Source organism: Algibacillus agarilyticus, from assembly GCF_003286125.1.
Taxonomy (GTDB): Bacteria; Pseudomonadota; Gammaproteobacteria; order Enterobacterales; family Alteromonadaceae; genus Algibacillus; species Algibacillus agarilyticus.
Genome location: NZ_QMED01000026.1, coordinates 1 through 57,671, shown reverse-complemented (window position 1 = coordinate 57,671; position 57,671 = coordinate 1). Strand labels below are relative to the sequence as shown.

Here is a 57,671-nt window from a genome sequence, read left to right as displayed (position 1 = left end):
AAATATTATCTGATGCACAAAGTGCGGTGACTCAAACTGTATCAGTGATAGTCGCTTTACTTATCATACTGATCGCAGTTTCTTATATGATCATCAATAGTATTAATGTGCCGTTAAAACAAATGATCAAAGATTTTGCTGAATTGTCTGAAAGTAAAAACATGACATTAAGAACACAAATTAATGGTAACAATGAATTAACGTCGGTCGGCAATGCTTTTAATTCACTGATTGCATCGTTTGAACAAACACTTTTGAAAGTTCGTCAGCAAATGATTGATATGGACGAAATAACCCATCGTGTTGCACATTCAATGGAAGATTCCATGACTATGATTGATGGTCAGAAATCAGCAACAGACAGTATTTCTGTCGCTATTAATCAAATGACTACAACTATTTATGAAGTTGCAAAAATGTCAGCGGCGACTTCAGAAATTGTGCAACGTGCAAACGAGTTATCGATTAATGGTGAACAAGATGCACAATCGAGCCGTGAAACCATGGATGAATTATTTCAAGAGTTGGCGGATACTAGCGTTTTAATTACCAGTTTAAATGATGAAGCAAGTCAGATCAGCAATATCGTCCAAGTGATCAAAGGCATATCCGAACAAACCAATTTATTAGCTTTAAATGCTGCGATTGAAGCCGCCCGTGCCGGTGAAATGGGACGAGGTTTTGCGGTAGTTGCGGATGAAGTTCGAGAATTATCTAAACGCACCCATGACTCCACCGATCAAATCCAAGGCCAGATTGAAGCGTTGATTAGTGGTGCTAGTAAAGCCTCTCAAAAAATGGAGTTATTACAATCTAATGGCTTACAAGCAGTAGAGGTTGTACAAAAAAGCTCAGAAGCATTTATGACCATCAAACAAGAGCTTGATCAAATAACCGATATGGCTAGCCAAATTGCAGTCGCCTCAGAAGAACAAACTAATGTCGCTGATGAGATTAATGAACGTGTTCATGTGATCAAAGATGATTCAGAAAAAATGTTCGAACAAGGAACGGTCACTCTAGCTGATACTCAAAAGCTAAAAGAAAATGAAACGCACTTAAAACGAGACATCAATGAATTCCACTTTTAATCATCAAAGTCATGCGAGTCACTTCGATCATTCTACCGATGACTCATAATTTCAGCATGAAATTGATATAGAGGCTGATATGATTGGTATTAAGATTTATCAAGAGAAACCCCAAGCCTGATCACGCAACAACAATTTGTACAAACTCAAACACCAACAGGTCACATGCAATCACAAATTTTTCGTCCAGCAGTCGACGGCCAATTCCCTTGCATCATTTTTTATTCAGAAATTATCCAAAGTACCGCGCCAATTACACGGACTGCCAATACCCGCTGACTCGACAGAAAATATTAACGCCTTGTTCTCTTCGGAGTCAACCGGCGGTGTTTTTCAAAGTAATTGTCGCAAAGTTAATTTTAATGAACTTTTGTCATCCGTATATCCCTCTCTCGGATTGGTCGCTTACGACCCTTTTTACAACATCCAACCTAGGGCGTGTTTATCTTTTGTGTATCGTGTAGGACAGGCATTATAACTCTCCCTCAAGTAGGTTGGTGCTAAGCTTGCGAAGCCCAACGTCACGTATGTTGTATTAATATTAAAATGGCGTTTTTAGGTTAGCAGTATGTGTTGGGCTTCATTCTTCAGCCCAACCTACTTGGCTTTTTATTAGCCCCGGCACGTATCGTGTAAGACAGGCATCATTAAATCTATTGATGCATGTCTCGTGTGGTATGGGATAGCCATCAATAAACCTAGTACACCTTGCTTTCTACAGGTTGATAAATACTTGTTGGTAAATACTTGACCACGGCATACCGAAAAAACAAAAGCAAACTGAATAAAAAAGCCGATGGTTCGGTGAGGCATCGGCTTTGTGTGTTTTGCTAATAAAACGATTTAAGCACCGTTATAAACAACATTAACAGCGTTATTTAGCGAGGATCGACTCCATTTCGTCCATTATACTGTTCATGCGTTTTACTAATGCGCGGTAAGGTTCGGGGCTTGCCATGTCGACACCCGCTTGCTTCATAAGCTGGTATGGGTAGTGTGATCCACCTGCTTTTAGCATATTAATAAAGTTATCACGCGCAACTTCATCACCCTGACCAATCTGTTCAGCTAAACCTGCTGCTGCCGCAATAGATGTCGCATATTGAAATACATAAAAGTCGTAATAAAAATGCGGAATGTAAGCCCATTCAATGGCAAACGTGTCATCAATTGTCATGATACCTTGGTCGTGACCATGATATCGTCGTAATAGTTCTAAATACATTTCAGACAACTTAGCCCCCGTTAGTATTTCACCCCCTTCGGCCGCTTCATTTATTTTTAACTCAAATTCAGCAAACATCGTTTGACGAAAAAACGTACCGCGTAATGCTTCTAAGCCAATACCTAAGTAATACAGTTTTTCAGCGTCACTTGTGGCTTGTTTAACGACTAAATCTTGTAGCAGCATTTCGTTCATAATGGAGGCAGTTTCAGCGATAAACGTCGCGTAATCTGCGGTTTCCCATGGTTGATTAGCGTTGCTTAATACCGAATGTACGGCATGTCCATATTCATGGGCAAAGGTTGATGCGCTGTCGTAATCGTCATTATGGTTAAGGAGTACGTATGGGTGTACGTCGTATGCGCTGCCAAACATGTAAGCGCCTGAACGTTTACCTTCTTGTGGGTATACATGCATCCATCGACCTTCTACCCCTTTGTCGTACGCGGCAATATATTCATTGCCCAGTGGGGCGAGTGCTTCACGCGTTAGTTTAATAGAGTCGTCTAAGGTAAAGGTTTTATTGAGTTCAACCAGTGGCGGATAAATGTCGTAGTAACGCAGATCATCTTTAATCCCCAACATTTGCTTTCGTAACGTGAAATAGCGATGCAATGTTGGCAAGGCCGTGTTTACTTCTTTCACGAGTGTTTGATAAACCGCTTCGGGCATATTATCGCCAGCCAGCGCGCGGCCAACTGAGGTGTCGTATTTTCTAACCTCAGTTGAAAACATAAGCCCTTGAACATGTGTATTGAGTATGCTGCCCAGCGTCGCTTCGTATTCTTTCCATTTACCCCAAAAGGTATTAAAAACAGCCGCTCGGTCTTCTCTGTTTGGCGCTTGACGTGTTTTACTGTAACCCGCTTGGCTTAATGTGATGACTTCTCCTGTCGACAATGTAATTTCTGGCCACGGTAAGTTGGCATTCGCTAATACACTGTAAATAGAATTAGGCGCGCTGGTCAATTTGCCTGTTTTTGCGATCACGGCTTCCACTTCTTGGCTCAAAGTATGAGGAGCCTGACGTAGAATGTCTTCTAATGCGTGTTGATGAACCGCTAAGCCTTTTTCACTTTTTATAAAGCTCATTACTTTAGCTTCACCGATGGCTAATACTTCAGGGCTGTACCAGCTTATTGCAGCACTTAAGTCACTTAACATCGCTTTAGCAAGCTGACGACGTTCTTCATTTTCAGCGATTTTTAAGTTTTCATCCGCTTTAAGTGTCGCATATACCAGTAAACGCACCGCGGCTTTATACACATCAGAAATCGTATTACTGGCGCTTAATAATGCGCTCGCACTGCTTGCGAGCGAGCCTTTTAAACTCGGCAGCGCGTTAATACGTTCAATCGTTTCTTGTCTACTTTGTTCCCAATCAGCAGGCGATGAATAGAGCTCTGTTAAGTCCCAAATATACTTTTCGTCTATGATTTTATTGTCGGGTTTAAGTTCAGCCGCCGCCGTTGCTGAGGCATCCACAATGGCTTTTTCGGGGTGGGCCTGACTTGTATTGCTGTCAGCTGTATTAGCTTCATCACCACAGCCTGAAAGCAAGGCAGCGGTTATAATAAGATAAGATAATTTGAACGTTGGCTTGAATGTCATGCGTACCGGATCCTTAGTTATATTTTTAGTCTTGTTTAATTTTAAAGCAAGCTGCTGTATGCGTTGGTTGGCCTATAAGGCTTGGCTTATTTACTTTACATTCATCATCTGCCAGTGAGCACCTCGTGTGAAAAACACAGCCTGCTGGCGGGTCAATTGGGCTGGGTAAATGGCCTGCTAATAGGTCTATTTTTTTGTTGCGTTCGGCTTTTGGATCAGGTGCCGGAATAGCCGACAACAATGCTTTGGTGTAGGGGTGTTGTGGGTTTTGATAAATCGCGTCTGCGTGACCCATTTCAACCATGTTGCCTAAATACATCACCATGACATGGTCTGATATGTGTTTAACAACAGCTAAGTCATGGGCAATAAATATTAAGCTTAAATTAAGTTCATGCTGCAGCGACTTAAGCAAGTTAACCACTTGCGCTTGTATTGATACATCCAGAGCCGATACGGGTTCATCACAAATGATCAACTTAGGTTTGAGAATAAGCGCTCGTGCAATGCCAATACGTTGGCATTGTCCACCCGAAAACTCATGCGGGTAACGATTGATTAAATTAGGCAGCAACCCCACTTTTTTCATCATTTGTTGTACTTGTTCTTTTACGTCATCTTTTGATAATTGCGGATGATACGTTTTAAGTGGTTCAGCAATGATGTCGCCAATGGTCATTCTAGGGTTAAGCGAGCCGAGTGGATCTTGAAAAATCATTTGAAGATCTTGGCGTTTCTCGTGCCAATCCTGCTTTGGCAGCTTAGCTAAATCATCACCTAACCAAACAACTTCGCCTTCAGTCACCGGTACAAGCCCAATAATGGCGCGCGCTAATGTCGACTTACCACAGCCTGATTCGCCCACTACGCCTAATGTTTCGCCTTGACGCAATTGAAATGAAACACCGTCTACCGCTTTAAGTTGATCCGGTGCCGACCAAAACCACGCATTTTTTTTGGCAATGCTAAATTGAACTTTAAGGTTTTTTACATCAAGCAGTAATGATTTATTGTCCATTAACGGGGTCTCCTTGCTGCGTACTTTGTTCATCCGTTACCTTGCTTTCAATGCCAAGCTTACCTTCATTCCAATCATTCCAATGACAGGCACGAAGGCGATTATCGCCAAATTTATTCAAGGTCGGCATTTTGTTTTTGCAGATGTCACTCACCTGTAAGCATCGTTGTTGAAAAGGACAGCCCGTGGGTAGATGCAATAAATTGGGTGGGTCACCCGGAATAGTCGATAACGTATCTGATTGACCTTCTAACCGAGGGATCGCTTTAAGTAAGCCCTGTGTATAAGGATGGGATGGTGTATAAAACATGTCATCCACCCCGCCATATTCCATGGTTTGTCCCGCATACATCACCAATACTTTGTCGCAACTCCCAGCGACAACACCTAAGTCATGGGTGATCATAATAATGGCGGTATTAAACTCGTGTTGCAGTTCTTTTAACAAGCTTAATATTTGAGCTTGAACGGTTACATCTAAAGCTGTGCTTGGTTCATCGGCAATCAATAGTTGTGGCTTACATAATAACGCCATCGCGATCATCACACGTTGACACATGCCACCTGAAAACTCATGTGGATACATATTCATACGTTGCTTTGCTTCCGGTATTTTAACCGCATCAAGCATCGCAACAGAGGCATCAAACGCGGCTTGGTGTGACATGCCTTTGTGAAGTTTTAATACTTCCATTAACTGCTTACCTACTTTCATGTAGGGGTTGAGTGATGTCATGGGATCTTGAAAAATCATTGATATTTGGTTCGATCGCAATTGATTTAGCTGCGCTTCGGGTAAATTAAGTAACTCCTGGTTATTAAATTTAGCCGAGCCACGTACCTGACCATTTTTAGCCAGTAACCCCATTAATGCATAAGCCGTTTGGCTTTTACCAGAACCGGACTCGCCTACAATCCCTAATGTTTCACCTTGTTGCAGGGTAAAATTGAGCTTGTTGACGGCGGTAACGTTGCCGTCTGGCGTTGTAAAGTTAACCTCTAGATCTTGTACTGTCAGTAATGTCATCGCGGGCCTCTACTGTTGCTTAGGATCAAGCGCATCGCGCAGACCATCGCCAAGATAATTAAAACAAAATAATGTGGTGACCATAAATCCGGCAGGCACAAGCAATTGCCATATAGCCACTTCCATTGTTTGTGCGCCTTCTTGCAGTAATGCACCCCATGATGTCATGGGTTCTTGAACCCCTAAGCCCAAAAAGCTTAAAAAAGATTCAAACAAAATCATGCCCGGCACCAATAAGGTTGCATACACCACAACAATGCCTAATACGTTAGGCACTAAATGACGGCTAATAATATGTCGACTACTCACACCCGACACTTGGGCTGCTTCAATAAACGCTTTGTTTTTTAAGCTTAACGTTTGGCCACGCACAATACGGGCGATATCAAGCCAAGACACACAGCCAATGGCCACAAAAATAAGAAAAATGTTACGACCAAAAAAAGTGACTAACAAAATAACTAAAAACATAAAGGGCATCGACGCTAAAATTTCAAGCACACGCATCATAACGCGGTCGGTATTTCCGCCTATGTAACCCGAAGTAGCACCATATAAGGTCCCAATAAGCACCGCAACTAACGCCCCTAATATACCCACCATAATAGATATACGCCCGCCCACTAACACGCGAACAAACATATCGCGCCCCAATGAATCCGTTCCTAAGTAGTGGCCATTGTCCCAATTTGGGCCGGTATGAATATTAGGCCAGTCGGCAATGTCAAATTCATGCGCGCCCAAATAAGGACCAAACAACACCGCCAACACAATAAAAGATAAAATATATAAACTGGTGATCGCCGCACGGTTTTGCTTAAAACGACGCCATGCATCTTGCCATAAACTACGGCCTTCTATAGTAAGTTGTTCGCTAAACGATTCAACCGCTTGCTGATTTTTTGAATAAGATGGACTCATCATTCTACCGCCTTAGTAACGAATTTTAGGGTCAACAGCGGCATATAAAATGTCGACAATCGCGTTAAATGCAATGGTTAAAAAACCGATTAAAATGGTCAATCCCAGTACTAATGAATAATCGCGGTTGAGCGCACCATTCACAAACAGCTTACCTAAACCGGGTAAACCAAATATGGTTTCTATCACAACTGAACCGGTAATAATGCCAACAAACGCGGGTCCCATATAAGACAAAACCGGTAACAAAGCCGGTCTTAATGCATGCCGAAAAATAATGTGACGAAAAGGTAAGCCTTTCGCGCGTGCAGTGCGTATAAAGTTAGCACTGAGCACTTCAATCATTGAGCCACGTGTAATACGGGCGAATGAGGCAATATATAAAAGTGACATACTCAGCATGGGCAGTAAAATGTATTGCCAACCGCCACCTTGCCAACCGCCCGCAGGCAACCAGCCAAATTGAATAGCAAATATATAAATAAGCACAGGCGCCAGCACAAAAGACGGCATAATCACCCCCAACATAGCAGACGACATCAAGGTGTAATCTAACCACGTATTTTGCTTAAGCGCCGCGAGCGTGCCAATACCAACGCCCACAAGGGTGGTAAATACAAAAGCCAGTAAACCTATGGTGGCTGAAACAGGCAAAGCTTGGGCGACAAGCTCATTAACTGAGTAGTCTTTGTATTTAAATGAAGGGCCAAAGTCACCTTGCAAAATATTACCTAAGTAGGTGAAGTATTGCTCGTACATCGGTTTGTCTAGGCCATACTTAGCTTCTATTTTAGCAAGAACTTGCGGTGGCAAGCCTCGTTCACTGGTGAATGGACTACCGGGCGCCATTCGCATCAAGAAAAACGAAACGGTGATCAATACCAGTAACGTAGGAATGGCTTCTAGTAGCCGTTTTATCACAAATTTAAGCATGTTGTGTTTATTCTCCTTGGCTGCTGGTAGCGCTACTCAGCTTTTATATACATGTATTTACTAGGCATAATGTCGAGTGCATTATTTAACGGATAACCGCCTACTTTCTTTTTAACTAAGCGAGCGTTCACATAATGATAAATAGGAATGATAGGCATATCGCGGGCGAGAATGGCTTCAGCATCGGCATAAGATTGGCGACGGCTTGCTAAATTTTTGGCCTTTAGCGCCTTATTAATCACCGCGTCGTATTCTGCATTTTTATAATGCATATCATTAGAAGAATTGTTAGATAACAACAACGTTAAAAAGGTAGACGGTTCATTATAGTCACCGCACCAACCCGACCGCGTTAATTGATAAGTACCAAATCGGCGCGTATCTAAAAACGTTTTCCATTCTTCATTAACTAATGACACACGCACGCCCAGCGTTTGCTTCCAAAGTTGTCGAATAGCCGTGGCAATTTTTTTATGGTTTTCACTGGTGTTGTACAACAATTCGATTTCAAGCGGATTGTTTTTATCGTAACCCGCTTGCGCCAATAATTGTCGCGCTTTTTCATTTCTTTCGTCTTGGCTCCATGTTGCGTATTCAGGTAAGTCGGCCTGCATATCTGCCGTTTTATCTGGTGTAAAATAGTAAGCCGGTGTTTCACCTTTACCCGTAATGTAATGCGTAATAATGTCGCGATCTAAAGCATATGCTAATGCTTTACGAATACGAACATCATCAAAAGGCGGGTTGTCGACTCGAACCCCATAATAGTACGAACATAACATAGGCGTGATCACGACACTGTCGCTATGTTCTTTGGCTAAGCGTTTAAAATGCTCGTTAGGCACCTCATAAGAAATATCAATTTCGCCGGCAAAAAAGCGATTCATTTCAGCCACTTGATTTTCAATAGGTAAATAAGTCACTTTGTTAAGGATCGTCTTTTTAGCGTCCATGTACTTATGATTTTTGATTAGCACCATGCGCTCGTTTACAACCCACTCATTTAATACAAACGCACCGTTACCTACAAAGTTTCCACTGCGTGTCCAACGATCACCGTGCTTTTGTATAGTGGCCTGATGTACGGGTTTGACTGAGGTATGAACAAGCATTTTGGGGAAGTAAGGCAGTGATTCGGTTAATTCAATTTTTAAGGTGAGATTGTCGATAGCGGTAATGCCCAGTTTGTTAGGCTTAAGTTTACCCGCAAGCACATCTGCAGCATACTTAATAGTGGTCATCTCTAAATACCAACCATAAGGTGACGCAGTAAGGGGATCAGCTAAACGCCGCCAGCTATAAACAAAGTCGTGTGCGGTAACCGGATCACCATTTGACCAAACAGCATCAGGCCTGAGGTAAAACAAAAATGTTCGATTATCTTCCGTGTGCCAATGACTCGCCGCACCGGGAATTAAATTACCGTTTTCATCTTCAGAGGTCAGCCCTTCTAATAAATCACGGATCACAATAGAGCTATTCATCGCTTCTGATTTATGTGGATCTAACGAGGGTACCTCAGCGCCAATTCCCCGTACGAGTTCTTGTTTTTTAGCTAACACAGTGCCCACAGGAACATCGACAGCATAAGAGCTGACACAAAACATGCACAGCAATAATAGAGACCATCGCATGCGTTGAAACAATAAAGACATAACAAACCTTGTCGTTTTTATTAATTTATCAGCCTCAACAGCGCTACTTTGTTTATTAAAACAAGGGGTTGGCTTAAGGGTTTGGCTGAGTATTTATGCTCTAGTATATGCAAATTACGCAGGGTTTACATAGCTTTTATTTTTGAGCCTGTATTAACAAATTTGAAGCAGGGTTTCTACCAAACCCCTTTAACCCGACACACCGCGATAACCCACCCTGCCCAATATATTTAACCCGACATATCGCGATACAAATCCAGGTAACGAGGTTCGTGAACAACAGACATTAATTGATTTAACAATGACTGATGATGTTGTTAACAAAATAAAAGCGCAAACAACAAACAATGGAGTAGATTTATTAACACAAAAGCTTTTATACTATATTTTATTTAAATATAAACATGTGGATTTATATAATGAAATACACTCGCTTGATTATTGCTGCCTCTATAGCTGCTAGCATGCTAAAACCCGTTTTTGCAGAAGTAGTAGATGTGCATTTAGCACCCACTACCATTCGAGATATTGGCGGCATAACCCAATTTAACCGGTCACAATACATAACATTGCATGAAAGCTTTGGTTCGGGTGATCTCTCTGAAGAAGACTTACTACACATTGAAAACGAATTAGAAGCTGAGTTTGGCCGAGATGGCGGGCTTATATCATGGCTAGCAAATGACATACCGGCTGATAGTAAAAACCCTAAAATGCCTGATGTTAGTAAAATGAAAGATCTATTTCAGAAAAAGTTCTATGAAAATGGCAGTGATATTCGACTGAATGCAGAAAACATGCGCAATGTAATTTTGTGTACTCACCCTGAAAAAATGCATGGCCATAAAAATAACAAATCGTATGCTTGGGGGCCGTATTCAGCAGAAGCAACCGCAGAATATACAGCCCACTTATTAAAATATGGATTTACTGATAAAAACAGACCGCGTGCTATTGAGGTCTATAACGAACCTTTTGTAAAAGCCAAAAAGATCCCCACTAACATTGAAGAAATGAGTAAGCAACACAACGTTGTGGCAAAACGTGTAAAAGAACTAAATCCCGATGTCATGGTAGGTGGCTACTCAGCGGCATGGGTTGAATTTGAAAGCGGTAACTGGAATAACTGGAATAACTGGCAGAAAAAATTTATGGATATCGCCGGTGAAAACATGGACTTCTGGTCATATCACATTTACGACGGGGTAAACGTAATGGGTACGCCGCGTGCAAGAACCGGCAGTAATTCAGAAGCCATTATGGATATTATTGATACTTATAGCCACATCAAATTTGGCGTTGCTAAACCAATAATGGTAACAGAATACGGACAAATACCCGCAGGTAATATGAGTACAATGCCTTATAGCGAAGCGCGCTCGGCCGGCATGTTGTATTCTGCACTAGGCCAATTAATGACCTTTATGGATCACCCCGACCGTTTAATTCGCACCGTACCTTTTATTCTGGGTAAAGCATCATGGACATATGGCATGGCCAATGACTATGTACCGGGTGACGCAAACCCTTATCTGCTATGGCGACGCCTAGCAGATGGTAAAACCTACGTCGAAACCGACCTAACCAAATTTTATTATTTTTGGAAAGGCGTAAAAGGAGAATGGCGCTTAAGCTCAAGCAGCAATCCCGATGTACGTGTGCATATGTTAGCCGACAATAACCGACTCAATGTGATCATGATGAATCTTGATAGCGAATCAAAACAAATCGCGTTAAATGGCCTAAAAACAATTAAAACAGATGCAGTAACCATTCGCTCGTTAACCACTCACGCTGAAAAGCCAGTACTTGCCGAAAAAGCGTTACAAAAAATGCCAGAAAGCCTTGAATTAAGCGCGGGCGAAATAGTAATGTTTCAATTGGAAATGAAGCATAGCTTACCTGTTAAAGGCAAAGTTAAAGAGCATAGAATTTACGCAACGGATTACCTACAAGATATAAAGGGCAATCAACAACTTAACTTTACGTTTAATGGCGTACCCACAGGAAAAGGGAGTGCAACGCTACGTCTATCGCCTGCGCGAGAGCTTGGCAAGCAACCACTACCATCAAAAATTTCGATTAATGGAACACCACTAGCACTACCAACCAACTGGGCGGGTGACAACCAAAAAGGCCGTAAAATGTTTTATGGCATGGTGGAATTAGACATTCCCATGGCTGCGCTAAAAGAAAAAAGCACCGTGAGTCTTAGTTATCCAGATGACGGCGGTAAAATAGCCAGCGCTGTACTACAAATTAATCGAGTAGAACATTAACGTTCAACTATAAAAGTTAATCGTGTCGGTGGTTATAAACCAAGGCAGTAACCGACACGATACTATCATTTACGATCGCTTGTCTCGACTCCTGAGATGATCACATCACATTCAGCACCATAGACTTTGTGCCAGGGTTTGTGAGAGACAGGGGTTGTGTGAGACAGGCATAAATAAGCTTTTGATTTTATTTGATATTACATAAGTGCATCGATGACTATCCATCGCGGTATGGCGTGTCAAATGCGCTGACGTAGGGTGGTTTAACGAGGTACGAGTGTAAGCCACCTTTTTCATAAACCAATATAGAATCAACCGCTTGGTTTTATTGAATTTGAAGGGGAAGGTTACAAAACCTTTATTGGGTTTGTGCGGATACTATGAAACCCGGCTTACGCGCCAACGGCGCTAAACCGGCCTACAAATATAAAAAGTTTGGAAGAGTTTCGACTTAAAGCAAATGATGAAACAAGCTACTATCGTGCAAGACAGCCATCATAAAGCCCCTCAAGTAGGTTGGCGCTAAGCTTGCGAAGCCCAACGTCATGTATGGTGTATTAAAATGGCGGTTTTGGGCTTAGCAGAGTGTGTTGGGCTTCATACTTCAGCCCAATCTGCTTGGTTAACAATATTTAAAACCACATAATTAGCTGACCCGATCCAAAGAGCGGCAGCGAACATTTTTATCACTAAATTTCGCGTACCCAAATATTACGAAAACTGATTTCACCATTGTGATCTTGCAACAAAATAGGTCGACAACCGTGAGCACTAAAATAACGATCGTGTAGGACAGGCATGAATAAGCTTTTTATTTTTCTTGATATTACATAATTTTATCGACTCTGCATCGATGACTATCCTGCACAAGCCCCGTTAGGTCTGTTATCTGCCGACATAGGGTTTGGCAACACCACTTTGACATGCGCACTTTCTCTGCCCGTTGGGAACTCAGCCAACGATTCACCTGTCACTGTGATCCGCCTCATGTGAGGTGACAAGTTTTCAATTGATAAAACCTGTGTCATTCTCATTTTCGGCCCCATGGTATTCCTCTATCAATTGTTAATACGTGGTCAATGTCGATGCAACATAAATCATACGGCGACCCTTTCATACAATGGACGTTATTCAAATAGATGAAATAGCGCCGTTACCACCGCCTCTGGCACACAAGGTTCAATGCTGAATGCAATCCCTATGGCGTGGACTCCCTACCGATTCAATCGATATTTTGCTCTAATATTACCGCGCCGCTTCCCTGCTGGGCCAACACATCGTCAGGGTTATACATGGGGCAATGCTTCATCGACAAACAACCGCAGCCAATACAACCTGTTAATAAGTCACGTAAATTAGTTAAGTAGTTTATGCGTTCATTGAGGTCTTGCTGCCACTGGTTAGACAATTTTTGCCAATCATGTTTATTCGGTGTGCGGTTATTGGGTAACGCCGCAAACGCTTGTTTAATACTCTCCAAACTCACGCCTAATTTTTGCGCGGCTTTGATAATAGAAATACGCCGCAATACTTCTGGGTGATAACGTCTCTGGTTGCCACTATTGCGCCAACTATTGATTAGGCCTTTTTCTTCATAAAAATGCAGAGTCGATACTTTGACTCCGCATCGCTTAGCAACAACACCCACGGTTAGCTCTCTATCTTGTTGCATTATCCCTCTCCAAAAAATTTGAATAATCTGTGAAAAAACGCTTTACCTCAACCTAACTTGAGGTTTTATAGTACCGCTAAATCAAATCAAAGAGAACAAATCATGCATTTAGAGCACTTAAATTTAGTGGTACATCACTTGGATAAAACCTTAGATTTCTATCAAGCGGCTTTTCCGCACTGGCATGTGCGGGGTCAAGGCACGCAAAACTGGTATGGCACACAAAGGCGTTGGTTACATTTTGGCGATGACTATCAATACTTAGCCTTTTGCGACAATGGCACGGGCGACAATAGAGCCTTAGACACCAACAATCTAGGGTTGTCACATTTTGCCTACGTCACGCATAGCCTTGATGCCACAACAACGCGCTTAGCGGCGGCGGGTTATACGCCGAGTAAAAATGGCAACAATACCCTGTCGCGCAAAAACATTTACTTTACCGATCCAAATGGCTTTGAGATTGAATTTGTTGAGTACTTGTCTGATATTCCCAGTGATCGGAATGACTACGAATAACCCAGGTTCATCAGGCTAACGCGGTGACTTGGTTAACGTCTCTCGACCCAAAACATGTCACACGGCCACCGCTATCAATTTAACAAAACTAATACTGTTGATTAAACAAGGAACTATCATGAAAAGCGTCATCATTTTAGGCTCAAGCCGACGTCAAGGTAATACCGCACAACTTGCCCAACACTTAGCAAGTGAAATGAATGCCGAAATCGTCGACCTCGCTTCATATCACATTCAGCCGTACGACTACGAACATAACAACCAAAGCGATGACTTTGCATCGCTAATGGAACACATACTGAGTTTTGATCACCTAATTTTCGCGTCTCCCATCTATTGGTATTCAGCGAGTGCCACCATGAAGCTATTTTTAGACCGTATGTGTGACTTAATTGAGATCGATAAAAAGCGCGGTCGTTCACTTAAGCAAAAAACCGCTAGCGTCATCTCTACCGGCGCCGCTCAGGAAGCAGTTAGCTGCTTCGAACCCGTGTTTAGCTTAACCTTTGACTATTTTAATATGCAATACAACGGCATGCTGTACTGCTGCTGCCCGCAGGTTTATCACAAAGATGAACACGATAAAAAGCTCAGCGTTTTTGTGCGTAATATAACGCCTAATACCAATCCGTCTTGATATTTTCTCACTCAGCATCGTTTCTGAGCAAGGGGTTCACAGCTTCTGCGCCCTGCTCTTGCTAAGGACTTGCATCCGTGCAAGCAAGGCGCGTAAACAAAGGAATATAGGCACCTTTTGAGTTTATACAACACAGAAATCGTTTCTGTGAAACTTGCCTCCGATGGGCTTTAAACGCTTTTATACCGTATGAATATTTTATAACTTTTCCTATTTATTCAAAATTATCTTGTAACCATGTTGAAATCAAAGACAACACTTGTTCATCAATTGTTTGTTCTATTTCACGGTACTCATCAATAGACCCCGATATCGCGGGCTGAAATAGATGATTTAACCCTTCTAGTATATGGCTTTCTATTTGTTGATTATCGTCATTAATGGCATTAATGATCCCTGTCACATTTTCTAGCGCGGGCACTTGTGAATCTTTATTACCATTTAAAATGAGTGCTTTGGCATTAAATTGCTCCCAGTACGGTAGTGGGCTTTGCTGTAAAAAATGATAAAAAGCGTCACTCTCTGCCGAAGCAATACTTAATGTGCCATGCTGCTTATTTACCCATTTAGCAACCGCTTTAGCTTCGTTACCCTTTAAATCATCATATAACGCCATTACTTTGTGTTTACGATCGGCTGCAGATTGCGTGTTTAATACCATGTGATAAAAACGCTGACTAAATTGTAATAGTAAATCGGTTTCTGCCTGAGTCGCGCCTTTGGCTCTAGGCTCTGTTTGATCTTGCAGTAATAGTATATCTAACACTGATAAACCTGGCCCCGCTAACGAAACAATTCCCTGAATCGCTTCTTTTTTAGCTGTCATGACCGATATTAAACTACCTTCACTATGCCCTATTAGTATGATATTTTTTGCATTTACCCGTTGGTGAGATTTTAAAAATTGTACAGCTGATTGAGTATCGGCTACCAAGTTTTTAAGGTTTGCATCTGCAAATTTACCACTTGATTTATACACGCCGCGTTTATCAGAGCGCAAAACGACAAAACCTAATCTCGTCAAATGGTCAGCAAGTACTTTAAACGTTCTATGCCCTGCATGATAAGAATCTCGATGGGTAGGACCTGAGCCTGCAATTAACATGATGGCTGGATGTTTTTTTGTGCCAATAGGAAGCGTTAATGTGCCAGATAGCCAAGTTTTGTCATGTTTGTTTTGGTAACTCACCTCTTGTTCAAGGTAATCATTTGTGGTGCTAGGCGTTTGTTTTCTTTCAAGCTCTGGTAACTTATCAACTTTATGTAAATTCAAATCAAATACACTCTCTCCTTGTTTGAACTTTGCCATAATGAGGTTCCTACTGGTATTAAACTTACCCACAATACTGACTGGCGCATCAGCCAGTTTTAAGGTGAATACATCATTTTCAATGCTCACACTTGATACCAACATGTATCGAGTATTTTGATCTAAACTAGCAACGTTGCCTCCCCATTCATTATCTGCTTTTTGAAAAACTTCGACGCCAATGCGAAGAGAAGGTCCATTAGGTATATCCATCACCCCTAACCATGCACCTTTGACAGTTTCTAATGTTACTGCGGCGACAGCTAATTCACTGAATACCATCATATAAACCATAAAAATCACTTGCTTCACTAATTTGTTCATCTTTGTTTACCTCTTAATATTTGCTTACCACTACCTTGTATTGCTAGGTAAACTATAAGGCAATACATAGTACATAGCAATGCAATGTACTTTGCCATTTATAAATCACCCCAACAAAAAATAATTAAAAACTAATAAAATGATTAATAAACAGTTACTTAATACTTTGTAATATATATTAGATGTTTTTTTCAAATGACAATTGTAACAATGCTTAACTAGTTATACTATGTACATCGATATTAAGAATGAGAGAAAAAGCGGAATGGGGTCAGATAAAATAATGGAACGTTGGGTACCTCAATTTCGAAAGGGGTTACTTGAATTCATCATATTACTTAGGCTTCAGCAAGGTCATTCATATGGCTATGAATTAGCGATGCAAATTAAAGATGTAACAATGATTGAAGTGGCAGAAGGAACATTATACCCACTGCTAAATCGTTTAAAACGAGATGGTTTAGTGGTCTCAGAATGGCAAACAGCTGACGTTGGCACGCCTAGAAAATACTATCAGATCACTTCACTGGGATTAGAAACATTAGCTAAAATGAAAAACACATGGACGGAAACTCATAACTCAATTTTAAACTTGGTAATGCAATCATGAATAATATGTTTCCGATCACTAATAAAACAGCACAAACCGTTTGGAATAATTTTGACCGTGAACTTATTCATAAGCTTAAGCCGCTACCAAGTGAAGAGCAATCAGATATTAGATTAGAAATTCTCAGTCACTTGTACGACGCGATGTCTGACCATTCGTCTTCCCCTAACGAAACTGAAGAAATTAAGCTCATCAATGCTATTTCAAATTTAGGGTCGCCTGATGAATACTTAACCCCCTTGATTGCCGATATTTTATTATACCAAAACGCATCAAAAGGTTACCCAAGCGCGATATTACAAGGTTTGAAAAGTAGTGCTAAAAAAGGGTTAATGCATGCTTTCGCTACCTTCGTTTTAGGTATGGGATACTTCTGGACCATTATGATCTTCATCATGGCGTTTATGCACATAATAAACCCAGACATTGGTATTTGGTATTATCCAACTGGGGATATTTCATTGTCATTTGAAGCACAACCTAATGCACAGCAATGGCTCCCAACGTGGTTTTCTTTAATTGGCATTAGCGGAAGTGCACTTGCGTATTGGGGTTTAAACAAAGTTTTAAGTTATTTTATTGCGCGATTAAGTAAAAGCTAGCGACCGAAGAATACAAAGGCAACCATATTTTTATTGTAATTAAACCGATTGTGATTCACCGGAAACACGGGTTGTTTACCATTTTCATTACTTTCGCGTGTAGGAGATGTCGCGTGTAGGACTGGTGTAGCGTGTAGGACAGGCACATATAACACTCATATAAGCCTTTGATTTTATTTTATATTACATATTTAGATCGATGACTACTGTGATGGTCACGCCACATTCGACATCATATAATGTGCCATTATGGACCATGTCTCAATAGCTACCAGTAGTATATTAGCTCGCAGTGCTGGGCATGATGCTTCAGCCCATATGCCACCGACTTGGGTATTGATGCGCTTCACCAATAGAGTTTGTGGGCACCGTCAGGATCAGGTTTTTATTTTTGCACTAATACCAATCCGTAATAACAAGTGCCCACTCAGCGAGCGTTTAAATGCGCCTAATCAAGACGCTTAAATGAAAGAATAGTGGTGCTCTTTTGAGTTCGAGCAACACAGAGCAACGCATTTAAAACTCGCCTGAAAGGAATGCCCCAGCGGCTTTTGAGCTGCGTTATCGGTATTTGAAAGGGAACAACCATTCCTGTACACCGACGCCTTGTTCAAAAACCGCTGGATGCATTCTGAGAGATCACTTATTTATATGGATTGGTATAACTCCTTTGCATTTTCTATTTCTGATGACTTAATAATACGACTACGAGCTAACGGTTCAACGCTTAATTAACACCGCAAAATCCCCTCAATTAAAAAATCAAAATTCATTATTTGAACTAATCACATCCTTTTCAACATTTACCGGTAACGCTTTAACAACAAACAAGATTTTATATAAACGGGTTTGCGTTTACTTTTGTTATATTATAACATAAACACAACCGTTACATTATAACATCACATAAGAGACGGACATGTACAAAATTTCAAATATGGCCTTGCTTATCAGTGCTTTATTGCCGGCTAGTTTGCTTGCACAAACACTCGAAGGCAAAATAACTCAAGAAGATGGTAAAGCGATTGCGGGGGCTTCTGTCCGTATTGATGGCACTCATTTGGCAACCACGACCAACCGCGATGGTTATTTTATTTTTACAGACCTTAAACCGGGATTAAAAGAGTTACATGTTGCTTCATCTGGCTTTGCTCATTTACATCAAGATATTAGCGTAAAGGGTGAAGCGGCTGAGTTAATTACCTTAACGTTATTACCCTCCCCCATAGAAGTGATCGATGTTATTGCAACGCCGATTCATATGTCGGTAATGGAATCGGCAGCGCCGGTTAGTGTATTAGCCGGTGAAACATTACGTCGTCAGCAAGCCTCTACATTAGGCGACAGTTTAGAAAAAATAACGGGGGTGCATTAAAATTTCATGCCAATGTGGCCAGCACACCGGTTATTCGAGGTTTAAGTGGCCCGCGTGTTTTAATCGCACAAAATGGGTTAGATGTAAGTGATGTATCGCGTGTGGGGCCTGATCATTCTGTCGCAACCGAAGCTTCTACCGCTGAGCAAATTGAAGTATTACGTGGCCCTGCCACTCTGTTTTATGGCAGTGGCGCCATAGGGGGTGTGGTTAATGTAGTCGATGGGCGAGTGCCAACCGATAGCACAACACGCGGTGAATGGTTGTTAGAAACCAACTCTGTTAATACACAAAAATCAGCCGCGTTTAATGTAACCACAGGCGGTGATGCGTTCGCTGTATACGCAGATGGTTACTGGCGTAAATCAGATGATTATGAAACACCCGTTGCGGCTGAACAAGGCAATACAGATGAACACAAAGCTAGTCAATTTGTTGTTGAAAACAGCCGAGAGAAATCTCATGGTTATACATTAGGCGGTAGCTACCTTTTCAACCAAGGGTATTTAGGCCTTGCTGTGGAGCAATTTGAACGCCAATACGGTATTCCGGGTCATACGCATCGCTCACATGAAGAAAGCGAAGCCGACGAAGCCAATGTGTTTGCTGATTTAGCGCAAACACGTGTGCAACTACTCGGTGAGTTTAACTTAAAAGGTAAATGGATAAGTAGTATTAAATTACGCGGTGGCTATTCAGATTATGAACACGCTGAAATAGAAAACAACACCGCGGGCACTATTTTCAACAATGAAACTCAAGAGCTTAAAGTCGATCTTTTACATAACCCGTTAATGAGTTGGAATGGTGGTTTGAGCTTTCATTTCAAGCAAAGCGATGTAGCAGCGCAAGGTGAAGAAGCCTTTACACCGCCATCAAAAATGCAAACGCTTGCCTTTGCCTTAATGGAAGAAAAACATATTGGCGATGTGTTGCTGCAACTCGGAGCCCGTGTTGAACAAGTTACCTTAAAAGCGAATGATGTATTGCTGCCGCATCTTGAAGCACATGCACATCATGATGCAGAAGAAAACCATGATGAAGAACATGATCACAATGATCACGCCGATGAAGACGATTCGGCTATTACGCGTGTATTTGCCGCTGACTATGAATTTACGCCTATTTCATTTTCGGGTGGTTTAGTTTGGGATTTCACGCCCGGTTATAACATCGGTCTTTCGGTTTCGCGATCGCAACGGGCGCCTTCAGCTTCTGAGCTATTAGCGTTTGGCCCACATATTGGCACTCGAACTTATGAGGTGGGTGCGTTATTTGCTGTACATAATGACGATGATCATACGCATATTGGCTTATCAGAACAGGTTATCGATCTTGAAACGGCTAATAATTTAGATTTTACGGTTCGTAAAACACAAGGCGATATCGGGTTTGTTTTTAATGCATTTTATAACCAAGTCGACAATTATTATTATCAAATTTCGACCGGATTATTTGCGGAATCGGGTCATGATCACAACCATGATCACGGCCATGCTGAAGATGATCTCGACGAGCATGATCATAACGAAGCCGTAGCAGAAGACGAGCACACTGATGAATTGCCCGTTTATTTGTTTCAAACGGCAGATGTTATTTTACATGGTTTTGAAGCTCAGCTTGCATGGCAAGTCTCGCATGAATTTAAAGCGACTGTATTCTCTGATTATGTTCGTGCACGTTTACAAAACGGTGGCGAACTCCCACGCACACCGCCATTACGTTTTGGCACACAATTTAGTTATCAAGCCACTCACCTAAGCGCACATTTAGATATTACTCGTTATCAAGAACAAGATCGCATCGCCGCATATGAAACGTCAACTCAAGGCTACACCTTAGTTGATGCCAGTGTGTCTTACGATTTATCGGTTTTAAATCACGATATTGCGCTCTATTTAAAAGGCCATAACTTAACTAATACTGAAGCCAGAGTGCACACCTCATTCACTAAAGATATAGCCCCGAGACCCGGCCGCAGTATTGCGGTGGGTATTAAAGGTTATTTCTAAAATTGTAACGCAAGCGCACCAAATTTTGTGATGGTAAATCATATTTAACAAGGAATAAAAATGACAAATTCATTTAAATTTAACCTCGTGGCGATGGCTATGAGTACTTTATTACTGGCCAGTTGTGGCGATGCAAAAACGACTATTATCGAAAAAGATTCCATTGTAGATCATGACGATCACAATCATGATGATGAATTCACAATCGAATCAAAAGGCCGTTTAGCCGCTTTAATGGCGGATAATACAAACGCCGCTATTTTTGATTTAGACGATGGTGATTTACTCGACCAGTTTTCTTTAACTTATAGCAGTAATAGCTTAAATGTATCGGCTGATTATCGTTATGCCATCATCGCAAGCCGAAGCAATGACCATGTCAGTTTTATTGACAGTGGTTTGTGGCGTGAAGACCATACTGCCCATTTGCATGATTACAAACAAGCACCTCAAATGAGTGATTTTTCACTCACGGGCAGTCGTCCTACTCATATTATTAAACATGATGGTAAACTCGCTGTGTTTTTTGATGGTAATGCCGATGCAGGCACCTCGGCATCGGTTCAAGTGGTTAGCGATTTAGATATAACCAATGAAAACAATGCGATAGCCTCTCTTGATTATACAATGAATATGCATGGCGCCGCCGAGCCGCGCGGTGAATATTTATTATCGACCGTACGCCGCGACGATGCCGACAGCACATCAAACGCTAAAATATTGCCCGATCAAGTGGGGGGATATCATTTACACGACGGCGAATATGAATTAGATAAATTGCTAACCCTAACCTGCCCAGATTTACACGGTGCAGCACAAAATCATGAATATGTATTATTTGGTTGTGGTGATGGTGTGTTAGTCGCCAAGCAAGAAAATACGGCATTCACCGCGGCCAAAATCGCTAACATTGATGATCTAGAAGGCCTACGCATTGGAACCTTATATAGCCATGAAGATCTTAGCTCGTTTATTGGCGTTGCATCGGCTCATGGTGGTAGCCATGCCATTGTGGTTAATATCAACCCAGAAGCCAACACAATAGAAAAACTAGAATGGCAGCCCGCAGCCGACGCCAGTGCAATATCTTATGCGTTTTCAGCTGCTGGTGAACACTTTTTGGTATTAGATGAGCAAGGTTACCTAAATGTGCTGACACAACACCAAGGTAATACAGAAACCCATTGGGAATTAGCCACCCGTTTAGACATTTCAGATGAGGATGTAAGCCAAATGCCAGAGGGTATGTCATTTAGTATGACCGTTGCTCAAAATGGCGACACGGTTTATGTGTCTGATCCGATCGCGCAACATGTGTTGCAAGTCGATCTTGAAACACTAAAAGTCGTAAATGATATTGAATTAGGTTTTGCGGCTAAATCGATCACCTGGTTAGGCATTGCTGAAGCCGAACACGATCATTAATCGCTTCACTTAATTTTTAAATTTATAACGGCACTTTATTTCGACTCTGAATAACACTGCCCTGTTTATTAAACCCAATATTCTGGTTGCTTAAGAATATTGGGTTTTAAAATCGCTAATCAACCTGCCCACCTATTTTTGCCTTTACAATTTCAATTCAAAGTGAAAATCACATTCAATCAGTTACATTTAATTTAAAAAACACACTGTCGTTGAGTATAAAAAACAAACAAAACCGAATTTTTCAGATGCACAATCTGACTTTTATTTTTGCGAACAAGGCAGATTAATATGATTAAAAATCGCATATTTTCGATTTTTCAAGCCCCTACCCCCAAAAAAGACCAATTTAAACCAAATATAAAAACCAAACATCTACCGACAAAAATAAATAATTAAACAAACAAAATCAACAACTTAAATTAAAACAAAAAGATACCTCCAACGAAACAATGATTGTAAAACAACATAAATTAAAAAATAACACAAATACACGATTTTATTTGTTGCTGATTTGTATATTTTAAGTGTAATATCCGCCGCGAATGACCGAATATGACTCAACGAGACCCTTTTGGTGCCAATCAATGAATCTTGTAGTCATGACATAAAAAATGTTTTGTCTATTTAAGACAGCTATATTCGAGAGAAAAAAAAATGAAAGCATCAAAAGTGGCAAGTAACGTAGTCGCAACATCAGTACCAAAATTGATAACTAAAATAGGGTTAGTGAGCAGTGCAACGAGTCTTTTAATGGCCTTGGCTTCTCCCTCTATATTGGCTCAAGAGATAAAATCAGCGATTGAAGCGAATAAACAACGCACTGAGGTTGAAACAATTGAAGTGGTCGGTATTCGTGGCTCACTTGAAAGCGCCCTAAATACAAAGCGTGAAGCGAGCTCGATCGTTGATGCAATATCAGCCGCTGATATTGGTAGCTTACCCGCATTAGATTTAGGTGAAGCCTTACAAGCTGTACCCGGTATTCAAATAAACCGTGATGGCGAAAGACGCTCGTCTGAAATCAACTTACGCGGTTTACCGGGCGCTTTTGTTAAAACAACGGCCAATAATCAATCATTTTCGACACCCAGTCGTAATGCTGCATTGATTGGTAATTCAAATCCGTTTGGGTCATTTGATGCCAGTGTATTTGATGGCGTAACCGTAATAAAAAGCCCCACAGCGGCTAATCAAGCCGGTGGGATCGCCGGTATTGTTGATAAAAAATTACAAAAAGCACTCAGCAAGCAAGATGGCCGCTATAGCGTAAGTTTGGGTACACGTTATGAAGAATCAAACAACTCGTTTGACAAAGAACTTAAACTATCAGCCGCCAAACATCTGATTAAAGATGAACTCGCGGTTGCATTAAAATTAGGTTATTCAGACCAACATTTTCGTCGTGATTCGTTATTATTTGCCCGTTATGAAGAGTTAGACAGCGGTATATTTAACGATTACGACAACTGGAAAACCCAGCAAGTCGCCCAACACGGTATACCTGAAGATGCAGCATTTTATGCAGCAGGCTCGATGCAACAACTTGCTGAAGTCAGCCGTGGTGACAAATTATCGATAACCGGTAATGTCGAATGGAAAGTAACCGACAACTTAAAGCTCGGTATGGATGTTTTATATACCAAACGTGATTTAACCGATGGTAATTTTGAGCAGGTCAGTTCGGAAGTGCAAAACCGCGGAGCCAAAAGATGGTTGGGTCAGCAAATTATTCCAGCCGATACCGCGGTACCGTTTTTAAGAGGTTATAGTGCTGAAGGTACACCGCTTTATACGGTATCTGAAACTCGCTTAGAAAACGCAACTTATGTACCGGCTAATCGTATCTTTAACTTTTTTGAAGAATCATTAGGTACTTTCGTAAATTTTGAATATTTGTCTGACGATTGGGCTATCGATGGTGTGGTCACACACTCTGAATCAGAAAATTTATTTGAGCAAACAGGTTTTGATTTCCGTTTACAAGGTAGCACATCAAAATCAGTGGCTCCTACCGGTATTACAACGTTACTTAACACCGGTAAAGGTAATTTAAATGATGTATCGATCTCGATTGATGGTTGGCAAGACATTAACTACAACCAAACATGGAAAGAAGGCAACTCACTTAATTTAAATGTTGCTGATACAACCGATCCTAAAAATTTGGCTTTTTATGTATTAGGCCGACACGACAACCCAAAGCGTGATATGCAAAGTGGTGAAATTAATTTCAAACGATTTGTCGATTTACCCATAGCAGGTGATGTATTAACAATTAATGCATTTCAATTTGGTGGTCGTTATACAAGCGAAACACTTGAAAACCAAGATTTTACGCCATCAAGCGGAGGGATTAATGTCGCTAATATTAATAGCGATTTCTTAAGCAGCGATATTTTGTCTGATACCGACAATCTTTGGTTTAACGGCCAAATACCTAACTTTGCGGGATCAGATGCCGGTTGGCAAACACTAAAAACTGACTTTATTAAAGCACAATTGCAAGAGGGTTTAGTGGTGCCAGAGGGGGCAACCGTTATTCCGTCAAGTGGCTTTATTGCACGCACCAAAGCCAATACTAATGGGGTTTTAGATCGCTGGGAAACCAACTTTACAGCCACCGAAGCGATCACCGCTGCATATGGTATGGCTGATTTTGAAGGCGAGATCGCCGGTTTACCCTATACCGGTAATGCCGGTGTGCGCTATGTATTAACTCAAACAGAAATTGAAGGGTCAAAACAAAGCTTTATTGATGGCACCAACCAATTTGAGATATTTGATGATGTAACCACCACCGAATATGACCATTATTTACCTTCATTAAACTTAGCTTTTGAATTACACGACGATGTATTGTTACGTACCGCGTTTAACAAAGGTTTTGTTAGACCTAACCTACGTGCACAAACACCGGTTACCCGTATTTCTGAAACCGAAAACAAAATTGATATTGATTCGCCTAAAAGTGCCGTGGCAGCTTATACAGCAAAAAGCTACGATATTTCTTTAGAGTGGTATAACCGTGAAGGCAGTGCCATATCAATAGGGGTATTTAAGAAAGAAATATCGGGCTTGTTTCAATCTCGAAATATTTGCCCGATGCCAGGTGAAGCAGGTGCAGACGCCTATTTTGCCGATACCGGTGCACTTAATCGAATTGATAAAAGCGATGGCGACTTTGATTGTTATCAAGTAGATGAATACACCAAGCAAGATGGCACCATAACTAACCGTAATGTTGATATTACCATTAACTACAATGGAGATGGCACAATCAAAGTAACAGGCTATGAAGCGGCTATTCAGCAAAAACTTGATTTCTTGCCTTACCCTTGGAATGGTTTTGGTGGTGTATTAAATTATTCTTACGTCGAAAACAAAGAATCAGGCGGTGATGGTTTAGTGGGTATTTCGCCTAATTCGTATAATGCGATCGCGTATTATGAAAATGATGGTTTTAGCTTCCGCTTAGCGTATAACTACCGCGATAAGTATAAGTTAGATGGCGGCGCTAGCTTTGGTGGCCCAGATCAAAAAAATGTAAAATCTCGTGGTCAGCTTGATTTGTCGGCCTCTTACAAGTTAATGAAAAACTTAAAAGTTGATTTGCGTGGTTACAACTTAACAGACGAAAACCGTTATGAATACATAGGTGAAGATGAAGGTACGGTAAGCAAAATTAACTACGATGGCGTGACCTATGCAGCCAGTGTCACTTACACTTTTTAGTTTAAACTAACAACCTTAAAGCCTGTTAAATATGATCGTATTTAGCAGGCTTTTTTATGTGTATTATTTTAACGAAAATCGTGTAGGACAGGCATAAATAAGCCTTTGAATTATTTGATATTACATAAATTCATGAGTCACGTACAAGACAGTCATCATAAAGCCCCTCAAGTAGGTTATTGCTAAGCTTGCGCATCCCAACGTCACGTATGGTGTATTAAAAATCCGCTTACCTAGCATTAGCTAAGCGGATATATATTTACAAGGGAGAAACAACGCAAATAATTAAAATTTATAACCAACCAATAGAGAATAAACCATTGGGTTTACATCAATATCAGCTTTACCAATATTTTGACCGCCTACTTTAAATTCAGCGTCTGATTGAATATCGATATATCGTGCTGACGCATTAACATGCCATTTGTCATTCAATAAATAGTCAGCGCCAATTTGCACCGAATAACCAAAAGAACCGTCTAATTCTAAATCACTTAACCCCAATGATTTTGGTGCCGCTTCGAATTCTTCATCAAAAAATATGGTGTAGTTTAAGCCAGCACCAACATAAGGCTTAAGTGCAGAGTTAGTGTCAAAATAATACAATGCGCTTACCGTTGGTGGTAAATGGGTAACTTTCGCTAATTGTGCGCCATCAACGCCCAATACAGCATTAGGATCATAAATCGTAACGTCATGGGTAAAAGGCGTCGCAGCAAGAACTTCTACCGCCCAGTTTTGATCATAAAAATAAACAAAATTAAGCCCTATTTGGCTATTATCATCAACTGACAGTGACATCGTTGAATCTGCACCGGCTAACAAAATAGCTGATTTGCCATCATCTGGTGTTACGTTTGTAACACCACCACGCACAACCATATCACCTGCTTGATAACCGTTAGCGACTGCAATATTTGATAAACCGGCTAATAAAGCCAAGGCTAAAATAGATTTTTTCATACTTTGATTTCCTTAAACTAATTGTGGTTAGTTTAAAAAAGAAACCAATTGAAAAGGTTGATATAGCGCAAGATCTTGCTGCGCTACAAAAAGCAAATGACAGAAAGTATGATCTAGGTCAAATTAATAGAATCGTGTAGGACATATATGGTCACTCCCCTGCTAATATCGCAAAAACAATCGGCAATGCGACCGCATATTGAACAATCCATTTTTTTGCTGGCATCATCGTTGCTTCAACTGAGTGCTGTGTGGGACAGGCACATATAAGTCTCAGCTGGTGGCTATTCAAAAAATCGTGTAGGACAGGCATAAATAAGCCTTTGCTAACCATCGCGGTATGGCAGGTCAAATGCGCTGACGTAGGGTGGTTTAACGAGGTACGAGTGTAAGCCACCTTTTTCATAAACCAATATAGAATCAACCGTTTGGTTTATTGAATTTGAAGGTTACAAAACCTTTATTGGGTTTGTGCGGAGACTATAAACCCGGCTTACGCGCCAACGGGGCTAAACCGGTCTACAAATATAAAAAATTTAGAAAGACTGCGGTGTTGCTGTGTGGGACATGCACATATAAGTCTCTAATTTTATTTGATATTACATAAGTTCATCGATTATTAGATAAATAAATCGATGACTGTCCTGCACAAGCCGTAGAAAGACTGCGGTGTTGCTAACATGTTTTGTGGGACAGGCACATATAAGCCTTTTACTCTTTTTAAGCGTGCCAGGTCAGGTTTAAAGCTTACTTGAGATAAGCGGTTTGAACGATTAGCCCTTTAGCTTACGTGCAGCTTAAACCCAATCATGATTAATCTCATTGCCTATTGTTACGTTTTTCGAGTATATAAATGTTGCTTGCGCGGTAAGAAGTAAAACCCAGATCCAATCAAACACAGCATTAAGATCGTGTCGATATGATTTATGCTATTCAATAATCGGGTAGCCATTGGAACATGCACAAATATTTCACTTATTGTTGCACATAAAAGACCGATATAAGACCAACACATGAAGTAATAATGCGCGTTAATATTCTTGTAAATTATTGCAATGTAACCAGCGATTAACGGTATTAAACTCGCCACTGCCATCCAATGAAAAATTCCCCATCCATTAAATAGTTTATAAATACCAAACGACGTTAAATTTAATCCCAGCATTGATATAAAATAAACTCGACCCACAAGTTTATGTTTACGGTTGCCTTTTCGAGTAAACAAAATATATAGGCCGGTGAAAAGTGACAAAAAACCTAAACAAATATGTACAAATTCGATCATGCCTAATCTCCGCTGATTGAACCCCAAAAGTAGTAGGTCCACTTTTTATTTTAATAAGTTAACTATCTAAGTTTATTGGTCTCTTTAATTCTATTTAACTTATATTGTGGTTTGGGTGATACTTTTGTAACAAGTTTTTTATATTATCAGCTGTAATTGGAATATCTGAATCTACTAATACATCACCTGATGGGCTGTAAATTAATACGCTAAATTCATTCGATTTTAATAGCTTAATGGCGACATCACTTGTTGTTTTATAACCACTCTCATTATTGTTATGAACTAAAGACGAGACGTAAATTAGCTGCCATTTTTCGGCATCTAATTTAGATAAAAAATTCCATTGCTGATCATATAGATCGGTTTTAAACGTTGAGACCACAACCACAGTGGCAATTGTAAAGTCAGTTTTATAGCGTTTTGAAAGTTGACCTGAAATTGATTGCACGCTAAATTTTTTTGAGCCCGAATAAAACTCAATCCCTTGAGTAATAAAGGGTGAAAATATAAACAATAGTATTATAAAATTACGCATGCTTATTCACCTAAAACGCCAGCAAACGCTGGCGCTTTATCTATTTTTGAACACATTTATGCGGTTATTTAAGGTTATGATTGTTAAGCGCTTGATTGTTGAGCGTATGGGTCAGCATGGCACTTTCTTTGTAACCAAGGCGGTGCGATATCACTTTTAATTGAGTACCCGCAGCGGCTTTAAAAGGCCGTTGATATAACTGCCAATCTGTTGGTTCTATACCCTCTTTTATTAATTTGTAAGCAATCGATGCCCCTTCGGTTTGGTTTTTAATGGTCACGACCCCTTGCGTAAATTCGATGTGTGGCATTTTAGTTTGTGGTTTGCTGTTTTGGCCTTGCCATAAATTATTGATAAGGCGGCGTTCTGGCATGGCGGGTGTATCGCCTATATCCGCTAACCAGCGATCCATCTCTGCACGCAATGTTATTAAATGTGATTGATATTTGGGGTTAGTTGCTAAATTGTGCAGCTCATGCGGGTCATTTAGCGTATCAAACAACTCTTCTTCGGGTTTTTCGGTTCTAAACCATTGGGCTTGGTATTCATTTAATTGCCCTTCAGCTTTTAAACGCAATAGCGCTTGCATGGTCGGAATTTTTTCGCGATACCCTAACGGTAAATAATAGCCTTGTTCAGGTCGATAATTTCTAATGTATTTAAAGCGTTTATCTTTAACCGCTCTGATTGTATCGGTTACTTCATCAAAGCGGTCAGCCGCGGCATGAATATAATCACGTTGTGGCGTGCTATTGTTAATAAAACTGCGACCCTGCATGTGCTCAGGTAAAGTAACACCGGCTAATGCCAAGGTAGTAGGCGCAAAATCTACAAAGCTGATCAATTGGTCGTCTACCGTTTTTGCGCGTTGCGCGTTCGGAAAACGAATAATCATGGGGACTTTTAAACCACTGTCGTAAATTAAGCGCTTTTGACGGGGTAAAGGCCCACCATGATCAGAATAAAATACAATGATCGTATTGTCGTACAAGCCATCATCTTTTAACTGTTGTAATACAGCGCCGATTTGCTTATCGGTTTCGGCTAAATTGTTATACATTTTCCACATATCGCGGCGCACAATTGGCGTATCGGGTAAATAAGGTGGTATCGAAAATTCGGTGTCTTTGGGTACATGAATAGGCGTTTCATTTTCAGCTGATTTTATTGCATGATGCTGTGGTAATTTTGCAATGCGCTCAGCGTCATCCGAAAAATAATGACGCGATTCAACCTTTCTAAAACCGTAAGGTTCAAATAAACCCGATTCGTGTGTTGTGGTGAAGTTAAACACGGCAAAAAAAGGCTGCCCCGCCGGACGGTGTCGCCAATGGGCATAAGGTCCATTTTCGTGCCACGCCGCTTTAGGTGCTTGAAATTGATAATCGTTTTTTAAATTATTAGTGGTGTAATAACCTTGCTCACGCATATATTGGCTCAGCATTTTTGCTTGAGCCGGCGGCACGGCTTCGTATTTGGGTAGGCCTGTTTGCTGGGTATTTGACGTTGTGCGCATGTGGTTGGCACCAATAGACGAAGGATACATGCCCAACGCTAACGCGGCACGGCTGGGGGCACAAACACCCGAGGTAGAATAAACATTGGTATACTTTACCCCTTCAGCCGCTAAGCCACTAATAGTCGGTGTCGTGATGGTATGATCACCATAATCGGGCAAATAAGGGCTCATATCTTCAATCACTAACCACAATATATTAGGTTGTTCAAAAACCTGTTGATTATGTTGATCTATTACCTTCTCTGCCCCTCTGCTTGCCTTTTCATCATCAGATGCATTGATCACGAGAGTGCTATTGGGTTGGCAAGCAACAATAAATACAAGCAGTAAGGCCGCTAGTCCATATTTTAAATTAGTCATCAGAATCATTTCTCGTTTCATCACTTATTATTAAGGAAGAAAAACTAAAAAGGAGGGTTAATAATTGCGATTTAATTAGTATCACCATTATTCAAACAAATTGATATCTCAAGTGTGATCACGAGTTAAAACCAGCATTCGCGCAATTTCACTACAAGCTATTTAACGACAATCAATTGAACAACAAAATGAATTTACGCGTTTATTTTAAGTACATTTAATTAACAAAGTCAATCATATCAGCTCACCAAAGACCAAAACGTAAACTTTCAATTTAGGTTTATTAAAATCAATAACTTAACTATATAAAAACATAAATAATTGGCTTGTACATTTTGTAAACGCGTTAATTAACTTTTATTAAATTGCATTTTGTTAATTATTTTTTACACAAAACCAACCTATAATTATCTTTTTAGGTCATATATTGTTATTATTGAGTATATTAAAACGTATTAGTTCAACATATTGGTAGGGGGTTCCTATCACGCATTTATGTAAGCAGGAGATTTTCACCCATGTTAGAAAAACATCGGCATCAATTGATTAAAGATATACTCGATCAACAACAGTTCGCGAGTGTGCGTGATCTAACCGAAAAATTGAACGCTTCTGAAGCAACCATTAGAAGAGACATCACAAAAATGTCAAAAAAGGGTGACATTTATAAGATACGTGGTGGTGCCGAGTCGATAAATGATAAACCAAAGAAAAAGCATATATCAGGCTCTACGTTTATTGTTGATAAAACGAAAAAAGCCCAAGTTAAGCGCTTAATTGCCAAAAAAGCGGTCGAGTTATGTCAAGATGGCGATTCTATTATTATTAATGGTGGCACATCGACTTTTATGATGGGTGAGTTTTTAGGTGATTTAAATTTAAATATTTTCACCAATTCGTTTGTACTCGCTAATCACATCACCGAAAACAATAATAGCCAAGTGTCGTTACCCAGTGGAGAGATTTATCCGCGCCAAGGCATTATTCTTAGCTCTTATGATAACGATGGCACGCAATATTACCGCAGCAAATTAATGTTTAGTGGCACACCCGGTATTGGTGAGTTTGGTGTGATGGAATCTGATCCACTTTTAATTAGATCTGAGCAAAAGCTTAAAAAACAAACAGAAAAACTGGTTATTTTAGCTGACAGCAGCAAACTAGGTAAACGCAGTAACTTTATCTTTTGTCCGCTCAGTGAAGTCGATATTTTAGTCACCGATTCTGATGCCGATCCAGATATCATTGATTATTTTAAACAAAATGGCATTCAAGTCTTAGTAGCCGATATCAATGAAGTGGTAGCCGCTTAATTTCCATCAGCCGCCACCTGAGTTCATTCTGCGACTTCAGTGTTTGAGCTCAGTCTGTTGAAGTCGCGGCTTATATTCTAATTAGCACATCACTCACCCAAGTAGAATAGTAAAAAGCCGACATCAAAGTCGGCTTAATTTATTGTTGCTTAATTTATACTGACTTAAACATTATTGCTTAACGCAATTTTTAACAAACGCCTCTCGCAGTTCTGGCAGCAAATTACTCGCGCTGCTAAATTCAAATACTCTAGGCGCCCCTTGCGTTTTAACCAAATAAACTAAAACTTGGCATTTATTAATGTAAGCAAGGTTTACACGTTGAAAACGAGGCGCATAAACATAATCAGGGTAGCCGTAAACTTCAAAGATATCCGTGATTGAACTATCTACTGTTTTTACAGCTTCAATCAATTGATAACCAGATGCAGCCGCGGGGTCATTGTGCTGATACTTTACCCAACCTTGCGGAGCAAATGTTTTTTTTATGGCCCGTTTATATTTAAAGTCAGCACAGGCCGTAAACATCAATACACACATCAACGCGATTATATATTTCATTTAAGCCGCCTTATTAAGATCAGATAATTGTTTTTTCCAATCGTCTACCTGCCATTCAAATGCTTCAGCACGTTTAATTGCATCCATTAATAGCTCGCGGCCTTTGGCGTTATTATTTTGCATGAAATACGCTTTAGCTAAATAGTAATGCCAATTAGGGTTAATATATTGTGCATCTTTTACCTGTTTAAGTAATTCATGTGCTTGTTTTATTTGCGCTTTATCGCTGTTCTTTTTAGATAATATGCTGCGAGCTAACCAAAATTTAGCATTTTCGTTTTGCCCTTCTACTGCTTGCGTAAACCAAAATGAAGCCTTGTTATGATCGCGTTCAACGATCTGTCCGCTAAAGAGTTCACGCCCTAAACGATATTGTGCTCTTGCATCGCCGCTTTGTGCCGCAAGTGTTAAATACTCAACACCTAATTTAAAATCTTTTTTAACCCCTTTGCCTTTAAACAAATAATAGGCATATTCGGTACACGCTTTGGGATGCCCTAATTTTGCGGCTTGCTCCATATAGGCAACCGTTTTAATGCGGTTAGTGTTTAACGCCGGAAACGCAACATAATACATACCCAGCTCATACAACGCATTGGCATTGCCTTTTTTAGCTAACCCTTCAAGCATTTTTATCCGTTTATGAAATTTAGGGGATTCAGTTTGTAAGTAACCCTTGCTGATCTCTGTTTGCGCCCACACACTGCGCTGTTGCTCTATATTAAATTTTTTATATACTTTGGCTTTTTTAGGTTTAAATTTAATTGAATAGGTGCTGCGGATCATACTGTCTTTTAAAGCATCGGTGGCAAAAAAGTCATGTGCTAATATAACATCTCGCACCGAACCATCCGGTGCAATGTCATACTCTAAAATCGCAGATGCCAATTTGAGTTTAACCGTAGAAAATACCGAGTGCGATACACTACTAGGCCCTTCCTTTTTTTTGCCCGGCCGTAATACAAAAGGCTTCGTTTTTATTGCCGGTAAAATATTATTAACGAGTGCATCTTTACCTATTTTAAGCGAGTATTCGTCGTATTGCTCAAGTGCAGTCTGCTGATCATTTTTAGAAAGCGAATGATAAATCGCCGACATTTTTGTTTTAAGATCGGCCGATTTTGTTTGATCATATGCCAATGCCATATAGGTAAAACTTAAAATAGGATCTTTAGCGACACCGGCACCATATAAATATAATTGGCTGATTGAAGATTGAGCTTTAGCTAAGCCTAAATCGGCTGATTTTTTAAAATGCGGTGCCGCTACGGTATAGTTTTTTTCTTGCGCGGCTTCGTGTGCAGCTAGCATATCGGCTTGGCAATTAAAGCCACTTAATAGGCCTAACACTAAAGGTAATGATTTATTTAATTTCATCTAACATTCCTGTTGTCGTTTATATTCCGTGAAGTATTCTTAATTAAAATGAGTGCTACCACTTGAATTTTCGACTGTTTTTTAAAGTTAATGTGTGGGTATACACCTTAATGATTCGGTATATACCTAAGTAACTATACCCAAATGACTTGGGTATAAATTAAATTTTATAAATTCACGCGCCCAGTCAATACATATTGGCCAGGCGGTAAGTTAACTAATTGAGCGGCCGCAATAACCGGTTTACCATTAAGCGTTAATGTCTCGGTATTCACCTGTGGTAAAACCATATTAGCCGTTGTATTTTTAGGGATCTGCACCGTCATTAATAACTGCTCGGCTTCAATTTGCCAATCAACTGAAATCACACCATTGGGTGTTGTGTAATCCCCTTTAGCTTTGTTTAAACGCGCATTAAATTGCGGTGCAACCTTGAACCTTTTAAACCCGGGTTGAGTTGATTTAATGCCTAAAATGCCTTCGTAAAACCATTCTGCAACCGCACCATAGGCGTAATGGTTTAATGAATTCATGCTTTCTTTACTAAAACCCTTTTCAAGCGAATACGAATCCCAACGCTCCCACGTGGTTGTGGCCCCGTTATTAATCGAATAAAACCAAGATGGATACGTTTCTTTAAACAGCAATTGATACATTAAGTCGCTTCTGCCCATATCTTGTAAAACTGGCGCTAATAAAGGCGTGCCTAAAAACCCGGTGCCTAAATGATGACCGGCTTGTTCAATTGTCGAAATCAAGTGTTGTTGTGCATTTTTTATATCGGTGCCCTCAAACAGATTAAAAGCGAGTGGCAATAAATAACTGGTTTGAGTGTTGCTGCTTTTAACGCGGGTATTGGCATCGTAAAAATGCAGCCTAAACGCCTTTTTTACTTGATTTAAAACGTGTGAATAATGTTGAGCATCGGCTTGATAACCTAATACATTGGCCACTTTTGCGGCATAATCTAATGCGCGGGCATAATAAGCAGTCGAGATCAATTTTTGCGGTGTATCCCCCCGGCGAGCTTGCGACTTATTATCGCTTTGCGGATAAGGCTGTAACCAATCTCTAAAACTATTCATGTTAGAAATAGAGTGGTTAGATTGTGATTGGTGATAGTTCATCCAGCCTTTAATCATTGAGTAATTTTCGGCCAATATTTGTTTATCACCGGTTAATAAATACAGCTCCCACGGTACAATAACCGCTACATCGCCCCAACCTGACGAAGCCCCTTTGGTGTGTTTGTTTTGTTTAGTCGGCACAAAATTAGGGATCCGACCATTAGAGGCTTGCTCTTCTCTGACGGTTTGCAACCAGGCAGCCCAAAAACCATATACATCGGCCATATACATAGAAGGTGCAGCAAAAACTTGTGCATCCCCTGTCCAACCTAACCTTTCGTCACGTTGCGGACAATCAGTGGGAATATCTAAAAAATTACCCCGTAAGCCCCAAACTATGTTTTTTGAAAGTTTATTTAGCTTTTCATGCGAACTTTCAAAGCTATCCGTTATTTTAAAGTCAGAATGTTGAACTAAACCTGTTAACCAGGTTAACTCTGGTTTTTTATGTTGATCAAAACCTGAAATTTCGACATAACGATAACCATGAAAAGTAAACGTGGGTTTGTATGAAATTCGTCCGGTTTGAGCCGGAATATAGTGATCGGTCGAAAGTGCAGAGCGATAATTTTTGGTGTAAAACGTATTATGTTGTAGCGCCTCTGCAAAACGTATCGTTACCTTTTGATTAGCAATCACCGGAATATTAATTTGCGGAACACCGAGCATGTTTTGCCCCATATCAAACACGACCACCCCTGGTTGCGGATTAGCCACGTTAACTATTTTTTGCGCGTGTAAAACTAATTTAGTTGTTGGTGCCGTATGTCGCTTAGGGGCCAGTGCAACTTGCGGTTCAAGCGCGTCGGTAATAACCGGTAGCCACTCGTTACTATTAAACGATGCGGTATTCCAACCGGGCATTTCATAATTTGCATCGTATGTTTCACCGTCATAATTACCCGCTAATCTAATAGGTCCTTTAATACTCGCTTGCCAACTATCGTCTGTTACGATGGTTTGTTTTGTGCCATCGGTATAGTCTATTTCAAGTTGAGCGAGTAAAGCCGATGGCTTAACGTCACGCACTTGTGGCGATAAAATTCGCCCCGTATGCCAACCTTCTGCCACCGTTGCGGCTATTACATTTTCACTCGTGTTTTTTTCTTTCGTATTATTTTCTTCTGTATTACTTTCTTCTGTAATAAGGAGCTTAGTCACATCATAAGTTAAGGTTTCAATGCGCTGTAAATAAGGCGTCCATCCGGGTGTCATCACATCGTTAGACACTTTATGACCATTAATATAAGATTCAAAAACGCCTTTCGCCGTAATGTATAACCTAGCCTGTTTAACCTTTGCTTTTGTCGTAAACGTTTTACGTAAATATTGCGGACGATAAAGTTTATTGGTTATAACACGCGAACCTCGTTTGTAATCGGCCGTTTCATCAACATCGGGATGACGGATCCATTGAGCTTGCCAATCAGCGTTATTTAGCAACCCGAGTTCAACGGTTGCCGCTTTGCTCCATTTAGAAACCTGATCATTTTCATCCCAGTAACGAACTCGCCAATATATCACTTGCCGTGAAGACAAAGGTTGGCCTTGATAGTTTATCCAAGCCGTATCAGCTGAATAAACTTTAGGTGTATACCATAAATCGGGGTTGCTCTTGAGTAAAGCGAGTGACGATGCAACTTGTATTTGATAAGCGGTTTGAAAGTAGTCATTCGATTTATCCGACAACCGCCACGAGAAACGAGGTTCACGTTCGTAATAACCCAACGGGTTAATAAAGCCTTCTCCTACTTTCAAGCTAATAGCAGCATCTTTAATGGTTAAGTGTTGTGGGTCTTGCCCAGCGCGCTTAAGCTGGCTTGTTTTATCTGTATTGTTCGAAAAATCAACTGAATTTTGTAAGCTACACGAGGCAACAAATAATAAAATGAAAAGCGTTATAAAAAAGTTCTTATGTATCTCGTTCACAACCCAGCCTACAATTTTTAAAATGGCCCATAAAGGCCAAATATGATTGATTATGATTCTAATATGAATATTAAGAACTTTACACAAAAATTTACTAATTAATTACATTTCGGCAATAAATGTATATTTGGGTGAGTTTTAAAAATAGTAAAAAACATATCACTTTTCATAAGTTGAGTTACAACAACGCTTGATATTCCATTTAGGCTATTGTCGTTTTTTATCGTGAACAATATTACCTTCCTCCCATAGATACCGTCTAAATATACACACAACCAATTGAATTAATGGAATTTAAAATAATTTAATGCTCTAAGCTTAATCTGTCTTATTGTTTTTTAAAACTTAACTCTCAAATGATATTTATCAAAAAACACACAATGTGATCGCGCTTATTAATTCAATATAGATGAATGTACCCCCTATAATTAATGACATTTTTATAACAAGACGTGTTATTTTACCGTTACAGAAAATGACCTATATTGATTTAATGTAAGTGTAACAGTAAACTCAGCGACAAATTTAACGCTAAAAAGAACAATCAACGATCGCGGTTTTCACACACCACCCTCGTTTATGATACGACAAAAATAAACACGCCCTAGGGCTTAGCTAACCAAAAAGACAGAAATATAATGACAGTGAAAAAAAGTAAAACCTTAACTCAATTCGTTTCAGCTTTGTTCTTGTTGATAGGTTATGTAATACCCATTAGTGCTTCGCAAAATCAACCCAACGTGGTTGTTTTTTTAGTTGACGATTTGCGAGCTGATTTAGGCACATATGGCAGTCCGCATGTCAAAAGCCCGAATATTGATAAGTTAGCGAGTCAAGGGGTTAAGTTTACCCAAGCTTATGCCCAACAAGCGATCTGTGGCCCCTCGCGTGTAAGCATAATGACAGGCTTGCGACCCGAAACTACCGGCTTGTATACGATTAACCGCGCCGGAAGATTAAGACCCAATCAACCTAACGTTGTTTCAATGCCTCAGTTATTTAAACAAAATGGATACAAGACGATCAGTATCGGCAAGGTTTATCACAGCGTATCAGATGATCAAGAAAACTGGACAACGCATATTAAAAAACTCGATAATTTTTATGCGATTCCAGGTAATAAAGAAAAGAAATTTGCCTATGAAGAGGGTGACGTAAGTGACGATTTTTATAAAGATGGCAAAGTCGCAAACGATGCGGTGAATACATTAAAAACACTCAAAAACGACAAATTTTTAATGATGGTCGGTTTTAGTAAACCCCACTTGCCTTTTAATGCACCCAAAAAATATTGGGACTTATATAACCGATCGCAGTTTACCGTACCCAGCCGTGATAAACCCGACAACATGTATCGGTTAGCACTCACAAAATGGAATGAGCTTAGAATGTATGGGGGAATTCCTAAAGAAGGCGACACAAATGACGAATTAACAAGAACCCTAATTCACGCTTATTACGCTTCGGTTAGTTACATGGACGCCCAAGTGGGTAAAGTAATGCAAGCATTAGATGAATTAGAGTTGCGTGAAAATACATTGATCGTATTCATGAGCGACCACGGTTATAAACTAGGTGAATATGGGGCTTGGAACAAACACACCAATATGGAATTAGATACGCGAGTTCCGCTTATTATTAGCCGTGAATTAAGCCATAAAAAACGGTTGGCCGGTGTAACGTCAACGGCGTTAGTTGAAAACGTAGATGTGTTTCCATCCATTGCTGAAGCAGCCGGTTTACCTTTACCTAAAGTAGATGGTAAAAGCTTACTCACCTTGCTAGACAACCCCATTTTACCTTGGGATAACGCGGCTTATAGTTTATTTGCACGAGGTAAAAAATTAATGGGCGTAACGGTAACCGATGGCAAATGGCGGTATACCGAATGGCGAGATGCCAATACACAAACAGTGAAATTTAAAGAGTTGTATTTTCACCAGTTAAGCCCGGTTGCACAAGCAAACGTGGCTGATAAAGCCGAGCATAAAACAACGCAAGCACGCATGACCGCTTTGTTGCATAAACAATATCCATTAAATGCACCGTCTTTTCATAACAAACCTAAACTAAAGAGTAATGCCGCCGCCCTGTAAGCGTTGTTATTATTGCTTAAACGACAAGTGATGATACTCCAATTTTTTAACCAAAGCGGTTATTAACGGTATAAACCAATAACCGCGAGTTGAACTCTAAATGCATAAAGTCATACAGGTTTATTTAATTTTGATAGCCCTTTTTATCATGGGCTGCGCATCTTCAGATCAAGGTGCTAGAAAAGCTTATTGGCAACATAAGGTAAAAACTGATATCCCACTAAATATAGTCTTCTCGCTCAGGTTTTATGGTTCATTGTCAGCGCTTACTCGCCCCAATCACATATTAGAGCATATGCTCATGGGGTCTCGAAGCTTGACTGCTTCCCCTAAAACCCGATCGCTTTGACTATAGCCATAAAATCGATGTTTTAAATTGGGCTAAATCACTAAATTTAAAACATCGAATATCAGCCGAGTGGCAAATACCTCAAACAATAATAATTGAAGCGGAAACGCTCAATGACCCAACCCTAATTTGTCCTAATACCGTGCTTAAGATAATCGTTAACCTATCAACACATGATAAAGTCAACAGCGTATCAATATCAGATAAAAGGCAATGCGGTTAGTCGTGTATAAAACTTAACGAGAACATAATGACTAATAAAAAGCTTAATACCTCAATTAAAATCACCGTATTAACGTTAACGGGTATCACAGCCTGTACACAATCACCCGTCACTAAACCCAATTTGACACAACACAGCGAGCCGAATAAAGCATACGCAATTAAAAGCAAAACCAATAAAAAGCGTTTAGGCACAGATTGCGATCCACTTGATGTGCAAACCGATCTGTTAAAACCCGTTAATCACGGTAAATTAGACGATCGCAGTTGCAAGCACCACTACACTGAAACAACCTTAGGTCATAGCACGGTCATTTGGGGTCAATATGAAATATCAGAAAACTCATCAACAGATGCCAAAAACAGCACCCGAATGGAACGTAAATTTGCACCAAGGTTAAAGCCTAATCAGGGCCATTTTCATCAATTTAACGGCACCTTTAAAATTGCCAATGTCGATAATAAAAAAGGCACTTATTTTATACAAGCTAAAGGCAAACACATAGGTTCTAAAGGTGATCCGGCATTGGCTTTAATTTTAGCGAAAAAGAAGATCGTTAAAGGCGAATTATTTTTTGATATTTACAGTGAGCAAATCACCAAACGCGGAGGCCGTTTTTCAAATAATGGCCGTGAATTAGTTTTTATAGCGCAAGTAAAACAGCATGAAGCCTTTACCGTTGAAATGAAAACCGGATTTACTTATCAGCATAATCAAATAGAGACGCATTATGTCGATGTGAAAATAAACGACAAAACACATCACTTTTTAGTGCCTTCGCCTAAAGAAGCACTCGAAACGGGTATTCGCTACGGTGCCTATGTTGTTGAATCAGGCAACGCGCAAGTTTTTGTTGCAAACACTCAGTTTATAAGTGGTTAACAACCCTTTAGCTACCCATATCAATTTCAAATAAAATTGATCATTACAGAAGGATATAAAATGAAGTTTTATCTCACATTACCTGTCGTGTTACTCACCAGTTGTGTTTCAATCAATTACGACCCGTTTTCTGATACCCGAATAACTCAAACGACTATATGCCAATCAAGCTTAAAAACCTTGGTTGAAAATAATGCTTTTTTAGAGACCAAATCGCTTGTTGACCGTGAATGTAACAACATCGTTGTGAAAGGTTGGGTTAAGGGCAAAATTAACAATGCATTTGATCGACGCTGCAAAGCCTCTTTTCAATATTTACAAAAAAGACCCGCTTTGCAAAAAGTCGCTAAAGCCTTTATTCAAAACGAATGTTATGCAGAAAAACCAAACAAATTCTATTGGACATCAAATACAAACCAATAATAACACTTAACAGCCATGCCACTTGAATCACCTTGCCGTTTATTAAGATTAAGGCGGCAAAATGATTAAATTACCAAGTAACTTAAAGTTGCAGGCTCCAGCGGCAATTTATTAGATAAATCAATATTACGTTTTTTCGCGCTTAAATTTTTTACACATACCTTTATATTTATGCTTTTATAGGATTTATTTCATGAAAGAACTCATGAAAAATACTCGGGTAAATAAATCAAAGAATGGTGAAACAGATAATGCAAAGTAAAAAGGACGTTATGCAAATTGAATATAAAATAAATGAGCCGATTGATGTGCAATCGTTTTATGATTTACTCATTAACTCAACCTTAGGTGAACGACGCCCCATTAATGACTTAGCCTGTTTGCAAGGCATGTTAAGCAATAGTAATTTAATCGTGAGTGCATGGGACGCTGAAAAATTAGTGGGTTTAGCGCGCTCAATAACCGATTTTCATTATGCCTGTTACTTATCAGATTTAGCCGTTGATCAAGCTTATCAACACCAAGGAATAGGCAAACAATTGCAAAATTTAACACAAGCACAATTAAACCATAGGTGTAAGCTCATTTTAATTTCGGCACCCGCCGCCAATGAATACTACGAAAAAATAGGCTTCACCCATAACCCAAGATGCTGGGTGCTTGAACGCACAACCACTCTTTAAGCCTTAACGTCTCTTGGCAGCATTGTGTAAAAGACAAGCGACACCTAATGGCTAAACGTCACTCAAGTAAAAGTGAAATTTAGCCATTAGACCTAGGGCGTGTTTATCATTTATTTAATGCCATAAAAAACAATCAAGAGAATAGCAAACGCTCAACATTACAAAAAGCGTATTGTTGACAATATACAAAACAGTAACTAATATAAACATCAAGCGAAGTTTTAGGTTTTCGCTCTATTATTGCTTTCGAGTCAAATTCCCCACCGGACGGAGAAATAAAGGTAAAGGGTTACAAACTGGCCTTTATATTAATAACGCGTCTCAACCCAAAAATGACAAAAATATAATCATCAGTGTCAATATTGTCTTTTGTTGACATTTATTATACTAATCGTCGTTAATAAGTGATCTAGATTAGCATCGGATATATAGTCTTCTCGCTCAGGTTTTATGGTTCATTGTCAGCGCTTACTCGCCCCAATCACATAGTAGAGCATATGCTCATGGGGTCTCGAAGCTTGACGGCTTCCCCTAAAACCCGATCGCTTTGACTATAACTTGAGTTATTTACCCCAATAAGGTGAGCAGCTATTAACAACGATTAGTATTACAGACATCACAACGGTTACTAAGTCCGTTTCAGCCATTAACTAAGAGTGTCTTATCAATGAATAAAATTAAATTGAGTGTTTTATCCAGTTTACTCATTATGGGGTTTGGTGCTTCAGCGCAATCAACAATATCGGTCAACCTAAATGTTAAACACGATGTGGGGGGTATTGATACCTTTGACCGCAGTAAATATATCACTTTACATGCAAGCCTAACCGAAAATGATTGGAATGGTGAAGAAGATAAATTAGATTATATTTTACGTGATCTCGATGTTTACCTAGGGCGAGATAACGGCTCGATGCCTTGGAATGCTCAACAAGTGAATGAAGATCCGAGTCGCCCTGGCTACGCCGACCCTGCTCACATGGCTACTTTAGGCCAATACAGTCGCGAAACTGTTTATGGAAAAAATAAAGCCGATCGCCATCAATATGAAGACAAAGTCGATTTAATGATTGGCGGCCAGCTTAATCAATTTTGGCTAGGTAACCACAACGGTAAAGGTGATTGGCAATTTGGCAACACCGATGCCATTGGCGAATATATGGGCCGATTTTTAAACGAATATTATCGTGATGATAACCAAACAGCCGTTGCCGGACACAAACGCCCTAAATATTTAGAAATATTAAATGAGCCACTCTATGAATTAGTCGATGTGCATGGCGGCGATCCAATTGACACATTCAAATATCATAATGAAGTCGCAACCGCGATCCGTAAAGTTAATAATGACGTTTTAATTGGTGGTTATACCACTGCATTTCCCTGGTTTGACGAGCGCAGTTTTAAACGTTGGGATGAACGTATGAAATTATTCATCGACACCAGCGGTGAGCATATGGATTATTTTTCAATTCATTTATACGACTTCAATTACTTAGGTCGCAGCAAAGGGATTGAAACGTTTAAAGGAGGCCGTATTGAAGCAACCTTAGATATTATGGAGCAATACAGCCAAATAAAACTAGGCGAAGTAAAACCCTTTTTAATTTCAGAATACGGCGGACGTGATCATTTATTAGAAGCAAAAGCGTGGGATGCATTAAACGATTGGCAAACAATGAAAGCATTTAGTCCAATGATGCTTCAGTTCATGGCCAAACCGGATTTGATGCTAAAAACGATCCCTTTCATGTTAACTAAAGCAGAATGGTCAGGTAATGAAGGTCGAGATTATGCTTGGCGATTAATGCGTCACAACGATGAAAAAGCAGGTGAAACAGGCGATCACTATGTATTTTCTGATCTCGTTAAATTTTATGAATTATGGGCTAATGTTAACGGTACACGTGTAGATACAATCTCAAGTGAAGCAGACCTGCTAGTTGATAGTTATGTCGATAAAAACAAAGTTTATGTGATCGTATCTAACCTAGACAGAGCAAGTCAGGTTGTTGATTTATCGCTGCTTAATGTTGATGACGCCATTTTCGAAAGTATTAATATCAAACATTTACATTTAGTGAATAATCAATCTGAATTAACCATCACTGAGCAAACAACTCAACCAACATCATTTACTGTTGATGCCGAAGGTACGGCCATATTTGAATACCGTTTTGATCGTGATATAACCGTTGACGAAACATCGAGTGAAACAAAACACTATGCCGCGACTTATTTACAAAAAATTAATGCCAACCAAGCTATTAATTTTGATATTGATGGCGTAAACAAACCTCAGTTTGGTGAAGCGGTATTACGGGTGGGAATAACACGCGCTCATGGTAAAAGCTTACAACCGACTGTGATGTTTAATAATACCGCGTTAATGGTTCCAACTGATTTTAGCGGCGATGAACAAGAAAAACGTGAACAATTTTTTAGCTTATTAGAAATACCGGTACCCCATAGCTTGCTACAAGCTGAAAACGATATTGCGATCACCTTCGCAGATGCCGACGGTCACATCACCAGCACCACACTCAGCGTGTTTAGCTTTAGTGCCGACATTCGCCCTGCTGCTGATATCGCAGTGACAGCAGTCAATGTTTCGCCGGCAAATAAAACCCTAGAGATTAACAACACCGTACAGCTGACAACGAGCGTATTACCCATTACGGCAACGAATACCGAAGTCGCTTACGTTTCAGATGCTCCGGCGGTTGCAACGGTATCGGCAACAGGTTTAATTTTAGCTAAATCAGCGGGTACGGCCAAAATAACCGTAACAACGACCGACGGTAGCTTTACAGCCAGTACTCAAATTACGGTTAATGCAGAAAAAGTTGAGGTGCCCGTTGAACAGCCCGATGACACGACAGATGATACACCGACTGCGGATTCAGGTTCAGGCGGTGGCACCCTATTTTGGTTGTTGCTTTCGCTTATATTATTACCGTTCAAACGATTACGCATAAAATAAATGGCTAAATCGTCCACCCAATTCAGGGGGTGAAAACAAAAATCCGGTGTTGTATACGCCGGATTTTTTTATTGTGTTATCTACCAAAAAGTAAAAAATATTATTTACCCTTTAATACTTGGTTAGCAAAAAACCTGCAACCTGGTTTAACCAGCCCACAAAAGACAAATTTAAACCTATATTGACTAATTGTGACTAAATTGTTAATGTCGATGTATACCCAAGTGACTTATCATGCTCGCGGTGATTAACCTGTGATCGCAAGGCCAATCGTAATTAACTATAGGTAGAGATAAACAATGAAGCACTACCCGTACAAAGCTCGATTAGTTAAAAATCCAATATGGCTATTCATTGTGATTGCCTGTTTTATTTTTAAGTTACCCGCCGCTTATGCGCTTGATATTGCGGTTCCTCGTCCGGGGAATCCAGAAACCAATCATAAAATAGCCATTTTAAAGCTGATGGCAAAACATGCTAAAAACCATAAAATCGAAATAATCCAAACAAAAGCGGGTAACCGACGACATCAGATAAGCTTAATGCAAGCCGGCGATCTCGATTTAATCTGGGCGCCTAAAAGTAAAGCATTAGAAGCGCAATTAAGACCAATCAAAATTCCGCTTTACCAAGGTTTATTAGGCACTACGGCGCTTATTATAAAACGGTCAGATTTACGTAAATTTGACTCTATAACCGGTATTCACCAACTAACCGAATTAAAAGCGGGTTTACAACGCGCATCCGTTACACGCCAGTTATTAGAACAACATTCGTTTAAAGTGGTTTCTACATTACGTGGGCATTTAGGCTATATGCTCGATGGCAGCCGTTTTGATTATTATCCGATTGCTGCATCAAGTGCTCAAAAAACAACAGACAACTGGATAAAAAAAGACAAGCTCGATTTAATTGTACATCCCGATATTCTGATCCAGCTGCCACTTAATGCCTATTTTTATGTGAATAAAAACAACGTGCAATTAGCCAATATAATAGAGCAAGCCTTACAAAGTGCGATCACATCTGGCGAGTTTGAAACCCTTGTTAAAAATAGTAAAGATTATCAGGCCGCCAAAGTATTTTTAAATAACAAAAATAATAAAACGTTTACCGTGGCAGGCAACTTGTAAGCACCTTAGTTAAAGCGAAACGATTCAAAAAATATTTTGATGTTATCAGTGTAAATAGAAATCTGAAAACATACTAATAGGTATCAATTAACGTGTTATTCATGCCCTCCGCTCATGTCAACATGACTGCCCGCCGAAGCGTAATCGGGTATGTTTAATTGCTTTGGATAACCTCGATACTTTTTGACACAAGCCTCATCAATTCCAAATTTTTTAGCGATCTCATCACAACAATAGATGGCGACCGCAATATCAATTAATGCAGGATCACGATAACCCACTTTTTTAGCAACGGTTTCAACTTGGCCTAAGGTATATTCACTTTTTCCGCCATAATCTTGCACTAATGTTCGAGGTATAATCGTCAAGAATTTCTTAATTTTTCTATTTCTGAAATAACGTTTAAGCATTTTAATCTTGGCTCTTTTAATGACTAATGAGTGGTTTACTCTATTATTTTACCATTTAATTTTATACTGCATTTTAATGTTATCACCTCTAATGGAACATCTCTGTAACCTCCGTATTTAAAGCGATGAACGCCATTTTCGGTAGAAAGGTAGTGATAACTTTTGCTGAGCGACGTAGTATATCGTATGGAGTAGTAGATCGTATGGGACAGGCACCGTTGAAACTTCAGGTATCGTATGGGGTATCGTATGGGACAGGCACCGTTGAAACTTAATGAAATACTGCTATTACACTATGCGAGACGCTAACTTTTTATAAATAGCATTTTTATCTCGCTTACCTACTGCTAAAACATAAATCACTATTTCATTATCTAAAACTTCGTAAGCTAATCTGTAACCGGCCGTACGTAATTTGATCTTATAAACTGAGTCATATCCTTTCAACTTAGCTGATGGTACGTGCGGATTGACAAGCCTCTCCGCAAGCTTATTTTTAAATTGCTTTTTCAATGGCTCTGCTAATTTATCCCATTCTTTTTTAGCTTCTGGAAGAAATTTTAATTTATAGGTCATCTAAATTTACTTCGATAGCTTTAGATAAATCACCACGACGCTCGTCCACAACTTTCGCCAACTCATAGTCATCAACTACATCCATTAACCATTCATAGGTTTCTGCTGGTACTAAATAAGCGGTAGGCTTATTATGGTTTAAGATCGCAATAGCTGAACCATCAGCCTCATTTAATAAAGCCGTCGGATTCTTTTTAAGTTCAGAAATGCTTGCTGAACAATCAGCTAAAACTTGTCTCATAATAACCACCAATTAAGTATTAAATTAAGGTCTTATTTTAGAGCCAATTAAAACATTTAGCCAGAACTTAATTTCATATCGTGTGGGACCATATCGTGTGGCATATCGTGTGGCATATCGTGTGGGGCATATCGTGTGGGACAGGCATCATTGAAACTTATAACTGAATAGTTAAAACCTAATATAATCATTGGTTTATCGTTGCTTATACTGAACCACTCTTCAGCACTTCATTTATTAAAATATATAACAGCCTTAAAATTATTCACAACCTAAAACTTATGTATAACACTCATCGGCAAATATATTAGCAAGCTCAAAAAAAACCTTGGCAAATGCCAAGGTTTTATCGTTGTTTAATTTATTCTCGTTTCGAGGTTTAGTTCCAGCGGTTATTAGGGCATGCACTCATACCGTAATAATTACAAACTTTATTTGATGTCGTCGTGCTATCGATTTTTTCGTGATGCGGATTCGGGAAGTTAACCATGTTGTAATCATGCACGATCACTTCAAAATTGTATTCTTCACCTTGTACATTTTTGTCTATTATCGCACCTAATGATGGACCTAAGTATATTTGCCCCGGCTTAGCCCATTGTGATGTGGTGGGTAAACATACATTGCTACAACTTGGATTCATTAAATCAAAGTAATCTAACTGATCTTGCTTAACGTGCGCGTTTGTCCCGTAAGTCGCGGTTACGTTGTATACATCTGATTTTTCAAATGTACCCGGTTTAAGATGGTGTGTTCTGTATACTTCATCTAAACAACGTGGAATATCATTGATTCTTGATGCCCAACGTGTTCCGCCGTTACCTCGAGCATAAGGCGTTGCGGCACACCCAGTACCAATTTCAGCTTCAACAGCGGCCTTCCAACTATTACGCGTGTGTGTTTCATTTGTTGGGCTAAATAATTCAACAAAGCCTTTATCCACTCTAACTGCAAAACCACAACCGTTAGATTGCACACCATTTACTTCCACTGAGCCGTTTTCCATAAAGTGCGGACCAAACATCACAGCAGCTAAGCCATTAGTACAACTGATGTTTTCGGCATAAATATCGCGAATACCACCTTGTTGTAACTCTTTCATAATAAGCGTGTCGGTTTCCATGCGTAAGGTAATGCCCCCCTCACCTTTTAAATCACGGAATAAAATATTATCTCCGCCATATGTTTGAATAACACCATAGCCAAATAATGCATTACGTTGGTCTATTTTTTCGATAATGCCATTGTGTGGCCAGTATAAGTTATTGCCTCTTTGGATTGCATTAACCAGTAGTGAAGCGAAAATTGTTTTGTTATCTTCAATTTTGAAATTTGAGATTTTAAAGTTATCAACATCGCCTAAGTTAAATACAGCTAAATTAACATCATTTGATTGACGAAAATCAACCGTAAAGCCATTGTTTCGTCCGGTTAAACTAAAGTTTTCGACCTTAGTTGATCCCGTACCCACTTCAAAAATTCGATGATTGCGACCGTCACCATTCCAAGTCGGAAAAATAGTCGCGCCAGAAGCGATTTCAATATGAACATTTGAGCGCATTTGTACATTTAATAAGTAGTATTTACCTGATGGGATAAATAATTTGCCGCCTTTAGGTTTAGCACTGATTTCATCAATGGCTTGTTGCAGTAAAGCACTGTCGTCATTATTGTCGTTATTATTCACACCATAGTGATTAACTAAATTGTATGACACACTGTATTGAGTCGGTTCTGTGTAAAACTGACTGTCGACAATAGGCGTTGGTCCATTACTTGCTCCACCATTTACCGGCACACCACTTATATTGAGTTCGTTTAAACCCACCTCATTATCTTTACTGGCTTGGAATAAAACACGCATTCTATTAGTGTTGTAATTTTGCGGAATTGGAAACGCGGGGTCTGTACTTGTAGTGTTATGTGCTTGCCAATTGTTTATGTCTTGCCACTCACCTGATCTCCAACCTTGCACTTTCCAACGAGAGACTGAATATGGGTATTGATTATCTTCTAAAAAATTAACATCAAAGTTTTTGTACTGAGCACCAAAGTTAAATTCTAACCAAACATCTGAAGTATTACCGCGAGCTTTTGCGCGAGCCTCATTATTTAAGTTACCGTCAAACGCTTTTGCATAATTAACCGACCACGTATCACTTTTAGCACTAAACGTATTCGCGTTTGCCAAATCTACAGCATGTGCTGAAGTGCTGATTAACGCGTAACCTACAATTGAGTAGAAAGAGGTTAAAGCATATTTTTTTAATTTATCTGGCTGAAATAAAACAGATTTATTTAAACGTTGTTCTTGCATTATGTGCCCTTAAATTATTGAGTGTTATTAATTATGAGTCGTAATTAAAATGCAAATTAGTAAGTTTTATAGCCAAAGCTTTCAACGCTACGCTTAAAGGTTGGTGAAAAAGTTGTACAACAACCTTTATCAAATTTGCAAAACTAATGTATACGATCATTAACAACTGATCAACATTTAAGTAATATAAAATCAAAGATAGGATGTTTATTTATTTTATAAAAATCTCTCGTTCGCATTTAATTTAGCGGCTTTATAGTAATTAGAAAAGCAGAAAAAAGGGCTTTCAATAAACGTAGTGAAAATGACAAGTAAATAAGAAAATTGTGAGAGACATATACAAAGTGGCCATATATGTCTCAGATGCTCGATATAAAAAGCAAGGGATAAACGATCCCTCGCGATGAGTTTAATCCTTACACGTTATCTTTGTTAAGATTTGAGTATTCGAACTTGGATCGTACGGTTGATTTTCAAGTTGCCATTTTTGAGTTGCGCCATTATAGACAGCGTAATAACCAAACGGCAGCGTTTCTATTGTTAACGTACCTGAGCCAACAACAGGTGAAGCGCCTTTATCTGCACAATAATGAACAAAACCCGGGGCCATCGTGTTTACACTAACAACAGCGACGGGAACGTCAATACCGTAAAAATTAATGGTTGGATTTACATATACTGTTTCGATTGAGTCAGGGGTATAACAATGAATTGTTTTCATCAGTACAGCTTGACCAGGCGTATACTGAGCTGTCCATGTTTTATTTTGATCGTAGTTATATGTAGCGTAATGCGTATTGTTTACAAACTCGACTTCACCGCCATTGTGATATTCATAACCTTTAGATTGACAAAAGCCATCTTCAAATGACGCATGAACACGTAAATTTGCGCCCGATGTTGTTGTTGCTTTAGGCTCAAAAAACGTTTGTTCTGCAGAGTACGCGCTTGATGCAAATAAAGCGGCGGCAATGGTTAAAGCCGTCGATAACTTTTTCATAGATTTCCCCAAATTGTTATATTTAAATTATTTATTTAATCGTTATGTTGTGGCTAATAAATAACCACAATCAAAACTTACTATCCCCTTAATTAAATGTCAATATTGTTAACAGTTTATTGTTGATTTTATTTTAAGTGGCAAATTGACTCTACTATGAAGACATCATACGTACGCAGTGCGCCGAGCTAAATTGATAAAAGGTTGGTGGTTAAAGGCCTCTATTTGGTAGAAATCGTGCGGGAAATCGAGAGAAATCGTGCGGGACAGTCTTTGTTAATATTTTGACCCGTTTAATTAAAAAAAAGCAACGAAGGGGTCTCAAAAGAGGTCAACTCTTGCGTCGTGCACGCTAATGGACAGAAATGAGCGAAGTCGAATGGCCGGAAATGGCTAAGAGAAGCTTTCCTCACCTGCATACGCTTAATGTCTGCTATCAATAAACGTAGTGTTTCAAACCATACCTATAGTCCCTTCAAGCTACAAACACCGGCTTAAAACTGTTGGCTAAAATTAACGATGTAGGAGCAAAACCCCACTGCTTTTGGCCTGTTAAATTACTTGCTATATGCTCAAGTTACCGTTTAACTTTTTGCAAACAGTTTATGAAACAACGCTTCAGATTTTTTGAGTCCCTCATCGGTTAACACAACAGATTTAGCTTTACCAACGGGATCACAAATTAATCCTTTTTCATGTAACCGATTAGTCACTTCCCAATCAATTTGTTTCCATGCTCGAAAGTGATCATGCAATGTAAGGTACATTAAAGCTAAGGCGGCTTCATCTATTTTATCTTCATCAATGTCCATGATTAACTCCAAAACCCGAAGAACAACGAGCTTGTAAAATGACTCGTTTTATTGTTGTTTTTAATTGCGTTAAACAGTATCTGAGTTTGTCAGCTGCTTCAATCTTATTTACACGCTTTTTTGAGGGTATTTATGCTGATTAACAACTTCAGATGAGTCTGTTGCAAATGAGTGTATTTGGGTGGCTGTTATGATGGGTTTTATCGTAAATAGATAATCGTGTGGTACAGACTGCGTTTGCACTTTATATACAAAAAAATAACGAAGTAAAGATTCAAGACGTCACACAGTTTCTTATCCGTTCTTAACTTGGAAGACTTAAAGTTAAATAAAATCATTAGTTTATTAGTGCCTGTCCTGCATGAATGTCCTGCATGAATGCGGCATGAATGACCTTTGCTAATAGAGTCCTTGAAACCTTTTTACGCTAAGATATACCCAGAAAGAGATTTAGGAGTAGCATTATTCAATTTCTAAGTAATAAAATCATATCTCAGTGCATATTCTGTTGCTGATAGTGTGAAGCAGTTCATACCATTTGAAAGCGTTCGATAATCGCTTTATTTTTTTTTGCTAATGCTCCAGGCATAACAGGGGGAATACGCATTTGATCTGTCTCATAATTACTCTTGCTAAATTCACTAGCAAACTGCGCGGCTAGTTCGTGTTTACGACTCTGTTGTGAGAGATCAGCAATATTGATAATATCAATGGCTGGGTCAAACCGATGAAAACCATCGTAACTAAAATTTTTATCTACATGTAAATCGCTTAGCCTAATAAATTCGTGCATCAATGCGCGACTAAGGGTATTTAATGAGAGATCTTCAGTTAGTAAGCAGACTATTTTTCCAGCAATTTCAGGTAAGTTACTTTTAGGGTTTTGATGTATTTTAATATCCACAAGCCACAATCCATTACGACGTTGTTCAAGTTCAATTAATGAAAGCTGACAGTGGTCGTAAGTAATACAATTAAGCACATTGATGACTTGTTTCTCAGCAGAAAGACTATTATGTGAATGATTATAAAAGCTTTGTTTATTATAAAACTCAGCCATTAAAGGAAGGTCTATATGAGGATTAAAAGGCGTGGTGATACAGTTATTTACACGCAACTTAAGTAATTCTCGAACTTCATGCTCGCGTGATTTTTTTATAGCTAAAAATATGCTTTGAATAATTTCTGAGGTCGGTAATTCTGGCTCTACACGCCATTTACGCCCGAATAATAGTTTTAATTTTTCATCATACGCTTCGCTATTGACCTGTTTAGCGTAATTATCTGGCCCAACCACACCTATTTGTATGTATATGCAACCGGACTCTTGGGCAGCAAAAACAACATAACGTGGATCATAATCAATTGCACAGATAAGGTCTTCTACACTTTGTAATGTGTGATGGTAAGTTAAATAATGCTGTGGGATGCAATATTCACCATTACTAAGTTTCACCAATGGTGCTTTGGGCATTAGTTTTTCACCTAATCGTAACGGTACTGCTTTGTCCATTTTAGAATCCTCATTTATTTTATTAGAGAATACGAAAAGATTAACAAACTAGTTCACTAGCTCATTAAATAAATACTATTTCTGGTCGTTTAATCTGGACGGTTTTGACAAAATATACTGCCTAGCCTTTCTAGGACATCCATTAATAAAATCCTTCAGCACCTTGATTTTTTAGCCATATCAACCAAACTAAACTGTATATAAAAACACCTGTGTTAATACTCATGACAAAAGCACGTAAAAGCCAAATATCACTCGATGACACCGCTTATTATCATTGCGTTTCGCGCTGTGTGCGACGCGCTTTTTTATGTGGACAAGACAACACAACCGGTCAATGCTTTGAGCACCGCCGCGAGTGGTTAGTGACGCGTATTAAACAACTCGCTACTATTTTTGCGATTGATATCGCGGCTTATGCCATCATGAATAACCATTATCACTTAGTGTTAAGAGTCGACCGTAAAAAAGCTTTAGCGTGGTCAGATGATGAGGTGTTAAAACAATGGCATTTACTGTGTAAACCTATGCCCGTTGTGCAACGTTATTTAGATAACAACATCATCAGTGACGGTGATTTAATCATTGTAAAACAAGAAGCAGCCAAATTTAGAGCAAGGTTATACAACATTAGTTGGTTTATGCGTTACCTCAACGAATTCATCTCTCGCCAAGCTAACCGAGAAGATAATTGCACCGGACATTTTTGGGAAGGCCGTTTTAAAAGCCAAGCCTTATTAGACCAAACTGCCATACTGGCTTGCATGGCTTATGTTGATTTAAACCCTATACGCGCCAACATGGCCGATACACCTGAAACATCCGATTTCACCTCAATTCAAGAGCGCATTGGCGTGGCTAATCATTTAATCGAGCCTCAAGTTAATAATGCAAGAACGGATAATGACAAAGCAGCTAATGAAAACAGTGATAATGACAGTACGAATAATAACAAAGCAGTTTATGAAAACAGTGATAATGACAAAATGGTAAATAAGCAAACCATTGTTTCTTCGCTTGATAACATCAAACCCGCTAGTTTATTGCCCTTTGCTGGTAACTCACACATCAGCAATAACCCAACACATATTCCGTATGAATTAATTAACTACTTACAATTAGTCGATTGGACAGCCCGACAACTAAAACCCAACAAACGCGGAAAAATGAATGACAACACACCAGAGATTTTAAAACGACTGAACATCACAGTTGATAACTGGCTTGAATATTCAAGCCATATTGAAGACCAGTTTGGTTTTAGCCTAGGCGCAGAGCAAAGAATGCGCACCTATAGCCAACATGTAAACGTAAAACGCATAGCCAAACTCAAAGCTGCACAACGTTACTATGCAACCCCCGCCGCACTCACTTAGCTAATCTAAATATTTGCAGATCAAAACCAGCAAAATTCAAAACACCAGCAATGATGTAAACCGTCACGCCTAAAAAAGCTAATTTAATCAATCAAACGCAATTTACACGTATTGAACACCATCAAAATGAATAAATAACGCGATCAACTCACTCATTTATCAAACACGATGTAGTCAAAATCGGTTAAATTTATCTTTTCTTAGAGAGACTGTCCCAGACCCCTTTTATGTTTACTTGATGTACGCTACGACCACTTGCGCAATACCAACTACTACAAGTACACCTGTGAGAACGTTAAGTGCCAATGCTACTCTTCCAGACGACTTTGATGACTCATTAAAGCTGCTTTCTAGGCTAGAGATTCGATTGTTTAGTTGCTCTATTGCTGAATTGACCTTTCGAGTTGCACTTGTCTGTTTTTCTAAAGCAACCTGAACATCCTCTGTACTACGGACAATTATTGCAGCTTTTTGTTGCTCGTGAATCTGCGAACCAGGCTGAGCTGTTCCAGCCATATCTTCTAAAATCTCACTTTTAGTTTTATTTTGAACGTGGCTCATTGTGTCAGACTTCCTTGTAAACATAACGCCCTAATAACAGGCAAAAAATTGTTTGCTAAAATGTTGAGGAACGAAAACAGCAAACTATTTTTTGTCCTTGTTAATTAGCTTGTTATGCTGCATTTAACACCATAAATGATTTAACAAATAATGATAGTTCTTTATCTGCTTCAGTTTCTTTTTGTAATTCAGCTAAGGCCGCTTCTCTCAAAACCTGAGAGGATGTTCTAAAACATGCGTCAATTGAGCTTTTAATTTCCTGAATTCGTAACTGCCGCTTTTCAAGTAAATCAGGTCTATTAAGCTTCAAATCCGAAATAGTTATATCACCCCTTTCGCATCCATTTTTAGAGAATAAATAAGTACCATACGCGACCAAACTATTTTCAGGATCTTCACTGTATGGATTAATATATGGCGTATCTTCATAATAATTATCAGATTTTGCATTGTTACATTTTGGACAGGCATAACCTAAATTACTCCAATTAAACTCTAATTCAGGATACTTATCTTCGGCCTTGGGTTTGATATGCTCTACATGCGCAAAATCAATATGAGATATTTTACACTCACAATACATACACTTATCATGGCTTGCATTTTTAAGCGCCTCCTTATTCAGAGGGTGCTTATAATTGTTAGATGCCAATGCTGCTGGATGGGGGCACTCTGGTCTTGTTAATCTAATCACTGCTTGCTCTCCAACAATTTTTCAATAGCTTGAGGGAGCAACTTTTCAAGTCCAAGTTCTGCTAAATCTTCTCGCATCTGGGAAAAAACTTGCGGGTCTTCTGCGCCTGAAGAATACTTTTCATTTATGAAATCTAGCTTTTCTTCAACCCAAATAGGCATCGTAAACGATACACCTAATATCTCATCTAATACTTCGATTGCATTTTTAGCTTGATTATTAAGGTCAAGCTTATGAGATTCTACTTTTCCATTGGAATTATTTTTTAGTGCATAGACGGAAGAATCCTGAACTGAGCCTACAACTAAAGGGCTGTGAGTTGATACAACAAATCTAGCTTTTGGGAAAGCATTTACTAGATCGGGTAAGATTCTTCTTTGCATAATTGGGTGCAAATGATTTTCTACTTCATCAATTAAAACTGTAAAATCTGACTTTTCATTTGTTGAAAACATATAAATTTGCCAAGCAATATCTATTAGGGCACTTATTCCACCAGAAGCTGTTTCAAGAACGAACTCGTCATCTCCGTTGTTGCATACAAAAACAACCTCCATATTTCTAATTTCTATTTGCTCAAATCCAATGTTTTTAGGAAGTATTTTACGTAGAACTTCCTGAAATCCTTCAAAATTTTGAATTTGTTCATGATCTGAAGGCATTATTGCCTGATTCGCGTTATGAACCCCATAACCTTGAATGACCCAACCAATCAAAGTATTTTTCATAAAGAAGCTACTAGATTGACTTTGGTTGCCATTGTACCTTTGAATGTTACTGTTTGAGACTTCTTGAAAAGCGCTTTGTTTATTTTTCTTTGCTGTAGGAATGCTTCCGACTTGCTGGTACTTAAAAATAGAACGATGTGAAGGAATATAAAATGACTGAATTGCTTGCTGCTGTTGAATGGTTACATGATATTGTGCGGCATTGCCATTGTTAGCAATTAGCGGAGAGTTTATGTTATTAGAATAATAGAGGTTTCCTATCGAATTATTACTGCCTTTATCTTTACCTGAAAAGAATCTAGAAAAATATTTTATTATTCCTGTGCTAGATTCTGCTTTTGGGGTAGCTAAAGAGATACTATTCCAGCCACTATGTCTCGCTAAAATATTTAAAATTGTAGTTTTACCACTTCCATTTCCGCCCGTTAAAATGGTTACACGCTCATGGAAATCGATATCTATAGTTTGAAATTGTTGCCATTCATTTAGGCATATTTTTTTGAAGTACATGCTATTCCCTCTTCATGCAGCATAACGCCCTAATAATGGGCAAAAAATTGTTGGCTAAAATGTTGAGGAACGAAAACAGCCAACTGTTTTTTGTCCTTATTTATTAGCTTGTTATATGGCATTTGCACCACTCTAACTTCGCTTTGAATTTAATATATCATTGATTGCGTAGAATCCAATACGCCAATGAAAGAAATAAGAACCAATTCCCATGATGCCAGCCATGATGTAGAAAAACTTAATAGAATAATCATGTGACCAAGACATTAAGAAGAATAAAATTACAGTCGCAATTAACATTGCTACCACATAATAAAGCGGGTAAACGAAAAGATACTGTAGTAGCAGTTTGCGATTATTTCTCATGACATATAACGCCTCGTTAAGAGGCAAAAAATAGTTGGCTAAAATTAGCGACGAAGGAGCAAAAGCCAACTGTTTTTTGTCCTTTTAAACGACTTATAGTTGCTCCGTTCCATTAATTAATCAGTTTACCTAACTTATTAATAGGTGGAATATGCTTCTGTTGCTTACGAATATTTGAGCGAAAACATTCGATGCTTATAACAAGACTTTCGGAGCAACAGAAGTCACTTGTTTCAATACGCATACTCAGGGATTGCCGTCTATATCGACTATCTATAAGACCTGCGAGAAACAATACCACTGCCATATTCCATGGTTAACTTTACGCTTTGGAGGTCAAAAATGAAAGTTTTTAATCCTACTGATTTTGCCGCCCTTATCGCTATCGATTGGGCAGATCGTAAACACGACGTTTGTGAACTCGAACAGAAAAGCGACAAACCCATTTTTACCGTTATTTCCTCAAAACCAGAAGCTATTAATGCTTGGGCGAATACTTTAAAACAAAAATATAATGGTCAACCCGTTGCTGTCGCTTGTGAATTAAAAAAAGGCCCTTTAATTTATGCGCTCAGTAAATTTCAGCATATCGTATTGTTTACTATAAACCCCTCTACCGTAGCAAAATACCGAAAGGCATTTACACTCAGTGGGGCTAAAGACGATCCAACAGACGCGGCTATCCAATTAGAAATATTACAGCAGCATATGCCTAAATTGAGCGTCATTACACCCGATACCGAAAGTGTCAGGTCGCTTGCCCAACTGGTTGAATATCGTCGTAAACTCGTGCAAGACCGTGTAGATTTAACAAATAAAATCACCACAACGTTGAAGAATTAT

44 protein-coding genes and 1 pseudogene (1 of these 45 running past the window's edge) are annotated in these 57,671 nt (G+C 39.4%); 19 read left to right on the top strand and 26 right to left on the bottom strand.

Going from position 1 to position 57,671, the window contains the following annotated elements; translation table 11 throughout:
• Positions 1 to 1,091, top strand: partial view of a methyl-accepting chemotaxis protein gene (locus tag DPX34_RS16855; protein WP_111979618.1) — the 3' portion only. 955 nt of this gene lie to the left of the window's left edge; only the last 1,091 of its 2,046 coding nucleotides appear in the window; the start codon falls outside the window, past its left edge; it ends in the stop codon at positions 1,089 to 1,091.
• An 874-nt stretch (positions 1,092 to 1,965) separates the two neighbouring features.
• Here the strand turns inward: DPX34_RS16855 and pepF are convergent.
• Genes pepF through DPX34_RS16825 form a run of 6 tightly spaced genes read right to left on the bottom strand, consistent with a single transcriptional unit; the run spans position 1,966 to position 9,481 of the window.
• Complete coding sequence (gene pepF, locus DPX34_RS16850; protein ID WP_111979617.1) at positions 1,966 to 3,927, bottom strand: oligoendopeptidase F; 1,962 nt, start codon at positions 3,925 to 3,927, stop codon at positions 1,966 to 1,968.
• A gap of 25 nt (positions 3,928 to 3,952) precedes the next feature.
• Positions 3,953 to 4,945 carry a murein tripeptide/oligopeptide ABC transporter ATP binding protein OppF gene (gene oppF, locus DPX34_RS16845; RefSeq protein WP_198673738.1) on the bottom strand — a complete coding sequence of 331 codons (993 nt, stop codon included), beginning with the start codon at positions 4,943 to 4,945 and terminating at the stop codon, positions 3,953 to 3,955.
• A complete protein-coding gene (oppD, locus tag DPX34_RS16840) occupies positions 4,935 to 5,972 on the bottom strand; it encodes an oligopeptide ABC transporter ATP-binding protein OppD (protein ID WP_111979615.1) in 1,038 nt (345 codons plus the stop codon). The genes oppF and oppD overlap by 11 nt, the downstream gene beginning before the upstream one ends.
• Before the next feature lie 9 nt (positions 5,973 to 5,981).
• Positions 5,982 to 6,893, bottom strand: a complete 912-nt coding sequence (gene oppC / locus DPX34_RS16835; protein ID WP_111979627.1) for an oligopeptide ABC transporter permease OppC — start codon at positions 6,891 to 6,893, stop codon at positions 5,982 to 5,984.
• A 12-nt stretch (positions 6,894 to 6,905) separates the two neighbouring features.
• Positions 6,906 to 7,826, bottom strand: coding sequence for an oligopeptide ABC transporter permease OppB (gene oppB / locus DPX34_RS16830; protein ID WP_111979614.1), 921 nt, complete (start codon positions 7,824 to 7,826; stop codon positions 6,906 to 6,908).
• Between the two features lie 32 nt (positions 7,827 to 7,858).
• A complete protein-coding gene (locus tag DPX34_RS16825; protein ID WP_111979613.1) occupies positions 7,859 to 9,481 on the bottom strand; it encodes an ABC transporter substrate-binding protein in 1,623 nt (540 codons plus the stop codon).
• A 419-nt stretch (positions 9,482 to 9,900) separates the two neighbouring features.
• On the opposite strand from DPX34_RS16825, the gene DPX34_RS16820 reads away from it, so the two are divergent.
• A complete protein-coding gene (locus tag DPX34_RS16820) occupies positions 9,901 to 11,760 on the top strand; it encodes a beta-agarase (RefSeq protein ID WP_111979612.1) in 1,860 nt (619 codons plus the stop codon).
• Positions 11,761 to 12,617: 857 nt separating this feature from the next.
• On the opposite strand, the gene DPX34_RS16810 is transcribed toward DPX34_RS16820, so the two are convergent.
• Together DPX34_RS16810 and soxR are read right to left on the bottom strand one after the other, a co-directional pair.
• Positions 12,618 to 12,794, bottom strand: coding sequence for a siderophore-interacting protein (locus tag DPX34_RS16810; RefSeq protein WP_198673736.1), 177 nt, complete (start codon positions 12,792 to 12,794; stop codon positions 12,618 to 12,620).
• A 188-nt stretch (positions 12,795 to 12,982) separates the two neighbouring features.
• Positions 12,983 to 13,432, bottom strand: coding sequence for a redox-sensitive transcriptional activator SoxR (gene soxR, locus DPX34_RS16805; RefSeq protein ID WP_111979610.1), 450 nt, complete (start codon positions 13,430 to 13,432; stop codon positions 12,983 to 12,985).
• Between the two features lie 99 nt (positions 13,433 to 13,531).
• Between soxR and DPX34_RS16800 the strand changes: the two genes are divergently transcribed.
• Complete coding sequence (locus DPX34_RS16800) at positions 13,532 to 13,951, top strand: VOC family protein (RefSeq protein ID WP_111979626.1); 420 nt, start codon at positions 13,532 to 13,534, stop codon at positions 13,949 to 13,951.
• Between the two features lie 118 nt (positions 13,952 to 14,069).
• A complete protein-coding gene (locus DPX34_RS16795) occupies positions 14,070 to 14,588 on the top strand; it encodes a flavodoxin family protein (protein WP_111979609.1) in 519 nt (172 codons plus the stop codon).
• 214 nt (positions 14,589 to 14,802) lie between these two features.
• On the opposite strand, the gene DPX34_RS16790 is transcribed toward DPX34_RS16795, so the two are convergent.
• Entirely contained in the window at positions 14,803 to 16,221 is a 1,419-nt protein-coding gene (locus DPX34_RS16790; RefSeq protein WP_111979608.1) for an alpha/beta hydrolase family protein, read from the bottom strand.
• Between the two features lie 265 nt (positions 16,222 to 16,486).
• On the opposite strand from DPX34_RS16790, the gene DPX34_RS16785 reads away from it, so the two are divergent.
• From DPX34_RS16785 to DPX34_RS16765, 6 genes and pseudogenes are all read left to right on the top strand, one after another.
• Positions 16,487 to 16,831 carry a PadR family transcriptional regulator gene (locus DPX34_RS16785; RefSeq protein ID WP_111979607.1) on the top strand — a complete coding sequence of 115 codons (345 nt, stop codon included), beginning with the start codon at positions 16,487 to 16,489 and terminating at the stop codon, positions 16,829 to 16,831.
• Positions 16,828 to 17,433 carry a hypothetical protein gene (locus tag DPX34_RS16780; protein WP_111979606.1) on the top strand — a complete coding sequence of 202 codons (606 nt, stop codon included), beginning with the start codon at positions 16,828 to 16,830 and terminating at the stop codon, positions 17,431 to 17,433. The genes DPX34_RS16785 and DPX34_RS16780 overlap by 4 nt, the downstream gene beginning before the upstream one ends.
• Positions 17,434 to 17,682: 249 nt before the next feature.
• Positions 17,683 to 17,898, top strand: a complete 216-nt coding sequence (locus DPX34_RS21790) for a hypothetical protein (protein WP_157964769.1) — start codon at positions 17,683 to 17,685, stop codon at positions 17,896 to 17,898.
• Positions 17,899 to 18,352: 454 nt separating this feature from the next.
• Positions 18,353 to 20,820: pseudogene (locus tag DPX34_RS16775) on the top strand (TonB-dependent receptor).
• A gap of 60 nt (positions 20,821 to 20,880) precedes the next feature.
• Positions 20,881 to 22,245 carry a 5-methyltetrahydrofolate--homocysteine methyltransferase gene (locus tag DPX34_RS16770; RefSeq protein ID WP_111979605.1) on the top strand — a complete coding sequence of 455 codons (1,365 nt, stop codon included), beginning with the start codon at positions 20,881 to 20,883 and terminating at the stop codon, positions 22,243 to 22,245.
• A gap of 657 nt (positions 22,246 to 22,902) precedes the next feature.
• Positions 22,903 to 25,980, top strand: coding sequence for a TonB-dependent receptor (locus DPX34_RS16765; protein ID WP_111979604.1), 3,078 nt, complete (start codon positions 22,903 to 22,905; stop codon positions 25,978 to 25,980).
• 285 nt (positions 25,981 to 26,265) lie between these two features.
• Here the strand turns inward: DPX34_RS16765 and DPX34_RS16760 are convergent, their stop codons facing one another.
• From DPX34_RS16760 to DPX34_RS16745, 4 genes are all read right to left on the bottom strand, one after another.
• Positions 26,266 to 26,943 (bottom strand): OmpW/AlkL family protein, encoded by a 678-nt coding sequence (locus tag DPX34_RS16760; protein WP_111979603.1) that lies wholly within the window; start codon positions 26,941 to 26,943, stop codon positions 26,266 to 26,268.
• A gap of 832 nt (positions 26,944 to 27,775) precedes the next feature.
• Positions 27,776 to 28,228, bottom strand: a complete 453-nt coding sequence (locus DPX34_RS16755; RefSeq protein ID WP_111979602.1) for a DUF2306 domain-containing protein — start codon at positions 28,226 to 28,228, stop codon at positions 27,776 to 27,778.
• Positions 28,229 to 28,322: 94 nt separating this feature from the next.
• Positions 28,323 to 28,766 carry a hypothetical protein gene (locus DPX34_RS16750; RefSeq protein ID WP_111979601.1) on the bottom strand — a complete coding sequence of 148 codons (444 nt, stop codon included), beginning with the start codon at positions 28,764 to 28,766 and terminating at the stop codon, positions 28,323 to 28,325.
• A 64-nt stretch (positions 28,767 to 28,830) separates the two neighbouring features.
• Positions 28,831 to 30,645, bottom strand: a complete 1,815-nt coding sequence (locus tag DPX34_RS16745; protein ID WP_111979600.1) for a sulfatase family protein — start codon at positions 30,643 to 30,645, stop codon at positions 28,831 to 28,833.
• Positions 30,646 to 31,163: 518 nt separating this feature from the next.
• Between DPX34_RS16745 and DPX34_RS16740 the strand changes: the two genes are divergently transcribed.
• On the top strand, positions 31,164 to 31,958 hold the full coding sequence (locus DPX34_RS16740; protein ID WP_111979599.1) for a DeoR/GlpR family DNA-binding transcription regulator: 795 nt from the start codon (positions 31,164 to 31,166) through the stop codon (positions 31,956 to 31,958).
• Positions 31,959 to 32,129: 171 nt separating this feature from the next.
• Here the strand turns inward: DPX34_RS16740 and DPX34_RS16735 are convergent, their stop codons facing one another.
• From DPX34_RS16735 to DPX34_RS16725, 3 genes are all read right to left on the bottom strand, one after another.
• Entirely contained in the window at positions 32,130 to 32,519 is a 390-nt protein-coding gene (locus DPX34_RS16735; protein WP_111979598.1) for a hypothetical protein, read from the bottom strand.
• Positions 32,520 to 33,896 (bottom strand): tetratricopeptide repeat protein, encoded by a 1,377-nt coding sequence (locus DPX34_RS16730; RefSeq protein ID WP_111979597.1) that lies wholly within the window; start codon positions 33,894 to 33,896, stop codon positions 32,520 to 32,522.
• Between the two features lie 167 nt (positions 33,897 to 34,063).
• Positions 34,064 to 36,952, bottom strand: coding sequence for an alpha-L-rhamnosidase (locus tag DPX34_RS16725; protein ID WP_232824779.1), 2,889 nt, complete (start codon positions 36,950 to 36,952; stop codon positions 34,064 to 34,066).
• Between the two features lie 638 nt (positions 36,953 to 37,590).
• Here DPX34_RS16725 and DPX34_RS16720 point away from each other — a divergent pair.
• The 6 genes from DPX34_RS16720 to DPX34_RS16695 all read left to right on the top strand — a co-directional run bounded on the left by DPX34_RS16720 (position 37,591) and on the right by DPX34_RS16695 (position 45,724).
• Entirely contained in the window at positions 37,591 to 39,048 is a 1,458-nt protein-coding gene (locus DPX34_RS16720) for a sulfatase (RefSeq protein WP_111979596.1), read from the top strand.
• Between the two features lie 599 nt (positions 39,049 to 39,647).
• Positions 39,648 to 40,502 carry a hypothetical protein gene (locus DPX34_RS16715; protein ID WP_111979595.1) on the top strand — a complete coding sequence of 285 codons (855 nt, stop codon included), beginning with the start codon at positions 39,648 to 39,650 and terminating at the stop codon, positions 40,500 to 40,502.
• A gap of 60 nt (positions 40,503 to 40,562) precedes the next feature.
• The gene (locus DPX34_RS16710; RefSeq protein WP_111979594.1) at positions 40,563 to 40,925 is read left to right on the top strand and encodes a hypothetical protein; all 363 of its coding nucleotides are present in this window, start codon (positions 40,563 to 40,565) and stop codon (positions 40,923 to 40,925) included.
• Positions 40,926 to 41,176: 251 nt separating this feature from the next.
• Complete coding sequence (locus DPX34_RS16705; protein WP_232824778.1) at positions 41,177 to 41,608, top strand: GNAT family N-acetyltransferase; 432 nt, start codon at positions 41,177 to 41,179, stop codon at positions 41,606 to 41,608.
• Positions 41,609 to 42,275: 667 nt separating this feature from the next.
• Complete coding sequence (locus DPX34_RS16700) at positions 42,276 to 44,591, top strand: Ig-like domain-containing protein (RefSeq protein ID WP_111979593.1); 2,316 nt, start codon at positions 42,276 to 42,278, stop codon at positions 44,589 to 44,591.
• A 299-nt stretch (positions 44,592 to 44,890) separates the two neighbouring features.
• Positions 44,891 to 45,724, top strand: coding sequence for a transporter substrate-binding domain-containing protein (locus DPX34_RS16695; RefSeq protein ID WP_111979592.1), 834 nt, complete (start codon positions 44,891 to 44,893; stop codon positions 45,722 to 45,724).
• A 95-nt stretch (positions 45,725 to 45,819) separates the two neighbouring features.
• Here DPX34_RS16695 and DPX34_RS16690 read toward each other — a convergent pair whose 3' ends face one another.
• From DPX34_RS16690 to DPX34_RS16660, 7 genes are all read right to left on the bottom strand, one after another.
• Positions 45,820 to 46,134 carry a DUF6559 family protein gene (locus DPX34_RS16690; protein WP_332872833.1) on the bottom strand — a complete coding sequence of 105 codons (315 nt, stop codon included), beginning with the start codon at positions 46,132 to 46,134 and terminating at the stop codon, positions 45,820 to 45,822.
• 288 nt (positions 46,135 to 46,422) lie between these two features.
• Positions 46,423 to 46,710, bottom strand: a complete 288-nt coding sequence (locus DPX34_RS16685) for a type II toxin-antitoxin system RelE family toxin (protein ID WP_111979590.1) — start codon at positions 46,708 to 46,710, stop codon at positions 46,423 to 46,425.
• Positions 46,700 to 46,951 carry a type II toxin-antitoxin system Phd/YefM family antitoxin gene (locus tag DPX34_RS16680; RefSeq protein WP_111979589.1) on the bottom strand — a complete coding sequence of 84 codons (252 nt, stop codon included), beginning with the start codon at positions 46,949 to 46,951 and terminating at the stop codon, positions 46,700 to 46,702. Before DPX34_RS16680 ends, DPX34_RS16685 begins: the two co-directional genes overlap by 11 nt.
• Positions 46,952 to 47,330: 379 nt before the next feature.
• Positions 47,331 to 49,268, bottom strand: a complete 1,938-nt coding sequence (locus DPX34_RS16675; RefSeq protein WP_111979588.1) for a glycosyl hydrolase family 28-related protein — start codon at positions 49,266 to 49,268, stop codon at positions 47,331 to 47,333.
• Positions 49,269 to 49,677: 409 nt separating this feature from the next.
• Positions 49,678 to 50,268, bottom strand: coding sequence for a hypothetical protein (locus tag DPX34_RS16670; RefSeq protein WP_111979587.1), 591 nt, complete (start codon positions 50,266 to 50,268; stop codon positions 49,678 to 49,680).
• A 584-nt stretch (positions 50,269 to 50,852) separates the two neighbouring features.
• Positions 50,853 to 51,080: a DUF6429 family protein gene (locus DPX34_RS16665; RefSeq protein ID WP_111979586.1), complete on the bottom strand. Its 228-nt coding sequence runs from the start codon at positions 51,078 to 51,080 to the stop codon at positions 50,853 to 50,855.
• A gap of 529 nt (positions 51,081 to 51,609) precedes the next feature.
• Positions 51,610 to 52,593 carry a hypothetical protein gene (locus DPX34_RS16660; RefSeq protein ID WP_111979585.1) on the bottom strand — a complete coding sequence of 328 codons (984 nt, stop codon included), beginning with the start codon at positions 52,591 to 52,593 and terminating at the stop codon, positions 51,610 to 51,612.
• Between the two features lie 224 nt (positions 52,594 to 52,817).
• Between DPX34_RS16660 and DPX34_RS16655 the strand changes: the two genes are divergently transcribed.
• Positions 52,818 to 53,969: a transposase gene (locus tag DPX34_RS16655; protein WP_111979584.1), complete on the top strand. Its 1,152-nt coding sequence runs from the start codon at positions 52,818 to 52,820 to the stop codon at positions 53,967 to 53,969.
• Positions 53,970 to 54,200: 231 nt separating this feature from the next.
• On the opposite strand, the gene DPX34_RS16650 is transcribed toward DPX34_RS16655, so the two are convergent.
• From DPX34_RS16650 to DPX34_RS16640, 3 genes are all read right to left on the bottom strand, one after another.
• Entirely contained in the window at positions 54,201 to 54,530 is a 330-nt protein-coding gene (locus DPX34_RS16650) for a hypothetical protein (RefSeq protein WP_111979583.1), read from the bottom strand.
• 112 nt (positions 54,531 to 54,642) lie between these two features.
• A complete protein-coding gene (locus DPX34_RS16645; RefSeq protein WP_111979582.1) occupies positions 54,643 to 55,224 on the bottom strand; it encodes an HNH endonuclease in 582 nt (193 codons plus the stop codon).
• Positions 55,221 to 56,462, bottom strand: a complete 1,242-nt coding sequence (locus tag DPX34_RS16640; protein WP_111979581.1) for an AAA family ATPase — start codon at positions 56,460 to 56,462, stop codon at positions 55,221 to 55,223. The genes DPX34_RS16645 and DPX34_RS16640 overlap by 4 nt, the downstream gene beginning before the upstream one ends.
• A gap of 708 nt (positions 56,463 to 57,170) precedes the next feature.
• On the opposite strand from DPX34_RS16640, the gene DPX34_RS16630 reads away from it, so the two are divergent.
• The coding region (locus DPX34_RS16630) for an IS110 family transposase (RefSeq protein ID WP_157964591.1) at positions 57,171 to 57,671 on the top strand (501 nt) is incomplete at its 3' end.

Bases quoted from the DNA above. Each gene is read 5' to 3' on its own strand.
- DPX34_RS16710 (WP_111979594.1), top strand. From the start codon at position 40,563: ATGAAGTTTTATCTCACATTACCTGTCGTGTTACTCACCAGTTGTGTT.
- DPX34_RS16750 (WP_111979601.1), bottom strand. From the start codon at position 28,766: ATGCGTAATTTTATAATACTATTGTTTATATTTTCACCCTTTATTACT.
- DPX34_RS16680 (WP_111979589.1), bottom strand. From the start codon at position 46,951: ATGAGACAAGTTTTAGCTGATTGTTCAGCAAGCATTTCTGAACTTAAA.
- oppC (WP_111979627.1), bottom strand. From the start codon at position 6,893: ATGAGTCCATCTTATTCAAAAAATCAGCAAGCGGTTGAATCGTTTAGC.
- DPX34_RS16825 (WP_111979613.1), bottom strand. From the start codon at position 9,481: ATGTCTTTATTGTTTCAACGCATGCGATGGTCTCTATTATTGCTGTGC.
- DPX34_RS16640 (WP_111979581.1), bottom strand. From the start codon at position 56,462: ATGTACTTCAAAAAAATATGCCTAAATGAATGGCAACAATTTCAAACT.
- DPX34_RS16685 (WP_111979590.1), bottom strand. From the start codon at position 46,710: ATGACCTATAAATTAAAATTTCTTCCAGAAGCTAAAAAAGAATGGGAT.
- DPX34_RS16700 (WP_111979593.1), top strand. From the start codon at position 42,276: ATGAATAAAATTAAATTGAGTGTTTTATCCAGTTTACTCATTATGGGG.
- DPX34_RS16820 (WP_111979612.1), top strand. From the start codon at position 9,901: ATGAAATACACTCGCTTGATTATTGCTGCCTCTATAGCTGCTAGCATG.
- DPX34_RS16765 (WP_111979604.1), top strand. From the start codon at position 22,903: ATGAAAGCATCAAAAGTGGCAAGTAACGTAGTCGCAACATCAGTACCA.
- DPX34_RS16695 (WP_111979592.1), top strand. From the start codon at position 44,891: ATGAAGCACTACCCGTACAAAGCTCGATTAGTTAAAAATCCAATATGG.
- oppB (WP_111979614.1), bottom strand. From the start codon at position 7,826: ATGCTTAAATTTGTGATAAAACGGCTACTAGAAGCCATTCCTACGTTA.
- DPX34_RS16705 (WP_232824778.1), top strand. From the start codon at position 41,177: ATGCAAAGTAAAAAGGACGTTATGCAAATTGAATATAAAATAAATGAG.
- DPX34_RS16785 (WP_111979607.1), top strand. From the start codon at position 16,487: ATGGGGTCAGATAAAATAATGGAACGTTGGGTACCTCAATTTCGAAAG.
- DPX34_RS16810 (WP_198673736.1), bottom strand. From the start codon at position 12,794: ATGAGAATGACACAGGTTTTATCAATTGAAAACTTGTCACCTCACATG.
- DPX34_RS16755 (WP_111979602.1), bottom strand. From the start codon at position 28,228: ATGATCGAATTTGTACATATTTGTTTAGGTTTTTTGTCACTTTTCACC.
- DPX34_RS16745 (WP_111979600.1), bottom strand. From the start codon at position 30,645: ATGACTAATTTAAAATATGGACTAGCGGCCTTACTGCTTGTATTTATT.
- DPX34_RS16655 (WP_111979584.1), top strand. From the start codon at position 52,818: ATGACAAAAGCACGTAAAAGCCAAATATCACTCGATGACACCGCTTAT.
- DPX34_RS16690 (WP_332872833.1), bottom strand. From the start codon at position 46,134: ATGCTTAAACGTTATTTCAGAAATAGAAAAATTAAGAAATTCTTGACG.
- DPX34_RS16780 (WP_111979606.1), top strand. From the start codon at position 16,828: ATGAATAATATGTTTCCGATCACTAATAAAACAGCACAAACCGTTTGG.
- DPX34_RS16790 (WP_111979608.1), bottom strand. From the start codon at position 16,221: ATGAACAAATTAGTGAAGCAAGTGATTTTTATGGTTTATATGATGGTA.
- DPX34_RS16715 (WP_111979595.1), top strand. From the start codon at position 39,648: ATGACTAATAAAAAGCTTAATACCTCAATTAAAATCACCGTATTAACG.
- DPX34_RS16650 (WP_111979583.1), bottom strand. From the start codon at position 54,530: ATGAGCCACGTTCAAAATAAAACTAAAAGTGAGATTTTAGAAGATATG.
- DPX34_RS16740 (WP_111979599.1), top strand. From the start codon at position 31,164: ATGTTAGAAAAACATCGGCATCAATTGATTAAAGATATACTCGATCAA.
- DPX34_RS16760 (WP_111979603.1), bottom strand. From the start codon at position 26,943: ATGAAAAAATCTATTTTAGCCTTGGCTTTATTAGCCGGTTTATCAAAT.
- DPX34_RS21790 (WP_157964769.1), top strand. From the start codon at position 17,683: ATGGACCATGTCTCAATAGCTACCAGTAGTATATTAGCTCGCAGTGCT.
- DPX34_RS16670 (WP_111979587.1), bottom strand. From the start codon at position 50,268: ATGAAAAAGTTATCGACGGCTTTAACCATTGCCGCCGCTTTATTTGCA.
- DPX34_RS16730 (WP_111979597.1), bottom strand. From the start codon at position 33,896: ATGAAATTAAATAAATCATTACCTTTAGTGTTAGGCCTATTAAGTGGC.
- DPX34_RS16660 (WP_111979585.1), bottom strand. From the start codon at position 52,593: ATGGACAAAGCAGTACCGTTACGATTAGGTGAAAAACTAATGCCCAAA.
- soxR (WP_111979610.1), bottom strand. From the start codon at position 13,432: ATGCAACAAGATAGAGAGCTAACCGTGGGTGTTGTTGCTAAGCGATGC.
- oppD (WP_111979615.1), bottom strand. From the start codon at position 5,972: ATGACATTACTGACAGTACAAGATCTAGAGGTTAACTTTACAACGCCA.
- DPX34_RS16665 (WP_111979586.1), bottom strand. From the start codon at position 51,080: ATGGACATTGATGAAGATAAAATAGATGAAGCCGCCTTAGCTTTAATG.
- pepF (WP_111979617.1), bottom strand. From the start codon at position 3,927: ATGACATTCAAGCCAACGTTCAAATTATCTTATCTTATTATAACCGCT.
- DPX34_RS16675 (WP_111979588.1), bottom strand. From the start codon at position 49,268: ATGCAAGAACAACGTTTAAATAAATCTGTTTTATTTCAGCCAGATAAA.
- oppF (WP_198673738.1), bottom strand. From the start codon at position 4,945: ATGGACAATAAATCATTACTGCTTGATGTAAAAAACCTTAAAGTTCAA.
- DPX34_RS16795 (WP_111979609.1), top strand. From the start codon at position 14,070: ATGAAAAGCGTCATCATTTTAGGCTCAAGCCGACGTCAAGGTAATACC.
- DPX34_RS16770 (WP_111979605.1), top strand. From the start codon at position 20,881: ATGACAAATTCATTTAAATTTAACCTCGTGGCGATGGCTATGAGTACT.
- DPX34_RS16720 (WP_111979596.1), top strand. From the start codon at position 37,591: ATGACAGTGAAAAAAAGTAAAACCTTAACTCAATTCGTTTCAGCTTTG.
- DPX34_RS16735 (WP_111979598.1), bottom strand. From the start codon at position 32,519: ATGAAATATATAATCGCGTTGATGTGTGTATTGATGTTTACGGCCTGT.